Consider the following 45,324-nt stretch of genomic DNA (forward strand, 5'->3'; position numbering starts at 1 on the left):
TCGGCGGGCAGCACGCAGCCCATCACCACTTCGTCGATCTGCCCGGGTTTCAGGCCTGCGCGCTGCACAGCGGCCTCGATCGCGACCGCGCCGAGTTGCGGCGCGGCGAGTGCCGCGAAGTCGCCCTGAAAGCCCGCCATCGGCGTGCGCGCCGCGCTGACGATCACGATCGGATCGGCGTGGATGCTACTGCTGTTTGTCTCACTCATGGTTCTGCTCCTTGGTCATAGCCTGGATGGCTAGCGTCGCGCGTGGCCTGATGCGAATCCTCGTGAGATTTATCAGGCCACGCGCACGTCGGGTTCGTCAGCCTGCGTATCGGATACCTTACTGAAGCGCTCCGGATAGCGTACGCAAAAGCGCACGCTCTGGTCATACGGGAAAAAGTCGGGCAGTTCGCCCTTCAGCAGATGATCCTTGTGCCTTTGCCACAACGCCGGATCGAAGAAGTCCGCGTGATGCTGCATGAACGAGCGGCGCACGCGCGGATCGCCGAGCAGAAACGTGCCGTACGTCTCCGGGAAAATATCGTGCGGACCGATCGCGTACCACGGCTCGCCCGACATTTCGTCTTCCTCGTTGCGCGGCGGCGGCACCACGCGCACGTTGCAGTCGGTCAGGTATTCGATCTCGTCGTAGTCGTAGAACACGACGCGGCCGTGACGCGTGACGCCGAAGTTCTTGTACAGCATGTCGCCGGGGAAGATGTTCGCCTGAATCAGTTCCTTCACCGCGTCGCCGTATTCCTTGATGCCGTGTTCGACGTCGTCGTCGTTGCCGTTCTGCAGGAACAGGTTCAACGGCACCATGCGCCGCTCGATGTACATATGGCGGATCACGAGGTTCGCGCCCTCGTATTCGATCAGCGAGGGCACTTCCTTTTCGAGTTCACGCAGGAGCGTTTCGTCGAGCCGCGAAAGCGGCAGCGCGACGCTCGAATATTCGAGCGTGTCGGCCATGCGGCCGAGGCGATCGTGGCGCTTGACGAGCTGATACTTCTCCTGGATCTGCGCGCGCGTGGTGTCCTTCGGCGGCGGGAAGTTGTCCTTGATGAGCTTGAAGACGTACGGAAACGACGGCAGCGTGAACACGAGCATCACGAGTCCCTTGATGCCGGGCGCGATGATGAAGTGATCGCTCGAATGCGAGAGGTGATGCAGCAGATCGCGATAGAACAGGTTCTTGCCCTGCTTCTGCAGGCCGAGCGACGTGTAGATTTCCGCTTTCGGCTTGCCCGGCATGATCGTGCCGAGAAACTCGACGTAGGCCGACGGCACTTCCATGTCGACGAGAAAATACGAATGCGAGAAGCTGAAGATGATGAGCAACTGCTCGCGCCTGAGCAGCACCGTGTCGAGCGCGAGCACGCCCGGCTTCACATGACGCAGCGGCAGCGCGAACGGCAGCAGCGCGTCGCCGTTGATGATGCGCCCGACGATATGCGCCGACTTGTTGCGATAGAACAGCGACGAGAGCACGTGAATCTGGAAGTTCGGCGCTTCGTCGAACACGCCGAACGCGTCGTGGATCGACTGCATCACGCAGCCAACGTCGCGCTGCAGGTCCTCGAACGGCGGATCGAGCTGGAAGTTCGTGACGATCCGTTCGAGCGTGGCCGCGAGGCCATCCTTGCCGGGGTAGTACGCGCGATAGGTCGGCTTTGCAGCGGGCTCGTCGTTCTCGATGTACTCGGTCGAGATCGCCGGGCGCACGAAAATGAAATCGTTGTTGAAATACGAGCGGTGCAGAATCTTGCAGCACACCGAATTGAAGAACGTTTCCGCGCATTCGGGCTGCCGGTGCGTGGTGAGCAGGCCGATGTAATGCAGCTTGATCTGCTGCCACACTTCGCTGTCGATGTTCTCCGCGTCGTATTCGTCTTCGAGCAGTTCCACGCATTCCTGCACGCGATCGTCATAGGACGTGATGCGATCGCGCGCGAGCTTTTGCAGACCGTGCCAGTCGCCCGCTTCGAAAAGCGTTTTCGCGTGAATCGCGGCGTCGCGAAAGACCCGGTAGTGGCGGTCGAACCCTTCGAGCATCGTCTGTGCGACGTCGAAACCGATTTGCGACGACAACAGCTTGGGGAAGTGATTCATGAGACGCGGGCTCCGCGAACGCGAGTCAAGGTCGGAAAAACTCAGGTCATCTCAGGCAGGTTTCGCGCTGCGCTGGCCGTGCTCCAGCAACTCGCGCGCTTGTGTTTCATATTGCACGAGGTCTTCGAGCGTCGCGTCGAGATCTTCGCGCTGACGTTCGAGTACTTCGCGATGACGCGCCACCGTGGCGAGAAACGCTTGCAGTTGCGGCACGGTGTCGGTCGGCGATTCGTAGACGTCGAGCAGATCGCGAATTTCCGACAGCGTAAAGCCAAGCCGTTTGCCGCGCAGCGTCAGTTTGAGCCGCGTTCTGTCGCGGCCCGAATAGACGCGCCGCAAGCCGCTCGATCCTTCGCGGCTCGGCGAGAGTAAACCCTGATCTTCGTAGAAACGGATCGCGCGTGGCGTGACGTCGAATTCCCGTGCGAGTTCGGTGATCGTGTATTGCGTGTTCATCGGGACATCTCGTGGCCGGATGGCCGGGCACAAAACCGGATTGGACGATAGAATCGACGTTTACGTTATCGTCAAGCTGAACGGAACGCAACCACAACCACGCCGGGCGGCATCGCACACCTCGCCATGCCGGACGGCCGCCGGAGGAAGACAGTCCCCATGAATGCACTCGAACACCAACTCCAATACCCATTCAACGACACGCTGCCCGACGCGGGCCGCACGATGGAAGTCGCGCCGGGCGTGCTGTGGCTGCGCATGCCGCTGCCGTTCGCGCTCGACCATATCAATCTGTGGCTGCTGCGCGATGAAATCGACGGGCAACAGGGCTGGACCGTGGTCGATTGCGGCATCACGTCGGACACGATCAAGGCGAATTGGGAGCGTGTGTTCGAGTCGGTGCTCGACGGCCTGCCGGTGTTGCGCGTGATCGTCACGCATTGTCACCCGGACCATATCGGCCTCGCGCACTGGGTGTGCGGCGGCGGCGAGAAACAGCGCTGGGACGCGCGACTGTGGATGACGCTCGGCGAATACATGCAGGCGCGCGTGATGGCAACCGGCGACGGTTCGAACGCGGGCGGCGAGGCGGCGGCGCGGCACTTCGCGCAGCATGGCCTGAACGATGACGAATCGCTCGACAAACTGCGCAATCGCAAGAGTTATTACTCGAGCCTCGTGCCGGCGATTCCGGGGCAATACCGGCGTCTGCGCGAAGCCGAGGACGTGAGGATCGGCGGTAGAACGTGGCGTGTCGTGACGGGCTTTGGTCATTCGCCCGAGCATTGCGCGCTGCATTGCGAAGAGACCGGCACGCTGATTTCCGGCGACATGGTGCTGCCGCGCATTTCGACGAACGTGTCGGTGTTCGATATCGAGCCAGAGGGTTCGCCGCTGGAGCTGTATCTGGAATCGCTCGGCCGCTACGAGACGATGCCGGAAGCGACGCTCGTGCTGCCTTCGCATGGCAAGCCGTTTCGCGGCGTGCGCACGCGCATTCGCCAGTTGCGCGAGCATCACGACGCGCGGCTCGCCGAGGTGCGCGAAGCGTGCGCGGAGAAACCGCGCAGCGCCGCCGACATCGTGCCGCTGATGTTCAAGCGCCAACTCGATATTCATCAGATGACGTTCGCGATGGGTGAGGCGCTCGCGCATTTGCATCTGCTGTGGCGTGCGGGGGAGTTGAAGCGCACGCAGGATGCGGATGGGGTGATTCGTTTTACGGCGGCGTGATCTGGGCTTGGATCGCGTTTTGGATTGATGGGGCGAGGGGAGTGCCCGCGTGTGTGGCGGGCTTTTTGGATAATTCAGCGCGGTTTTGCAGTGTTCGTTTGATTTGCCTGCATGGAGCGCGGGCCGGCGCCGTATAGGCGTAGAAAGCATTCCACATCAGCTTCGAGAGCGCCGATAGGCTTTCCTTCATCGCCGGGGCGTAATTGGCCTGAGCCTCGATAATCGTGCCGTCGATGCGCGATTTGCATCCGACTGGTATTCCGTCTCGTCGATCGTCACGATTGTGCCTTTGAGCGGCAGCGCGTCGCTTATTCCTTGAAGCAAAAACCAAAAAAACCAAAGTAAACGCTGCTTCGTTGAGATTGCAACGCTTCCATCACTCTTGGCAACGTCTCATGCCATTTCCTTGGAAATTTTTCCACGGGTGATCGTTTTTTCGGAGTTCTCCGATATCAATACTGTTCGCAATGCTCTGGAATGACTGGGGAGACATGGCTAGCCGAGTGTGCACGCAGTCTCTGCACAGCATGAACCGTCCTCATCGCTTTGGAGTTTCCGAATGGCGCACGATATTTTTATCAAGATCAACGGCATTGACGGCGAATCACAGGATCTAACACATCGCGACGAAATCGAAGTGCTTGGCTGGAACTGGAGCGCGAGTCAGCAGTCCAGAACGCGCTCCTGTTCTGGCAGCGTGGCAAAGGTCAGTGCTTCCGCGTTGAGCTTCACTCACATGATCGACACGGCAAGCCCGAATCTTGCGAGCTACTGTTTTCAGGGGAGGCATGTTCCCAACGTCGTGCTTACCATGCGTAAAGCAGGTGACATTCCTCTTGAATATTTGAAAATCACGATGTTTGACGTGATCGTGACGCACGTCGAGCTAGCAGCAGGAGCCGGATTGGCATTGGAACATGTGGCACTGTCTTTTGTGCAAATGAAGAAGGAATACGCAGTGCAGAGCCCGATCGGTGTGAGTCAAGGCGCTGTGACCGCGCTGATTGATGTGAAACGGAACAGCGTTAGTTGATGCCGGGTTAAGGACTAGAAGCGACAATGAACGATTACGAACGCCTTATAAATGATGCTCTAACGGAAAAACCTCTCGCTTATAGCTATGGTGGAAAATCCGTAGAGGCTCAAACGCTTTTCCTCTGCATAACGGTCGAGGAAACCTGCAAATATTTTGAATTAAAGGACTATAGCGGTGTGACGGCCGTAACGATGATTCTGCTTGGCCGTCCGTGGATTCCAACCCGCTCGAAACCCGGGGGAGCAACGGCCGGAACATCAATTGCATCGCTTGTTCTCCGGGTCCTTGTTGATGTCAATTTTGAAAAGGCTATCCTGCCTACGCTTACATCGAGATCGGTTCGGCGATTCCAATTCTCGATGACAAGAAATTTGGGAGCGTTCATTGGGCGCTGGATTCCATGGCTCGGTGCAACACTCGCAGTCTACGATGTGGTGAAAATAGTCATTCTTTCCGTGATGCGCTACAACCAGATTGTCAACGAAGAGGATCGGATAAATGACGCGACAGCGGGAAGCTTCGGTTGAGCTGGAGCAATTCTTTCACAAAGAAGTTGGCATCCCCGATGGTAAAAAAATCTTCTCTTCAAGCGTCATAGAAGATGATTTCGGCATAACGGGTGACGATGCCAATCAATTAATGGAAGATTTTTTTGAGCAATTCCACGTCGCGCGCGGCGACTATGATTTTCACCGGTACTTTGAAATTGAGGCATCGGGGTTCCCGATTCCTTTTCTTGACAGGTGGATCCGCAAGAAAATCCTGGGCGATCGCCTGTATGAGAAGCAAACTCTGACCATTGCGATGCTTCAGCATGCAATAGAGCTTGGTGTGTGGGATAGCCAACGCTTACGCGAGCGGGAAAGTCAGCGTAAAAGCAGTGATTGAAATCCCCGCCGCTTTTGCCGCCAACCCCGATTCTTGACCAACGTTCGGCGGCGCGCCAAACCGCCATCCTTTCCACCCGAACCCGCCATTCCCCTCACATCCCGCCAGTCGACAGATAGGTGTTTACGCCAGGCAGGCGCGGGCGCCGTGACCTCTTCTCCCTCCGCTTCAACCTCGCATCAGCCCTTGCTGGCGGTCCCGCAGCCCTGAATCCCCGCATTTTTCAGGTATCTGTTGCCGAGGAACCGCACGGCACTTCGCATGCCCCACACCGCAAAAAATCAATTTCGAGCACTTGCTTTTATCGCCATAGTTGTTAGCATGCTACCTTAATAAAGGTAGTGCACTAACTCACGTGGAGCAACTTATGGCTGGCAATACCATGAAGGAAGATCGACTGCTTACCGCTTTCGCTAAATTTGCGACCCAGGTGTCGGGCGACCTCGATGCGGAGTCGACCCAGGCGGCGAAGTCGGCGCTCGTCGACGCGCTGGCAGTCTCGCTCGGCGCCTTGCCTCATCCCCCGGCGCAGCGCGCCCGCAAGTACGCCGCGCTGTTCGATGTTCCGCAAGGCGTCACCATCTGGGGCAGCGGTCAGCGCACCAACGTCGAAGCCGCGACGCTGGTCAACGGCGTTCCGCTGCGCGGATACGACTACAACGACTTCTATTTCGGCAAGGCTGCCGGGCATCCGAGCGACATCATTCCCGGTCTGCTGGCGCTCGCCGAATCGCGCGGCCATACCGGCAAGCAGGTTCTGACGGCGCTGGCGGTCGGGTACGACGTCTGTATCAGCCTGTTCGATACGTTCGACATCGATTCGAACGGCTGGGACTATCCGATGCTGGTGACGATTGCCGCGGTCTGCGCGTTCTCCCGCCTCGTCGGTCTTTCGGAAGCGGCTGCGCGCGAGGCCATCGCGATTGCGGTCGTATCGAACTACGTGAGCGACGAATCGGAATCGCACGAACTGAATGCTCGCGGCGATCTGACCATGTGGAAGCGTTTCAACGGCAGCGACGCGATCCGCCATGCGGTCTATTCGGTTCTGCTCGCGGAAGTCGGTGTCGAGGGCGTGGTGCGCCCGTTCGAGGGCCGCAGCGGTTTGCTGGCGAAGATCAGGACGCCGGACGATGTGATTCAACGCCTGTTCGATCGGCTCGATCCGTCGAAGCCGCTCAAGCGTGTCACCGAAGTGCGCTACAAGCGCTGGCCGGTGGGTTCGCGCGGCCAGAGCGCCATTCAGTCGGCCATCAGCCTCGCGGGCAAGATCGAGGACATGGCTTCGGCGCAAAGCGTGACCGTGTACACCGACGAAATGGTCTATGACCATCTGGTCCGCCGCCGTTCGGACCCGTGGCATCCGTTCTCGCGCGAGACGGCCGACCATTCGCTGCCGTATATCGTGACTGCCGCGCTGCTCGAAGGCCAGATCAAGCTGGAAAGCTTCGACGTCGAACGCGTTATCGATCCGGCGCGGCAGACGTTCCTCAACGAGAAGGTCAAAGTCGAGGTCGATCCCGCGCTTTGCTTGGGCTCGGCAGGCGGCTTCATCACGCGCGTCGAAGTGACGGATGCGAGCGGCAAGGTGCATAAGGGCGACGCCCGGCCGCATCCGGGCCACCCGCTGCAGCCGCTGACCCGCGAAGACATGGAAGCGAAGTTCTACGAGAACGTGGACCCGATCTTCGGTCACGCACATTCGCAGAACGTGCTGCATGCAATCTGGAGCTTCGATACCCATCCGAACGTCAAGGACCTGGTCGGCCTGCTGGTTCATCCGAATCCGGAAAGCCTGAAGACGGCGGAAGTGGCATAAGAGGACTAAACCATGCGGCGGGACGTGCGTGTAACTGTAATTGGAGCTGGACAGGCTGCTGCCCGATGTATCTCGACGATGCGCCATGCGGGGTTCGACGGTGGCATTACGTTAATCGGCGAGGAGACCCATTTACCTTACGAACGCCCGCTGCTGTCGAAAGAAGCGCTCTTTGGCGAGACCGGCTTCAAAGCGCCTTACGTACTGGACGACAGTTTCTACGGCGACCATGAAGTGGATCTCGAGCTTGGCAAGCGTGTCGAGGCGATCGATCCCGGGTCCGGTGCTGTCGACCTCGGGAACGGGTTGCGGATCAAGTCCGATCGCATTCTGATCGCGACAGGCTCGCGTGCCCGGACTGTTTCCATTCCGGGTGTGGCGCCCGAGCGGATTCTGTCGCTTAGGAATATTGAAGACGCGAAGCGCTTGAAGCCGTTGCTCGATGGCCGCAACAGGGTTGTGCTGATCGGTGGTGGATTCATCGGGCTGGAGATTGCCGCGGGTGCGATTCGCCGGGGTTGCGCGGTGACGGTCATCGAAGCGCGGCCACGGCTCATCGAGCGAGCCGTCAGTCCGCACGTATCGACGCACTTGCAACGCCTGCACGCGGATAACGGCGTGAAGTTCAGGTTCGGCGTAACGATCGTTTCGGGACGACAGGGCGCGACCGAAACCGAGTTGATGCTGAGCGACGGCACTTCGGTCGTGGCGGATGTCATCGTCGCCGGTGTCGGGGCGTTGCCTAATTCAGAGCTGGCGGACGCGGCCGGGATCAGGTGTACGAACGGAATCAGCGTGGATAAAAACTGCCGGACCTCATCCGGGATCGTATGGGCAGCGGGGGATGTCGCCACGCGCGTTCATCCCTGGTTCGGAAAGGACATGCGCCTGGAATCCTGGGAGAGTGCGGAGAACCAGGCCCGGATTGCAGGACTCTCGATTGTGGCCAGCTTTGTCGGCACGGATGCCGCCGAAGGCGAAGAAGAACCGCCACCGTGGTTCTGGAGTGACCAGTACGGACTCAATCTGCAGATCCTCGGTTGCGTTTGCGATTCGGAAAGCTCGGTCAGGCGGATGAGCGACGACGGTGAGAAAGGCACGATTTTTCATTTTCGCGGACGTGACCTGATTGGCGCGGAGCTTATTTCGACAGGCAGGGAGCGTCCATTGGTCAAGAAGCTTCTGCAAACCGGATGGCCGTTACCCGCGGAGAAGCTCGGCGATACCGGCCTGTCCCTGAAAGAACTACTGGCCGCTTCGACGGCGGTCGTTGCGGCCTGATGAGAGGAAAACCCGATGAGCTGGCAAGAAGTCGCAAAGAAATCGGATGTAGAGGAGGGCGAGGCACTCCAGGTGTGTGTCTCCGGGGAGCCCATTGCCATCTACAACGTGGGCGGCACGTTCTTCGCAACGCATGACGTCTGTACGCATGCTCATGCGCATCTGTCAGACGGGTATATCGATGGCGATTGCGTCGAATGTCCTCTGCATGGCGGCGTTTTCCGGATCTCCACGGGTGAGGCGGTTTCGGGCCCGGTACAGAAGCCATTGCGAGTTTTCCCGATCAAGGTCGAAGGCGAATCCATTCTGATTGACGGGTAATCGCGAATGGTTTCGGCTACGGCTCACCGTATGGATCAAGAAAGGAATGTTATGGAATTCGAACGAACCTCCGTTGCAATCATCGGCGCCCATGCGGGCACCGGGCCGGCCGTCGTCCGCGCGTTTGTCGAACAGGGTGCGCGGGTCGCGGTAGGAACGCCGAGTCGGGGCGGAGAGAAAACGCCCTTGTCCGGCACCGTGCAATTCGATGTTGACACGAGCGATGTGGCATCGATCCGTCAGTTCTTCGATCGATGCGAGAAAGAGCACGGTCCGGTCGAGATTCTGGTCAACGTCGCTCCGCCGATTGCCTCGGGCAATGCGCTGGATTTCACTCCGGATGAATATCGGGCGGTCGTCGAGCAGGAGCTGATCGGGCCGATTCTGTGCATGCAGGAAGGCGCGAGGCGCATGGTGCCACGCGGATTCGGCCGGATCATGTCCTTCATCTCGATGTCCGGAAAGACCGGTGTGCATAAGCACGTTGCGCCGTTCGCGGCGGCCAAAGGCGGCCTCGTCACCTTCTCGCGCACGCTGGCTGCCGAGCTTGCCCCGACCGGGGTAACGGTCAACACGCTGGCGACCGCGCTGTTCGACGTGCAGGTCGCCTCCATGCCGGATGGCGCCGAAGTGGTCAAGGGCATTCCGGTCGGCCGCCCGGGGCGCTCCGAAGAGGCCGCGCACGCTGTTCTGTTTCTCGCTTCCAAAGACGCGGGTTATGTCACCGGAGAGACGCTCAATCTCTCGGGCGGCCGCTTCATGGACTAAACACTTGCGTCCAACGCAAACGAAGGAGTGATCGATCGTGTCTGAAACTCAGTGCGTCAGTGAAAAGATCTGGTTTGCCCAAAGCGAATCTGCTGCCGATACCCACGGCCTCGTCAAGCGGGCACCCAGGACGTTCCGCATTCATACGCGTGCTTATACCGATCCGTCGGTCTTTGCCGCCGAGATGGAGAAAATCTTCAAGAAGACCTGGGTCTTCGTGGCACACGAGTGCCAGATTCCGAATGCCGGCGACTATCAAACCAGTTATATCGGCATGCAGCCGGTGATCGTCAGCCGCGACGCCGAGAACAAGGTGCATGTTCTCGTCAATCGATGCGTACATCGCGGCGCGGTGATCTGCCGTGATAGCCACGGTCACGGAACGGAATTCAACTGTCCGTACCACGGTTGGGTCTACGGTTTGGACGGCAAGCTGCTTGCCATGTCCGAACGGCGCGAGGCGGGCGGGTACTCGGATGACTTCGCTGCTCCCGAGGGGCTGATGCGTCTGCGTGTCGAGACCTATCGCGGTTTCATTTTCGCGAGCTTCAATCCGGACGTTCAACCGCTCGAAGAATACCTCGGCCGCGCCAAGGGCGTCATCGACCGCAAGCTCGACATGTCGCCGGTTGGCGAGATCGACTTCGTTTCGCGTCCGTATGTGAGCCGCTATCAGGGCAACTGGAAGTTCCAGGCCGAGAACATTGTCGACGAATACCACTTCATGCATACGCATAAGGCGTTCGTTCAGCTTCAGGCGAAGTACGGTCAGACGACCGGGGACTTCGATGTGCATAAAGGCGGCTCGGCCAAGAAAATGCGCGAGGTGCGGTTCTCCGGCGTGACGTGGGATTGCGAGAACGGTCATGGACTGGTCGAGACGCCGTCCGGAGAGATCGACTCGTATCTGAACGGCGAGTATGGCGACTATTTCCAGGGCATCGTCGACCGGCATGGCGCGCAAACGCTCGCTTCGATGACCGGCAAGTTGTCGGCATCGATTTTCCCGAATCTCGGACTGATCCACAATCAGGTGCGAGTCTGGAGACCGATTGCGCCGGACCTCACCGAAGTGACCATCTATCCCTACGAACTCAAGGGCGCGCCGGCCGGCTACAACGAAGGCATGCTGCGTAGCCAGGAGCGCTTCTACGGCCCGGCGGGTCACGGGCAGGCCGACGACGTGGAAATTTTCGCGCGCAACCAGCAAGGTCTCGCGGGCAGCGCTGTCGAATGGCTCATTCTCGAGCGCGGCGTCGAGACCGACAAGCCGACTGGCGACGGCGACTTCAAGGGCCTGACAACGAGCGAGGCTCCGCAACGCGCTTTGTGGCGCGAGTGGGACAAGTTGATGACCGGCAAGTAGCCGCCCGGCTCAACATCGAATTGAAATGCCAACCTGGAGACTTGTGTCGTGTTCTTTTCCGAAACCATTAGCCTGCAAGAAGAGGCGAGCGTGCGCGGCAGGGTCGAGCAGTTCCTGTATCGGGAAGCTCGCCTGCTGGACGATCTGAAGCTGGATGAATGGCTGACGCTGTTCACCGAAGACGGGCTGTACTGGATTCCCATTGTCGAGAATGCCCCGATCCAGTCGCAGAGTGCGATCATTTACGACCCGACGTTGCGTCGCGAGGAGCGGGTCTATCACATCCTGCATACGGACTTTCCCGCGCAATCGCCGCGTTCCCGCACGGTCCACTTCATCAGCAACGTCATGGTGGAGAACCGCGAAGAACTGTACAAGGTGTCGTCGAGCCAGATCGTCTACGAGATGCGCAGAGGCGACTTCGGGCAGAAAGGCATTGGCGATATCGTGCCTGTCGTCTCGCAGGTGGATTATGTTCTGCGCGAAGTGAACGGCGAACTTCGGATTGCTGAAAAGAAGGTCCTTCTCATCAATCGCGATACGTGGCAGGGCAATCTGACGTTTATTCTCTGAGCGTGCGTGCCGTCGAGGCTGAAGCGACGGTATCCCGTCTTGCGTTTCCGAACAGGGGCAGCTGCGGGGCTGTCCTTCTTCGTTGGTTTATGTCGCCAGTGAAGTCTCGTTCGCGGCAGCGCGAACGGCATGGAAGGAGTGTGAGCCCGCGATCGGTACGCCTGGAATCATGTGCGAAAATACGCGACATTGTCTGATCGATAGGCCCGGCGGGTGATGTCCCCCAGCGCCGGTTCAGCGAATTCCGACGTTTCACGACCTGAGCCACATGTACAAAGACCCTAAATCACGTCTTATCAAAATGTATGACCGTCCTGGTTTTCTCCTGCGACGTGCCTACCAGATATCGTCGGGCGTTTTTGAGCAGGAGTGTCGGGAGTTGTCGTTAACTCCCGCTCAGTTTGCGGTTTTGTCGGTACTCGCGGCCACGCCGGGCATCGATCAAGCCCGCTTGTCCAGGTGTCTTGGATTCGACAAGGTCACGGTGATGTACGTGCTGCGCGGTCTCGTCGAAAGAGGATTGATGACCCGGGATACCGGCACCGGCCGGGGGCGTCGAATCGCGCTGGCGCTGACCAAAAAGGGCGTTGCCTTACTCGAAGAAGCCCAGGCTCCCACCGAGCATGCTTCGGCGTCGCTCATGGATTGTTTTACGGAAACTCAGCAGAAGCAGTTCATCAAGCTGCTCAAGATATTGACGACCTCGTTAGAGGATCGGGCGCGTGCACCGTTGATCATGCCGGAGTTTCCAGCGGACGAGAGCGTCGTACAGGAATAAAGCTCTCGCCGGCCGCACGTTATCGTTTGATTTAGCGCTCGATTTCCGGACTGACCAGAGCCGGCGCAATGCCGGCAAAACCCGCATACTGCCGCAGAAGCGATTCATCCAGATCGAGTCCCAACCCCGGGGCATCCGGCAGTGTGATGAAGCCGTCTTCGGGAATCAACTGAGCCGGGCAAATCTTCGTTGCAAAATCGGCGAACGGCAGATAGTACTCGGTCAACGTAAAGTTCGGCATGACTGCCGCGGCATGCACGGTCGCATTGAGCGCGATCGTGGTCGAATTGAAGTTGTGAGGCGAGATGGCGACATAGTGGGGTTCCGCCATCGCTGCGATTTCCTTCAGTTCGAGAATGCCGCCGACGTTGCAGATGTCCGGATTCAGAATATCCGCGGCCCGACGCTCGAGCACCGGCTGGAATGCGGCTTTGCCGTAGAGCGTTTCGCCCGTCACGACCGGAATGCCGACCTTGCTGCGAACTTCCGCGAGTGCGTCGACGTTCTCGGCCCAACACGGTTCTTCGTACCAGTACAGATCGAACGGTTCCAACTGACGCCCGAGACGGCTTGCCGATCCCGCGTTGAGGCGTCTGAGCATGTCGAGCAGGATATCGACCTTGGGGCCGACCGCGTCTCGAACCGCGCGAATCACGGAAACGACGTGATGTTCATGCTCCCGCGGTACGTACGTTCTCCAGGTGCCCGGTAGCGGCGACAGCTTGATGGCAGTGAAGCCCTTCTCGACGACTGCCGCGGCCGCCTCGCCATACTCGTCGGGTGTCTTGCAGTGATCGCTCCAGCCGTTCGCGTAGACGCGAATCTTCTCGCGGCATTTGCCGCCGAGCAGGTTATAAACCGGCTGCCCGCAGGCTTTGCCGACGATATCCCACATCGCCTGCTCGATGGCGCTCTGCGCGCAATAGAGTTCGAACGAGCTACGCCGTTGAGCGAAATCGTCCTGGACGATTTGAGTGAAGTGCTTGATGTTGAATGGACTGCGGCCGAGGCATGCCGTGCCGAGTTCATCGATCTGGGCGACGATTGCCCGATCGCGTCCGCGTAACGTATACGCCTCGCCCCAGCCGTGGATGCCGGCATCGGTCGATACCTTGACGAAAATCCAGGTCCGGCTGCGGAAGCCGGGATCAACGGTATAGCATTGAATCGAAGAGATCTTCATGTTCCGGAGTAGGAGGAGTCAGTCGGAAAGGGATGCCTCGAATCGACTCAAATGGGCAGGCCTTTTGCTCTCAGAACCGCGTCGAAGCGTTCCGGGTCGGACGTTCCCGTGCGATTCGATTCCCGTATGGCGTCCTCGCGTTTCAGATGCTCGAGCGTCTTGCGCAGAATGCGCTCGGCGTCGTTGGCCGGTACTGCAACCACGCCATCCGCATCGCCCACGACGATATCGCCGGGAAGAACGGCCAGGCCGCCGCAGACGACGGGAATATTGATTTCTCCGGGACCGTCTTTGCTCGGTCCGCGACTCGTGTGGCCGCGCGCATAGCAAGGCATGCCTTCTTCGGCCCACTCGACGAGATCGCGAACGGCACCGTCGATGACGAGACCCGCGAGACCCTTCGCGATGCAGGTGGTGCGCATCAGGCCGCCGACGAGCGCCTGAGTGATGTCGGCGCCGCCGTCGATGACCAGCACGTCGCCGCGTTCCACGAGCATCAACGCCTTATGGATCATGAGATTGTCGCCGGGCCTCACACGGACGGTGACCGCCGGACCGCACATGCTCACGTCGAGGCCGCTATGGTATTGCCGCAGTCCGTACGTCCCCACGTTTCTGCTCATGGCGTCGCCAATGGCCGCGGTGGGAAGTGCCTTGAATGCTTCGATGATGTCCTTGCCGACCGACGGCACACGGGGATTGATACGGTAGCCGGCGGGCCAGTCAAGATTCGCGCTTTGAGTCATTTCGATATCTCCAGTTTTTTGCAGTCGTCATTCACGCTTCAGATGGCTTTCGCTGTTCTGAGCCGTTCGATGCGATCATCATCCAAACCGAGTTCGTGCAGGATGTCAACGGTGTCGGCGCCCAGGGTTCGCGGCGGAAAATCGACCGAGGGATCGTTCCCGTCGATCTTCACGCCGGTCCGCACCAGATGCAGGTCACGATCGACGCCGGGCACGTTCCTGAATTCGCCGACCATGCCGCGTTCCGCAATCTGCGGTTGGGCAAGCGCCTGCGACACCAGGTAGACGGGCCCGGACGGAACGTCGACGTCGTTGAGCAGATCGCACCACTCATCCGCTCCGCGGGCGGCGAGGGCCTGTTCCAGTTCATCACGAAGTTCGTAGCGGTTCTTCAGGCGAGCATGACGTTCATGGAAACGCTCGTCCGTATAGAGGTCCGGACGTCCTACGGTCCTGCAAAGCGCTTCGAACTGTTCCTGCTTGTTGGCGGAGATATTCAGCAGGCCGCTACCGGTCTTGAAGGCACCCGACGGGCTGGCCGTAATGTTCTCGTTGCCCATCGGCGCGGGTTCTTTTTTTGCAATGAGCATGTTCGACATGGCCCAACCCATCGAGACCATGGTCGACGCCAGCATGGAGACATCCAGGTACGTACCGCCCGTTCGATCGGGTTGTGCCAGCGCGGCCGCCACCGCAAATGCCGCGGTCAGACCGCCGACCGTGTCGGCAACGGGATAGCCGACCCGGTAAGGTGCCGTGTCGGGCGCCCCGGTGATGCTCATCACGCCCGACATACCCTGGATGATCTGGTCGTAAGCCGGACGCGCCGCGAGAGGACCGTCCTGCCCAAACCCGGTGATCGCGCAGTAAACCAGACGCGGATTGACTTCGAGAAGATCCTTATAGCCGATGCCCAACCGGTCCATTACGCCCGGACGAAAGTTCTCGACCACGACATGGGCGCTTTTGACGAGCGTGCGGAAGATCTCCTTTCCCTCAGGGTGCTTGAAGTCGATCGTGACCGAGCGCTTGCCGGCATTCTGGGCGAGATAGGAGATGCCCATGCCTCGCTTGACGAGTTCGGGATCGGCGCCGAGTTGACGTGCAAGATCGCCGCCTTTCGGATTTTCTACCTTGATGACTTCCGCGCCGAAGTGCGCCAACTGATGGCAGCAGAAGGGGCCTGACAGCACGTTGGTCAGATCGAGTACGCGAAAGCCTTTAAGAGGAAATGACATGATGAATATTCTCTGCAGATTATCAGGAGTCCAATGCTGCGCGAATTCAGCGGCGACTTCTCGACCGGGCGCGTCCGGGCTCGATTGGCGTTTTACGGCGTGGCGATGCGGCGCTTGATGCGTGCCGCGACGTCTTGTCCGTAATTCAGCGCGGCGCGCCAATCCGTCGTGAACTCAGGGAGTTGGGCAAGTGCGCGCTTGGTCTCGGTCAGGACCTGGTGATCGAATTGACCGATCTTCCCGGCCAACTCCCGCACGCGCGAATCGAGGTTCCCGGCGGGAATCACCTCATTGAGCAGCCCCCATGAAAGGGCCATCTCGGCGTCGACGGGTTCCGTGTTGAAGAGCATCCATCCGAGACGTTTCCGGTTGAGTCCGGACAAATGACTGGTGGCTGCCGACATGCTCGCAAACGCCGCGGATTTCAGTTCGGGCAGCCCGAATCGGGCATGTTCGCTGCCGACGGCCAGATCGCAAGCGTTCACGAGATTGACGCCGTAACCGAGCGCAAGCCCGTTGACTGCCGCGATCACCACGCCGGGAAATTCGCGGATCGCCATGGCCAGATCGATGCCTTCCTGACCGGCGGTGTCCTGTCGGCCTTCGGCGAGAAATTGTGCGCGCTCCTTGATGTCCGCGCCGCAGCAGAACCACTGATCCGAGCCGGTGATGACGACCGCGTTGACGTGTCCCGCAAGCGTTTCCAGCGCGGCTAACAGGTCAAGACGCGCGGACTGGTTCATCGCATTGCGCTTCTCCGCGCGGTCGATACGCAGATGAGCCCAGGTTTCGTGTTTCGACACGACGATATAGGACATGCTTACCGCTCCTGTGAACCGCTTGAAAAGCCATACAGCGCGATCGGGTTGTCGACCAGAACTTTTCGGATCAATGCACTGTTCGGCGCCCATTCGCCGAGAAGATCGAGCAGGCGGGCATCGTTCGGCATTGGTTTTTCGCCGACCATGGCAGCGGGATGGGGCCAATCCGTTCCCCAAACGACGCGCTCGGGAGCGGACGTCAGCCATTCGGTCACCATGCGGCCGGTATCCGCATAAGAGGGCGCACCATCGAGGCTATCGTGATAGGCGCCGGAGAGCTTCATCCACGTCTTGCCTTTGTCGACGAGCCGGCGCAATACCGCGAATACTTCGTGGGATAGGCCGGCCGGTTGAGGGACACGGCCGAGATGGTCGATCACGACAGGCACCGGGAGAGCAGCGAGATATTTTTCGAGCTGAATGTACGCGGCGCCGAGCGTGTGTACCTGAACGTGCCAACCTAGGGGTTCGATACGGCGAGCAAGCGCTTCGAGCTGATCGATGTTGGCGCCAGCGGGCCGCGAAAGATTGAATCGAATGCCGCGAACGCCGGCGTCGTGCATGGCACGAATGTCCGCGTCGGGCGTTCGGGAATCGATAACCGCCACACCGCGAGCGTTGTCGCCGAACTGTTTCAGTGCGTCGACCAGACAGCGGTTGTCCGTGCCATAGCTGGACGGCTGCACGATGACGCTGCGGAAAATTCCGAGTCGCTTCTGCAGGATTCGATATTGAGCGACTGTTGCATCCGCGGGGCGCAAGCTCGTTTCCGGGTCGTAAGGGAAGCGATTGTCGTAGATATGATGATGACAATCGACGCTCAAGGGCGGCACTGACAGCGTGGCCGGCTCATCTCCCGCGGTCCATGTCGGAAGATGGGTCATCACGATTCCTTCTTCTGAATGGCGGCGCCCGGGTTGATGCCGATCCGTTCGAGACGGTAGGCACTTTCCAGATTGACCGAGCCGGGCGGAATCTCTCTTGCGGCCAGCGCGGAGATCTGTCGAACCGTATCCATCGTTTGGTGTTCGCGCGCTTCGGCGGTCATGCCGCCAACGTGCGGCATTGCGATCACGTCCGGACGCCCGATAAAACGCGACGATGGCTTCTGGTCGGCAGCGCGACCGACGTCGAGACCTGCGCCACGCAAATGACCCCGATCCAACGCCGCTTCGAGCGCATCTTCGTCGACGAGCTGGCCGCGAGAGAGATTGAGGAAGCTCGCCCCTTGCTTCATGCGATCAAAGGCCGATGCGTTAAACAGATTCTCGGTTTGTGGCGTTGCGGCGGCTAGACATACGACGAAGTCGGAAGTGGACAGCACTTCGTCGAAACTTGCGGCCATATTGCCGAGCTTCGTCGGGTCCGCGAATGGATCGGATACTTTTACGGTCATGCCGAGTTGGCTTGCGAGCGCGGCGAGGCGAGCACCGATGACGCCGAACCCCACGATTCCGATGGTCGATGTACTGACTTGCAGACCTTTGGCAAGCGCGGGTTCTTCTCCGAGCGCATAGGCATGTCGCGCACGGGATACGCCACGCGCAAGATCGAAGATCATCGCGAGTGCCAACTCGGATACCGCCGTACCAAACCCGGCGCTGGCTCGGGTCACGAGAATGCCGCGCTCGCTTGCGGCGGGAATATCGACCGTGCTGATATCGACCGCGGCCCGGCAGAAAGCGATCAGGTCCGGCGATGCTTTGAACGTCTCCGACAAACCATGTGACGAGCGGTGAGCGAGGATGATCTGGCAGCCTTGCGCCGCTTCGGCGAGTTCTATCCCTTGAAGCACGCGGCCCGTGTCGTTCATGACGACGTCGACAACGCTTCTGAGTTTTTCAAGTCCGGCCGCGCTGTAGTAGCTCGCAAGCTCATAGTCCGTGTATGTAAGGAAAGCCTTAAGTCTGCCCGTCATGACTGATCATCCTCCAAAGTAAATGCGCTGTTCCGGTATGGCGTAGCCGCGGATCGCAACTGCTCCGGAATCCGGACTACATCGTCATTACGCAATCGATAGGTGCATACGTTCTGATTAGGTAGTATGCTAACACTGAGAGAGAAATGTGGGTACATTTAGATCGTCTTTCTTTAACCAACCAGAGGTCTTCGCTATGGCACATCGATTGCTGATTCCCCAAGGTGCATTGCTTCCGGCGCTTCAGGCGCGTCTGGAGAAAAAGTACGACGCTCGCATTCTCCCCGCGGCGGCGCAGGATCAGGAGAGTTTCCTCAAGGCTGAAGGCGAAGGTATCGAGGCTCTCGCAACCAATCCGAAATTCGGGGCGCGCGCCCCGCTTCTGGATGCACTCCCGAATCTCAAGGTCGTGTCGAGTCTCGGAGTGGGTCTGGATGGACTGGACCTGGAATTGCTGCGCAAGCGCGATATCGCCGTCGGTTATACGCCGGAAGTACTCAACGATTGCGTGGCAGATATTGCATTCGCACTGCTGTTGGACGTCGCTCGCGGCATCACGAAAGCCGATGCGTTTGTGCGTCGTGGTGACTGGTATAAGGGCGGTTTCCCCATGACCACGCGTGTTTCGGGAAAACGCCTCGGTATCATTGGCATGGGGCGCATTGGTTCGGTGATCGCGCGCCGGGCGCTCGGCTTCGACATGGAGGTTCGCTATCACAATCGCCGCCCGGTCGAAGGAAGCCAATTTCAATACGCTTCGACACCCGTCGAACTGGCTGAGTGGGCGGACTTTCTCGTGCTGGCAAGTGCTGGCGGCGCCGCGACGAATAAGCTCGTATCGACTGACGTGCTGAATGCGCTCGGGCCGAAGGGTTATTTGATCAACGTTTCGCGTGGCTCGGTGGTCGACGAAAAGGTACTCATCGAATACCTTCGCGACGCGCGCATTGCAGGCGCGGGTCTCGACGTGTTCGAGCAGGAGCCGGGCGTGTCCGCCGAACTGGCAAGCCTCGAGAATGTCGTGCTGACTCCCCATGTGGCGAGCAATACGGTCGAGACTCGCGCCGCGATGATGCAACGCGCAGAAGACAATCTCGATGCGTTCTTCGCGGGTAAAGGCGTGGTCAGTTCCGCGCTGTAAGTTGCGGTTTAGGTCTGGAAAATATGACGCAGGAACAATGGCCCAGGATTGGGCCATTTTTCTTTCTCCAGAAAAAAGCGGGTTCGAATTTTCGGATTCGAACCCGCCAACGGCACGACTGCCGAACGCTGCTTCAGAAGCGCGTGATCATACCTAGTACAAAGGACGTGACGCTACCGCCGGGTTTGGTGGGCAGTCCCGCTCCTTGTGCGCCCGCCATCGAGAATGTCGCGCTGCTGCCATTGCGGACATGTCCTGCGCCGACATAGACGCCGGTTCTTTTCGACAGGGAGTAGTCGTAGCGAATCGCGTAGGTGGTGGAGTCCCCGGAACTATCGCCGAGTCGCTTGTATTGACCGAAGTCGAGCAGGAACACGCCAGGACCAATATGGCGGATCAGCACGGACAAATCATAGAAGTTGTTATTCGGGTTCTGGAATGTCGCCGTACTGGCACCGGCCACGTTCTGACCACCGCGATGAGTCTGGAAGATGATGGAGGGTTGAATCCAGTCAAAGTCGTACATCATCGCTGCCATCACATAATTGCCCTGGATGGTCGTCGTACCCGCGGTCACGGGAGTCGTCGTGGCTGCACTTTGTTGAAGGTAGTTCAAGTCGGCGGAGAACTGGCCAAGACGATAAGCCAGACCTACGGAAACCGTTCTACCCAGCGACGCGGGAAGCGTCGGATCGCCGTTCGAACCGTTGGAATAGCTGGCGCGCAACGTCAGTCCGGCAAATGTCGGCGAGTTGTACCGTATGGCATTGCTGTTTCGCGTCGTCCCGACAAAGAAGTAGTTGTTCGATGCATTGCCCCAGCCGAAGGTGGAGAGGGGACCCTGAGCAAACGTGATCAAGGTCGTAAAGAAAGGCGTGTAATTCAATCCGAACTGGATTTGACCAAAGGGTCCGTTCAAGCCGACCCACGCTTCGCGACCGAAAAGATTCCCCGAACCCGCAATGGATCCCGTGGTGGGATTGAAGCCATTTTCGAGCTTGAACAGGGCCTTGTAGCCGCCCCCGAGGTCTTCAGAACCCAACATTCCCCAAACCGATGGAGCCACATTGCTGCTATCGAGTCGGGTTGCACTGCTACCGGCGGCATTCCCCGTCTGGAGCGATACATCGGCTCGGCCATAGAGCGTGACAGAACTTTGCGACCATGCAGGAAGGCTGGCGCAGCAGGGTACCAGGCTGCAGGCCAGAATCCATTTCTTCATGACAATCTCCAAATATATTATGAGTAGTTCTACTAATGGAAAAGTGTGTTCTTGTTTAATTTATACAGGCGTTACTCTTTCCAATCGGGGAGCGAGAAGCGCGAAATCAGCTCAGTGCGTGAAGGCGTGCGCCGCCGCTTTTCGTCAGGCGGTGGCAGGCTTGTGGCGCAAGAAACAAAGAATGATCGCTCCACAAAGCGGGCCGGCTGCGAGCGTGTCGATGGCAAGGGAGAACGAGTGGGTACTTCCGTACACGGCACCGACTGCCATTGGCGCGATTACGCTGCCGAGTTGCCACACGGCATTGGTGAGGCCAGATGCGGCGCCCGCGGCCTTCGTACCGGATGCCTCGGTGAGAAGCACATAGAGCAGCGGCGTATAACCGAAGGCGGCTGCTCCGAGAATCGGCGCAACGAGGTAGAACATGGTTTCCGTCGTGCAGCGGCCAAACACGACCAGAAGCGCGGAGAAGCAGAGGAGACAGACGATGGGCAGATACTTGCCGGAACCGTGCCCGAGGAAGTCTCTGAACCAGCCGAGCAGCGGCTTCGAGATCATCGCGCCAATACCGAACGCTGCCAGGATCGCTCCCGACGTAATGGGCGAAAGGCCGTACTGCTTGGTCATCAATGCGTTCCCCCAGGCGCCGAATCCGACGGTCGCCCAGAATCCCGCGAAGCCGGCAAGGGCGACCAGGATGAGATTTCGATTCATCAGCAGTTCGCGCACTTCGCTTCGTGTGATCGACGGCGTCTTCGTTTTCGTCGGACTATCGCGAAGCATTGCGAAGCAAACGAGACCCCAGACGAAGGTCACGATACCCAGCAGATGAAACGCGCTGGACCATCCGAAGTTCTTCGTAATCGTAGGAACGGTCGCGTTGCTCACTACAACGGCAAGAGACGTTGCCGTGCCGTAGATACCCATTGCGAGGCCGCGCTCGCGGTCGAACCAACTGGCGATGATCTTCATTCCCGCGGCATAGTCCGCGCCGGCGGTCACGCCCATCACGATCTGCAGTGCAATGCCTGTCATGAGCGAATTGGCGTAACCGAAAGCAAAGGTCGATAGTCCAAGCGGCAGAAGTGCAAAAGTGAGGGTGCGTCTTGCCCCGATGGTATCCGTCAGCAAACCTCCTGCTACGTTCGCAACGACGTACCCCACATAAAACGCGGTCACGAATGCTCCCAGCATCCCGACCGAGAGCCCGAGGCTCTGGCCCACCGAGGCCGCAACGCTGCTCCACGCGACGCGGTCTACATAACTGAGCATGAACGCCATCCAGGCGGCAAACAGTATCGCCCAGCGGTATTTCGGCGGTGAATCTGTCCTTGGTTGAGCTTCAGCATCGAATCGCGCAGTGAGGTTGCCTGTTTCCATGTGTACTCCGAGACATTGGGGAATTGAACGCTTTCAAATAGCTTCTGCGGCGTGTCCTGCCAACTTCGACGAGTGGCAGTGGACATCGTGTGCGGCGGGTGAAAAATGGATGCACTTTTCATGTTGCAAGTACACTTTTTCAAAAACAACATGTCAACAGAAACTTTGAAGTGGATACATTTTTTGGGGGGCATCGGAGATCGACAGGCTAGAAAACTGATTTCTCCAGAAAAGCGATATGCATCTATTTGATATTGTTTTTAAAGGGAAAATTAATTTTTTGACGTGAGGATTTTCACCGTCAGACCACCATGAATGGCCCGATTAGGTATTTTCCCGGGGATGACTTCTATGGACCGTCGCGGCTCAATTGTTCGAGTGATACACGATAAATGTATGCAGAATTCGAGGCAGGTCGGTTTTTAATGTGGGTGCAGTGTCGATGCGAAAAGTGACCGGCATGGCGTTCGCGTGTACTGATTCGAGCGGCTCATTGAGCCTCGTCAGGACGTAAGCCGGTCGTAATTTCGCAGGCGATGCTTCAGGGCGCTTGATGCGTAGCCGGCGAGGCAGGCGAATTGGCTACTCACCAAATCATATGGTGCGCACCGAAGTGGACGACGTATCCAGTGGGAGTCAGCGAAACGTGAAATTGCGTGAGGGTTATCGGCATTGCGGCGGGAGACGGGCGGCGAATGCGTGACGACCAGGGTTGGGGCCCTGGTGTTGCAGCCCTGGATGGAGACCGTATCGATGACGGTCGAACGGGAGAAATCCGCCGATGCCGCGAAAGATCATTACGGCACGGCCACCGAGAGGCGTGCCCGCTACAAGCCAAAGCCAGGCTACGCCCCTTGTCGCGTTCCACAGCGCAATGCATCCGCCGTCGGCGCCGGCGGTATGCTTGCGCCTCGGCTCAGGTCCGTGTCCGCTTCCGGGCCGTAGAGCGCGCGGGCAAACCGGCACCTGCGACGAACGACGCGCTTGTCGAATCCGCGGCTGCCGTACCGGCCTGAAGCGTCAACTTCAAGGCTTGGCGAATCGCCCGTGGTTCATAGCTGGGATCGATACTGGCGATGACCCCCAAAGCATTCCGCGCGAGCTGGCGGCTTGCCGCGTGAACGGCCTGGTCGGCGGAGCCCTCTTCGAAGGCGATCACCACGTCGCGGTGCTCCTCTTCCGACGCCAGCCAGGACTGCGGCGCCGAGCGCATATGCAAACGCCGCGCTCGCTCCGAACGCGACCAGCAATTGTCGATCGAATCCTTGATGATCGGTCCCGCATGCATGACGAGCATCCGGTGAAAGTCGATATGCAGATGCTCCCACTCGTCCTGCGTGCCATCGTGCAGAGGCGAGCGATCGTTCATCTGATCGAGATGCGCTGTCAATGCCGAAATCTCGTCGGCGGACATCAGCGGCACGGTGAGCGCTATACCCAGCGACTGCATGAGAATCCAGGTCGCGTAGACCGAATCGACTTCCTGCGACGTGACCTTGGTAACCCGAGTCCGATGCTGGAACTGCGCATCGACGAGATTCTCGGCCTGAAGCATCCGCAATGCTTCGCGAACCGGCGTGCGGCTTACGCCATACCGCCTGGCAATATGGACCTGATTCAGAATGTCGCCGGGAGCGAGTTCGCCGCTCAGGATGTCGCGTCTGACACGCCGGTAGACATCGTGCAGATCACCTTCCGTCGGGAGCTTTTGCTTGGCCGTTTCGCCATGGATCGGCTCGGGCTCCAATACCAGGGGAGGTGTTTTTTCGGCCCTCAACGCTGAATTTGCGCGCGCTTTGCTCACGTGTACACAGTCCGATTGGTTTGGCATGCCTGGCTGGATGCCCGGTACGCGGCGACACTGTACGTCCCGACAAGATGAGGATGGGTTGCCTGCGTCTCCTGTGCGCCTCTTCGCCGACGGTATCGACGACAGCCGCCTGATCGATTATAACGCCCGCCGATACCGCCGAAACGGCGGCAGGGACAGATCCGGCGCGGCACATGCCGGCGGGGTCGGAGCGTCCCGCATCAAGCCGAAACGCGGCAATAAAAAAGCCGGCCCATGAAGGCCGGCTTCCCCGTTGCCGCTTTCCGCCGCGCGACGAAATCACTGCACCGCCACGGCCCCGAAATTCTGCCGCCCGAATGGACTCACGCGATAACCGCTCACGTTCGTCCGCGTGATCGCCGCGGCAGTCGGATAGCCAAGCGGAATCCACAGCGCTTCGTCGTGGATGATCTGCTGCGCGGCTTCATACGCTTTCGTGCGCTTCGCGATATCGGACGTGGCCTTGCCGTCGGCGATCAGCTTGTCGAGATCCTGATCGCAGAAGCGCGCGAAGTTGATGCCCGACTTCACCGCGTTGCAGCTAAAGAGCGGCGACAGATAGTTGTCCGGGTCGCCGTTGTCGCCCGCCCAGCCCATGAACAGCGAATCGTGCTGCCCTTGCTTGGCCTGCTTGATGAGCTCGCCCCATTCGATCACCTTCACGTCCGCTTTCACGCCGATCTTCGCGAAGTCGGCCTGCAACAGTTCGGCGCCGGCCTTCGGATTCGGGTTCAGCACACTGCCGTTCGGCCGCACCCAGATCGTCGTTTCGAAGCCGTTCGGATAGCCCGCATCGGCGAGCAGCTTCTTCGCTCTCGCCGGATCGTACGGCCAGCCCTTGATCGAGTGGTTGTAGCTCCACGTGTTCGGCGGATACGGATTCACGGCTGGCGTCGCGGTGTTGTCGAACACCGTTTTCAGATACGTCGTGCGGTCGAACGCCATGTTCAGCGCGGCGCGCACCTTCTGGTTGTCGAGCGGCTTCTTCTGCGTGTTCAGCGCGACGAAGGCCGTCATGAACGCGGGCGTTTCGACGATCGCGAGCGATTTGTCCTGCTTCGCCTCGGCGAGATCCTGCGGCTTCGGCGACAGCGCGATCTGGCATTCGCCCGCCTTCACCTTCTGCGCGCGCACAGTCGCATCGGGCGTGATCGCGTAGATCAGGCGGTCGATCTTCGGCTTCGGCCCCCAGTAGGTCGGGTTCACGTCGTAGCGGATCACCGCGTCTTTTGTGTAGCTCTTCAGCACGAACGGGCCCGTGCCGATCGGCTTCGCGTTCAGGTCGACTTCCTTGCCGGCCTTGTGCAGCTGGTCCGCGTATTCGGCCGAATAGATCGACGCGAAGCCCATCGTCAGGATCGAGATGAAGGTCGCATCGGGCGCGTTGAGTTCGAACTTGACGGTGTTGTCGTCCACCTTGCTGATCGACTTGATGAGCTTCGGCAGGCCCATCGACTGCGCATGCGGAAAGCCGCTCGCGCCTGCGACCTTGTGCCACGGGTTGTTGTCGTCGAGCATGCGGTCGAACGTGAAGACCACGTCGTCGGCGTTCAGCGCGCGCGTGGGCTTGAAGTAGTCGGTGGTCTGGAACTGCACGTTCGGGCGCAGATGGAACGTGTAGGTGAGGCCGTCGGGACTCACTTCCCATTTATCCGCGAGCGCGGGGACGACCTTCTTCGCGGTTTCGTCGAACGAGACCAGCGAGTTGAAGATCACGTCGGCCGAGGCATTGGTCGTGACAAGCGAGTTGAACTGCACGACGTCGAAGCCGTCGGGGCTCGATTCGGTGCAGACGGTCAGCGGTTTGGCGAGCACGAGCGCGGGCGCCGTGAGCAGTAGGGCGGCTGCGAGCAGTTTGAAGCGCATAGGATCTCCGATGACGAGCGCAGTCAGGCAGTGCGTCTGGTTGTGTTTATGCGGTGACGCGGGATGGGCGCGGGCGTCGCCACGATTGTGATACGTTCCCGGCGCTGCCCTCAAGTGCCTCGGACCGAGCGATTCCGGGCTCTGGGGCTCCGAAGCCTTGCCTTGCTGGCGGCGCGCCTTCGCGAAAGCTTATCGAAGGGGCCGGATGGCGACAACAACTTAATCCACATATTCATATGGCGCCGGGGGCTGGCGCGGTGTGCCTGAACGTGCCGCACGTACCGCGACGCGTGGGGCCAGGCTCAGGCAGGCAATCCGCCAACGCTCAAGCCGCCGCCGCATGGCGCAGCAGATAGCCGATGCCGTCGATCGCGCGCACGCCGTACCACGATGTCATCTCGCCGTCGATCAGCTCGATGCGCTTGCCGGCGAGGCGCGGATCGCGCGCGAGCGCATCGCGATGCGCGGACGTGAAGCGATACGGCTCGCTCGATAGCAGCACGCGGTCGACCTCGCCGAGCCACGGCGCGTCGTCGAAATCGAGCGCCGGATAACGCGCCGCGCCCGCGCTGCCGCCTTGCACGTCGGGCAGCGTGTGCCAGTTCACGAGCCGCAGCGTCGCGGCGATGTAGGTGTCGCGCGCGACGCTCATCCACGGTTCGCGCCAGATCAGGTACAGCACGTTTTGCGCGGCGAAACGAAGCGCGGCGGCTTCCTGTAGACGCGCTTCGAGCGCGCCGGCAAGGTGCCGCGCTTCTTCTTCGTGCCTGAAGATCGCGCCGAGCAGGGCGTAGAGCGCGAGGTTGTCGCGCGGTGTTTGCGGATGGGTGACGACGATGTGCGGCACGAACGCGCGCAATTGCTCGACGGTGTCGCGCTCGTTTTCGTCGATATTGACGATCAGGTGGGTCGGGCGCAGCGCGCGGATCGCGTCGAGCTTGACGGTCTTGGTGCCGCCGACTTTCGGCACCGCGCGCACCTTGTCGCGCGGATGCACGCAAAAGCCGGTGCGCCCGACGATCTGCCGCTCGAGGCCGAGCGCGAACAGCGTTTCGGTGAGGCTCGGCACGAGCGAGACGATGCGCGCAGCGGCGCCCGCTGGAGTGTGCGCGACGCCGGTTGCATCGACCGCACGGGTTGGCATGGTCTACTCGGCGGCGGCGCGCGGCTTGCGCGGCGCGCGTTCGAACACGCGGTCGTAGAGCCAGCGCGGCAGCACGTGCAGCAGCATCGCCACCACGCGCATCTGCCACGGAAACACCGCGAACGAGGTTTGCCGCTCGACCGCCCGCGCGACCTTTGCCGCGAAACGGTCCGCGTTCATCAGAAACGGCATCGAGTACGGGTTGTGCTCGGTCATCGGCGTGCGGATGTAGCCGGGCGCGATCGTGACGACGCCGACGCCCTGCGGTCGCATTTCGACGCGCAACGCTTCGAGATACTTCAGCGCCGCCGACTTCGACGCGCTATACGCGCCCGAACCCGGCAAGCCGCGCACGCCCGCGACGCTGGCAATGCCGACCAGCGTGCCGCGCCGCGCGGCTGCCATCGCGGCGGCGAACGGCTCGAACGTGGCGACCATGCCGAAGTAGTTGATGTCCATCACTTCGCGGAACGTGCGCAGATCGCCGTGACCGGTCAGCGCGCCGCGGCTGATGCCGGCGTTGGCGATCACGACATCGGGCTGGCCGTGTTGCGCGATGAACTGCGCGGCCGCTTCGGCGAGCGCTTCCGCGTCGCGCACGTCGACGGGATAGATCGAGACGGTGTTGTGGGGATGGGACTGCCGGAAGGCGGCGAGCGCGTCGCCGCGGCGGGCGACGAGGCCGAGAATCGCGCCGCGCCGGGCATATTCGCCGGCGAGCGCGAGGCCGATGCCGCTCGAAGCGCCGGTAATGAAAACCTTCAGCGGTGAAGTCATTCCGGCGCCCGTGATTACATCTTCTTCGCGCGGACTTGCGAGACGAGATAGTCGAGCACCTGGGTCGTGCCCGGCAGGCTGTTGGTCGCGGCCGGACCGGTTTCATACTTGCCCTGCACCGCGAGCGTCGGCACGCCGTCGATCTTGTAGTCGTCGAGCAGCTTCTTGTCCTTCTGCAGCGCGCTTTGCGTCGAGAACGAGTTGTACGCGTCCATGTACTTCTTCGGATCGACGCCGAGCTTCGAGAGGAATTTGACCTGGTCTTCCGGCGTCAGCAGATAGTCCTTGTTGACGTGGATTTCGTTGAAGACCTTCGGCGTCAGTTCGTTGGCGAGACCGAGCGCGTCGAGCGCGTGGAACATCTTCGAATGCGGGATGAAGTCGTCGCGGAAGGCGACCGGCACGCGGCGGAACACGACGTCCGGACCCTGCTTCTTGACCCATGCTTCGAGGAACGGGTTGAATTCATTGCAGTGCGGGCAGCCGTACCAGAAGAACTCGGTGACTTCGATCTTGCCGGCCGGCACGTCGGTCGGCTGCGGCGAGGCCAGCACTGTGTAGTCCTTGCCGGCGACCGGCGCGGCCGGCGACGCGTGCGCCGTGGCGGCGACGAGTCCCAGCGAGAGAAACAGAATGCTCAGCAGTTTTTTCATTTGAGTTGACCCAGGTAGGCGGTAGAGCGGTGACGCTGCGCAAATGCCCGTCACCGTTATGCGGATTCGGCGTGGCCGCTATCTTATGCGACGCGGCCATCGTGCTTGTGACACGCGCCGCGCGCCGATAGTTCGGCGGCGGCGCGTGGGCCGGCGTTACGGTGTGTTCATTGCTTGGTGAAGCGGATCACCGCGGTATCGACACCGGCGTCCGACAGACGCTGGCGGCTCGAATTCATGTCCTCGAACTTCGCGAACGGCCCGATGCGCACACGGTAGTAGGTCACCCCGCCCGCGTCGCGCTGCGTCACCTTCGACTCGAAGCCCTGGAACGCGAGGCGTGCGCGCTGCTGTTCGGCGTCGGCGGCGGTCTTGTACGCGCCCACCTGCAGGAAGTAGCCGGTGTTCGCGTCACCCGGGGCCGGCGCGGCGGTCGAACCCGCCTTGGTGTTCGCGGTGCTCGTGGTGTTCGCGCTCTTCGGCGCGGAGCCTGCCGCCGTCGCGGCCGGCGTGCCCGCTGCCTGCGGTTTTTTCACGGGCGCCGGTGCGGCGATCTCGCCGCCGCCGTTGTCCTGCGCGGGCTTCGGCGCGACCGCGGTGCCGTTCGCATTGCCGGCCGACGGCGGCACTTCGACGATCTGCGGCTCTTCGAGCATGCCCGACTGGGTCTGCGCATTGGTCTGACCCGGCGCGGTGTTGGGCGGCGCCGGTTGCGCGGCCTGCGGCACCGGCTGGCCCGGCGTCTTGCCTTGCAGCGGACGGTTCGGGTCGTATTGCGCCTGGCTCGCGCCGTTGTCGGTCGCGGCCGGCGGCGCGACCTTCGAGACGAACGGGGTCGGCGCACGGGTGATATACAGCGCCACCACGACCGCGATCGCCAGGCCGACGATCAGGCCCAGCACGATACCGAGAAACGTGCCCCCGGTTTGCTTCGACTGCTTTGTTGTGCGGCGTGGTTTTGCCATCGTACGAATCACCTGCAAAAAGAATCCAGGAACGGCCGTCGATTATAACGACGGCCGCATACATGTTGCGCCGGGGAGTTACATCTTGACGGGGACGGAGACACCGATCGTCGCGAGACCGTTGGCGAGCACCTGGCGCGTGGCCGCGAGCAGCGCGACGCGTGCGTTGCGTTCGGCCGCATCGTCGACCAGCACGCGCTCGGCCCGGTCATTGTAGAACGAGTGGAATTCTCCGGCGAGGTCGCGCAGGTAGAACGCGACCGCGTGCGGCGCGAGTTCGTCGGCGGCGTGTTGCAGCATGTCCGGGAACTCGGCGAGCTTGTTGAGCAGCGCCATCGCGCGTTCGCTCGCGAGCGGCGCGAGGTCGACGCTCGCGAGCGCGCTCTCGTCGAGGCCGTAGCGCGCGTTGCACTCGGCGATCACCGAGCAGATGCGCGCATGCGCGTACTGCACGTAGTGGACCGGGTTCTCGTCGTTCTGCTTCAGCGCGAGGTCGATGTCGAACACGAATTCGGTGTCGGCCTTGCGCGAGATCAGGAAGAAGCGCACCGCGTCGCGGCCGCGGCGAATCGTTTCCTCGTCGATCAGATCGACAGCCGCTTCCGAGCCCGGCGTCGCGCCGCCCGACCATTCGATCAGGTCGCGCACCGTCACGTAGCTGCCCGCGCGCTTGGAGATTTTCACCTCTTCGCCGTTGCGCATGACCGTGACCATCTTGTGCAGGATGTAGTCGGGGTAACCCTTCGGAATGCCGATGCCGAGACCCTGCAGGCCCGCGCGCACCCGTGCGATCGTGCCGTGGTGGTCCGAGCCCTGCACGTTGATGACCTTCGTGAAGCCGCGTTCCCACTTCGCGACGTGATAGGCGACGTCCGGCACGAAGTACGTGTAGGTGCCGTCGGTCTTGCGCATCACGCGGTCCTTGTCGTCGCCGTCGTCGGTGGTGCGCAGCCACAGCGCACCTTCCTGCTCGTAGGTCTTGCCCGCGGCGATCAGCGCGTCGACCGTTTTCTCGACGCGGCCTTCGGTGTACAGCGACGATTCCAGGTAGTACTGGTCGAACTTCACGCCGAATGCCTGCAGGTCCATGTCCTGCTCGCGGCGCAGATACGTCACTGCGAAGCGGCGGATCGCCTCGAGGTCTTCGACGTCGCCCGCGCCGGTGACGGGTGCGCCGTCGCTCGCCTCGACCGTGACGCCGTTCAGGTAATCCTTCGCGATGTCGGCGATGTACTCGCCGTTGTAGGCCGACGCGGGCCAGCCGGCGTCGCCGGGGGCGAGGCCGCGCGCGCGCGCCTGGGTCGACAGCGCGAGCGTGTGGATCTGCACGCCGGCGTCGTTGTAGTAGAACTCGCGATGCACGTCCCAGCCCTGCGAGGTCAGCACGTTAGCGAGCGCGTCGCCGAGCGCGGCCTGGCGGCCGTGGCCGACGTGCAGCGGGCCGGTCGGGTTGGCCGACACGAACTCGATCAGCACGTGCTTGCCGGCGTCGCGCCGCGAGCGGCCGTAGGCGTCCTGCTCGGCGAACACAGCGGCGATCACGCCCTGTTTGGCCTGGGCCGTGAGACGCAGGTTGATGAAGCCGGGGCCCGCCACTTCGGCGGTCTCGACGAGGCCCCTGGCTTGCGGGTGCGCAAGCAGCGCGTCGACGATCTGTTGCGCGAGCTGGCGCGGATTGGCGCGCAGCGGCTTGGCGAGCTGCATCGCCACGTTGCACGCGACGTCGCCGTGCGCGGCGACTTTCGGGCGCTCCAGCGCGATGGCGGGCGGGACGAACGTGGCTTCGGTCGCGCCTTGCGTGGCAGTCGCGACCTGGTTCACCGTCTCGGCGAGCAGGGTTTCGAGTGTGTGTTTATGTGCGGGCAGCATGCGTGTTGCGAGTCCAGTGAGGCAATCCGGTAAGGCGGAAGAAGCGCCGGCCGCGGCCGGTGTCGGCCGCATGGAAGGCGCTGCGGCAAGTGACGCGGCGCTCATGTCGACCGCCGGCGGCGGCTTGACCCGTGGCGTAACCGCGGGGGGTATCCGCGATGCGGCGGGTCACGCGCGGCGGCTCGCCGTCGAGTTGTCGAGCGTGGCACGGGCGTTGCGGCTCGTCGCCTGGTCACCCCGGCCACGCGCTTGCGCAGGCTCGTCGCGCTTCGTTGCACGCGGCGCCGGGCGGCGCGCTTTTCCGTTCAGACGGATTTTAGCAGGTGCTAATATGTTCAATGAGATGCCTGTCACGGGCCGAGGCCGCCGCGCCCGCACGGCGAGCCCACGTGAGGCGCGTGTTGGTGCCGCTCGCGCGTCAACTCCATATAACGACAAAGGGAACAGTTATGTTGATTACTTTCAAATGCCACGCCAGCCCTGACGTGATGATGCTCGAAAATCTCGCCCAGTATCTCGTCGGCATTGTCGGCAAACGCCTTGGGGAGCGGGGCGTTATCACTCACGAGGAACTGGGCAGCGCGATCGAGAAGCTCGAAGCGGCGATCACGTTCGACAAGCAGGAGCGCGCCGAGCACGACGGCCATTTCCACGAGCACGAGGACGGCCACGAGCATCACGAGATTCCGCCGGGGCTCGCGCAGCGCGCGTATCCGTTCCTCGACATGCTGCGCGCGGCGCAGAAAGAAGACGCGGACATCGTTTGGGGGCTTTGATTCGAGCTGCCAGGTGAACAGGGCGGCGATGGCTGCTGCGAATGGCGCGGCGGCGTAGTTTCCGGCCGCGGCTGAACGCCGGCACAGATTGCCGCCCGCAACAAAAAGAGCCCGCTCGATGCGGGCTCTTTGCCATTCCCCGGTTCCGAAGCGGGGCTGCCTGCTGTTTGCCGCTGCGGCCGCTTACTGGCTCGCGGACTCAGCCGGTGCGGCTGCCGATGCCGCCGAGCCTTTCTTCTTCTTGCTCTTCTTCGGCTTCTTCACGTGTTTCTCTGTAGGCGGCGAGTACGAACTGACCGCGCTCGAGCCACCCGGCGCGGCCGGCTGCGCGAGCGCCACGGAAGCGCCCGCGGCCAGCGAAACGGCAGTCAATAACAGCGTCAGCTTCTTCATACGATTTTCTCCGTTGACGGTTGCAATCTGGATGAGCCGGCGCGTTTTGGCCGCGCCTGACAGGGTGAAAGCCGACTCAGTCTACAAAGCCGAAAATTCGGCGGGCGGAAATATTCAGCCTTTCGGGGCCGATATAGTGGGGGCGCCGCACCGGGTCATGCGGCGGCCTGCCCGGTGCCCGGTCATGCCATGTGCCGCCGCTTACAGCAGCGGCGCCAACGCGCGTTCGGCGTCCGTCTTCGACAGCGCCATGCGCTGCGCGTAGTCCTCGAGCTGATCCGCGCCGATCTTGCCGACCGAGAAATAGGTGCTGTCCGGATGCGCGAGATAGAAGCCCGAGACGCTCGCGGCCGGCAGCATCGCCAGCGATTCGGTCACGCTCATGCCGATCTCGTCCGCTTGCAGCACCTCGAACATGTCGCGCTTCACCAGATGGTCGGGGCAGGCCGGATAGCCCGGCGCCGGGCGGATGCCGCGATACTTTTCGGCGATCAGTTCGTCGTTCGAGAGGTTCTCGCTGTTCGCATAGCCCCACAGGTCGCGCCGCACGCGCGCATGCATCGCTTCGGCGAACGCTTCGGCGAGGCGGTCCGCGAGCGCCTTCAGCATGATCGCGCTGTAGTCGTCGAGGTCCTTCTCGAACTGCTTTTCCTTCACGTCGACGCCAAGCCCCGCCGTGACCGCGAATATGCCGATGTAATCGGCCACGCCCGAGTCCTTCGGCGCGATGAAGTCGGCGAGCGAGCGGTTCGGCCGCATGACGCCATCGACCACGGGCCGCACGCTCTGCTGGCGCAGATTGCGCCATGTCAGCGCGACTTCGCTGCGCGATTCGTCCGTGTAGATTTCGATGTCGTCGTCGTTGACCGTGTTGGCCGGCAGCAGCATGATGACGCCGCTCGCCTGCAGCCAGCGGCCCTGAATCAGGCGCGCGAGCATCGACTTGCCGTCCGAGAACACGCGCCGCGCCGATTCGCCGACGATCTCGTCGTTGAGAATCGCCGGATACGGACCGGCGAGGTCCCAGGTCTGGAAGAACGGACCCCAGTCGATATAGTTCGCGAGCTCGTTCAGATCGAAGTTCTTGAACACGCGCCGGCCGATGAACTTCGGCTTGACCGGCTGATAGCCGGCCCAGTCGATCTTCGTTTTGTTGGCGCGCGCTTCGGCGAGCGTGACCATCGGCTGCGCTTTCTTGTTGGCGTGCTGGTCGCGGATGCGGGTGTAATCGGCGTTCAGTTCGTCGATGTACTTCGTGGCGCCCTCGTCGGACAGCAGGCTGGAGGCGACCGACACCGAACGCGACGCGTCCGGCACGTAGACCACCGGCCCTTCGTAGTGCGGCGCGATCTTCACCGCGGTATGCACGCGCGAGGTCGTCGCGCCGCCGATCAGCAGCGGAATCTTCTTCACGCGGAAGTAGTCGTCGCGCTGCATTTCCGAGGCGACGTAGGCCATCTCTTCGAGGCTCGGCGTGATGAGGCCGGACAGCCCGACGATATCCGCGCCCTCAACCTTCGCCTTCGCGAGGATCTCGTTGCACGGGACCATCACGCCCATGTTGACGACTTCGAAGTTGTTGCACTGGAGCACGACCGACACAATGTTCTTGCCGATGTCGTGCACGTCTCCCTTCACCGTTGCGATGACGATCTTGCCCTTCGCGCGCACGTCGCCGCCGGCCGCCGCGAGCTGGCGCTTTTCTTCCTCGATGAACGGGATCAGATGCGCGACCGCCTGCTTCATCACGCGCGCCGACTTCACGACCTGCGGCAGGAACATCTTGCCCTGGCCGAACAGGTCGCCGACGATGTTCATGCCGTCCATCAGCGGGCCTTCGATCACGTTGATCGGACGGCCGCCCGCCGCGGCGATCTTCGCGCGCACTTCCTCGGTGTCTTCCACGATGAACGTGGTGATGCCGCTCACGAGCGCATGCGCGAGGCGCTTTTCGACCGGCTGGTTGCGCCACTCGAGGTTCTCTTCCTTCTTCGCGGCGCCGGTCTTGAACTTGTCGGCGATTTCGAGCAGGCGGTCGGTGCCGTCTTCACGGCGATTCAGCACCACGTCTTCGACGCGCTCGCGCAACTCGGGATCGAGTTCGGCATACACGCCGAGCTGGCCCGCGTTGACGATGCCCATGTCCATCCCCGCCTGGATCGCGTGATAGAGGAACACGGTGTGAATCGCCTCGCGCACCGGGTCGTTGCCGCGGAACGAGAACGACACGTTCGACACGCCGCCGCTCACCTTCGCGTACGGCAGGTTCTGCTTGATCCAGCGGGTTCCCTCGATGAAGTCGACCGCGTAGTTGTTGTGCTCCTCGATGCCGGTCGCGACCGCGAAGATGTTCGGATCGAAGATGATGTCTTCGGGCGGAAAGCCGACCTCGTTGACCAGAATCTCGTACGAGCGCTGGCAGATTTCCTTCTTGCGCGCGAACGTGTCGGCCTGGCCTTGTTCGTCGAAGGCCATCACGACGCTGGCCGCGCCGTAGCGGCGAATCAGCTTCGCGTGATGAACGAACTGCTCCTTGCCTTCCTTCAGCGAGATCGAGTTGACGATCGCCTTGCCTTGCACGCACTTGAGGCCCGCCTCGATCACATCCCACTTCGACGAGTCGATCATGATCGGCACGCGCGCGATGTCCGGCTCCGAGGCGATCAGATTCATGAAGCGCACCATCGCCGCTTTCGAATCGAGCATCGCCTCGTCCATGTTGACGTCGATCACCTGCGCGCCGTTTTCGACCTGCTGGCGCGCGACCGCGAGTGCTTCGTCGAACTGGTTGTTCAGGATCATTCGCGCGAACGCCTTCGAGCCGGTCACGTTGGTGCGTTCGCCGACGTTGATGAAGAGCGTCCCGGACGTGACGTTGAACGGCTCGAGGCCGGCAAGGCGCATGGTGTGATCGGTCATGGCGTGGGTGCGGGTCGGGTGCGTGCGGTACCTGGATTAAAGGGCGAGCGGAGCGTCGTGCCTGTGCGCGGTGCGTGGCGGCCGGGGTTCAGGCCGCGTCGCGGTACTGGTTCGGCCACTTGCGCGGCTTCAGTTCGGAGAGCGCCTTCGCGATGGCCGCGATGTGCTCGGGCGTCGTGCCGCAGCAGCCGCCCGCGATGTTCACGAGGCCCGCTTCGGCGAATTCCTTGAGCAGGCCCGAGGTATCGGCGGGCAGTTCGTCGAAGCCGGTGTCGCTCATCGGGTTCGGCAGGCCCGCGTTCGGATAGCACGACACGTAGGTGTCGCAGAGCTTCGCGAGTTCGGCGACGTACGGGCGCATCAGCGCCGCGCCGAGCGCGCAGTTCAGGCCGAACGTGAGCGGCTTCGCGTGACGCAGCGAGTTCCAGAACGCCTCGACGGTTTGCCCCGAGAGAATGCGGCCCGAGGCGTCGGTGACGGTGCCCGAGATCATGATCGGCAGACGCTCGCCGGTGTCCTCGAACAGTTCGTCGAGCGCGAACAGCGCGGCCTTGGCGTTGAGCGTGTCGAAGATCGTTTCGACGAGGAACAGGTCCGCGCCGCCGTCGAGCAGCGCTTTCGCCTGCTCGTAGTAGGCCGTGCGCAGTTCGTCGAAGGTCACGTTGCGCGCGCCCGGATCGTTGACGTCGGGCGAAATGCTCGCGGTCTTCGGCGTCGGTCCGATCGCGCCGGCGACGAAGCGCGGCTTGTCGGGCGTCGAGTATTTGTCGCACGCGGCGCGCGCGAGCTTCGCCGATTCGAGATTCATCTCGACGGCAAGCGACTCCATGCCGTAGTCGGCCTGCGCAACCGTGGTCGCGCCGAACGTGTTGGTCTCGATGATGTCGGCGCCTGCCGCCAGGTACTGCTCGTGAATCTCGCTAATGATCTGCGGCTGCGTGATCGACAGCAGTTCGTTGTTGCCCTTGATGTCGCGCTCGTAGTCCTTGAAGCGCTCGCCGCGATAGCGGGCTTCGTCGAGCTTGTAGCGCTGGATCATCGTGCCCATCGCGCCGTCGAGGATCAGGATGCGCGAATTCAGCAGCGCGGGCAGCGCCGTGCCGCGCGTGTAGGCGGACTCGGAACGGACTGGCGTGACGGTTTGGGCAGGCTGGTTCATGGCGGACGGGGGCTTGCGCCGGCGTTGGCGGGAAACCCGTCATTGTAGCCGTTGACGGGCGGATGCGTCTGGCGCGGGCGCTGGGCGCGCGTTATGGGGCGGGGGAGACGTCGCGCAGGTGTGAGGTGCGGGTGGAGGTCGTTAATTGAACGGCAAGGATGGTGAGTGCCGCTGACGCATCGGCCATGCGTTTGATGTGCGGCCATTATTGAGATTCGCTAATTCTCGTCGATGCTATAAAGGCCGCCTTACAACATTTCGTCTGAGGGGGTCCACGTTGCATGTCTACGGAACGGTGGGGGCGATGAAGGGACGTCTTCGGCGCATGACATGCGCGCTAGCGTATATCGCCTCGTCGCTTGTCGGAGGCTGGTTTCTTGGAGCGTTTATCTCCCATACCTCGCTATGGATTCCAGCGTGGCTATGGCATGCGATGCGCGCTGCCGTTCGGGCAAGCGGCATTGTCGCAATGTACGACGAAGACGACGTTGAAACGCTTTGTCTCTTGGCGCTAACGATTGCGTGTTGGGTCGTCGTCGCGCTCGTATTGGGCGCCGCATGGTTTGCGGTTACCCGTTGCATTCGAAAGCGGCGAGCGTAATTCTTTTCTTCCCAATCAAATGAGCACTATTTTGCGTATCGTCTTTGGCGCCGCTTCAGGTGCAGGTGCGATGACGGTCATCGTGTGGGGCGGCCTGTATTTAGCCTGTATTTATATGGCGTCCTGGCACTTCACGGTGTTGGAAGTCTGTTCGACACGAACCCCGAGGCAGCCAATATCTTCTTCTGCGCGTGGTTCGTTCTTACGGCTGTCGCAGCGATCGCTGGCGGCTATATAAGCCGGGCTCCAAAAAAATGACGCGACGTGCGAGCCGCGACATCGCGCAACAGGGTGTTGGCGGTTGAATGGCTGCTGGCCGATCCGGGCTGCCTTGGACGTAGCGAGTCTGAGACAGTGTCGGTGGAGTGCGGGCCGACACCGTCCAGTCCAATGCAGGTTCGCTCTACGCGAACGCGGAAATTCATACCAAAAGACGATGGCGATACCCAAGGCCGGATCACCTTGGATTCGTGAAGAACCTCGGTGAAGAAGCTTAGTGAAGCACCACGGGCTGATGCATGAGACTGTCGAATTGCCCGAGGAATTCATCGACCTCGTCGAGCGACGGCTCGCCTGCGATCAGTTGCTGGACATGTTCGCGAAAACGCGCCGCCAGTGCACCGTCGATATAGATTTCGCGCTGCATGTTCTTGTCGACGATCTCGTAGCCGCCCGACTTCATGGCCAGCAGGCCTTCTTGCGGCGGAAACTCGACGACACAATAGTTGGGGCTGTTGTAGATCATTTGCATGGCGACACTCCTTATTTCCGTTGGGCTTCCGCCCTTTCTGCACCATAGGTGGAGCATGTGTGATGGAATTCAAGGGGTGGGTCCGGATTGACGCTCGTGCGACGCGGGTAAAAATTCCGAACCTAACGGTTAGACCGGCCTCTCCAGAAACGATTCAAGTCATGCGGAAAATCGATGGGATCGCCCGATGGACGCGGGATGCGCGGCATCGGGCAGCTTGTGAAGCGGGCGCCTTCGAGCGCGTCCGCTGTCGCCTGTGTGACAGCAGGCGGCGTGCCCGTATCTGCCTGGATCGTGGCGACACGCCATCGTCAGTGTAGGGCATCGGATCGCTCCGTGTCTGCCGCGCGGAGCGAAATTTTTCGTTGCCTCGCAAACCATCGCGAAGCGCCCGGCCCCCCGGCCTGTGCCGGGTTGGATCGGCGCATGGCCCCGGCCCGACCGCGCTCAGGGCTTGATGATTTCGGGTGTGCCCGAATCGACCGGTGCGGCGGGCGGCGTTCCTTGCATCACTGCCGATGCGCTCGCGGGCGCGTTGTCATCAGACGAGACGGGTGTGCTCCCAGGCGGAACGGAAGCGGTGCCACTATTGCGGTCCCCATTCGGCGACGCGCCCTCTAACCCGAGCTTGCCGCGCCACACGAGTTCGAATTGCGTGCCGTTCGGCTCCGTTTGCAGGATGCGCGCGGGCAGCCAGCCGAGCGACGGCGCGAGCCATACGTCGATGCGGCGCTGATCGCCGTCGTGGCGCGGCAGACGTTTGAAATGGCGCGTCTCGAGATAGCCTTGCGCCGCGCGAATCGTTTCGTCGCCGATGGTCTCGATCGGCCAGTTCTCGCCGCTGTCGTTATCGACGACAAAAAATTGTCGCGTAACGCCGGGCTTATAGGCATCGGGATCGCCGCGCACGAGACTCGCGAGTTGCATCACGACGCTGAAGCGATCCTGTGCGCCGTCGGGCAGCGGCAGCGTCAAGGGTGTGCGCGTGAAGGCGATTTTTTTGTCGGCGCGATTGAAGATCGCAATGTCTTCCGCGCGGCGGCCGCGTTTTTCGCTGTACTGCGCGGGCGCGAGGCCGAACGCGTCGATGCCGCCGTGGCTCGCAAACACGAACGGCCCGACGAACGGCAGCGGCACCGACACGATCATTTCGTAGCCCTGTGCGTTGCTGGCCCAGTGGATCGTGCCGGGCTGATTGCGCACGCCGTTGTAGAACGTGTCGTATTCGAGTTCGGCGGACGGCGGCACCGAAAACTTCACGCCCTTCGACGCTTGCGGCGCGCTGGCCGCGGCAGGGGCGCTCGCCGCGGCGTTCGTATTGGCATTGGTGCTTGCATGGGAGCCGGCCGCGGCGGCCGGCGCGCTCGCCGCCGCTTCCGAGGCCGGCGCTTCGGCCGGCTCATGTGGGCTGGCCGGCTGCAACGCGGTCAACACGTGCTCGCGCGGCGGATGCGCCGTGGGCCTATGCGCGGAAGACGGCGCGGGCGGCGTCGCGGCAGGCGGATGTTCGGGCTGAGGTTCGGGTTGACGTTCGACCCGCTCGGGCGTCAGCAATGCGACCTGCACCGGCACATGCTCGCGATCGGCCGGCGTCAGATTCAGGCGTGTGCGCTCGAACCACTGTGCGGCGATCCAGTGCAGAATCGCCACCGCCGCGAGCACCACGATCCAGCGCCCGATGCGCAATGCGCCTGGCCGCCCATTGCCGTCGGGCGGCATGCGATCGGCGGCGCGGGTGACGGGAGCGTGAACCATCGGCGATCGAATCCGTGCGCGTGCCGTCAGCCGTTTTCGCTGCGCGGCGTGGCGCTATACCCGAGCTCGTACGAGAGCTTGCGCGCGCATTCGCGCAGCGCGAGATCGACCTCGCCGCCCCAGCGGATATCGAACGCGCCTTCATGGCCGAGCGCGACGAGGCCGAGCGCGAGCGCGCCGGTCGAATCGAACACCGGCATGCAGAACGCGTGGATGGTCGGCAGCAGCATGCCTTCGACGCGCGCCGCCGCGTGCGCGCGCACTTCGTCGAGCACCTTGCCGACCTCTTCGCGGGTGCGTGGTGCACCGCTATACGACGAGCGGCGCGAGTCGGCCAGTTCGCGTTCGAGCATCGCGGCGGTCTTGCCTTGCGGCAGGTAGGCGGCGAACAGCAGACCGGTGGCCGAACTGAGCAGCGGCATCACGTCGCCGAGTTTCAGCGAGGCCTTGGCCGGATGGCTCGATTCCATCCAGTGCACCATCGTCGGTCCCTGGTTGCCCCATACCGCGATGCCCACGGTCAGGTCGAGCCGGTCCCGCAGTTCGGCGAGCGCGATGCGCGCGAGCGCCACGCCATCGACGCGCGCGAGCCGCGCGAGCCCCAGTTGCAGCGCGAAGCCGCCCAGTTCGTAGCGGCCCGAGAGCGGGTCCTGCGCGACGACGCCGAGACGCAGAAAGCTCACGAGATAGCGATGCGCCTTCGCCGGACTCATGCCCGCGCGCTGCGCGAGATCGCGCAGCATCATCGCGCGCGGTTCGCAGGTCAGCACGTCGAGCAGCCTGAAGCCGACCTCGATCGACTGGATGCCCGAGCGCAGTTTCTCTTCGCCGGGCTCGCCGGTGTCGTCGTCGAGACTGGCGGCGTCGGCCGGATCGGTTTCGAGCGGATCGGCCGAGGTGGGGGCGGCGTGAGGGCGAAGCGTACCGGAGCGGGCGTTGGCGGACATGTGCAAAAGGCGCGGGATGGGGCGTTCGGTAATGGCGTGGCGGCGCGAATCAAGGTGCGCGCGATGACGTAACGGCGGCGCAACGGCGGCGCAACGGCGACGAAAAATAGCGACGACATAACAACGACGACATAGCAACGAAATCACGCCGAAGCAGCGCCACGGCAGTGCGATAACGGCGCAGCGGAAACGTGCAGACAACCCCCCGCAGAAAGCGTGCACGGTCGTTGCCCGGCGCGGATCAACTCGCGTACGGCAACCGCTGCTTCGCACGAACCGCGGTCACGCCGATTCACCATCGTAGAATAGATTCCTTCCATCGTCACTAACCCACGGTTCACAGCTCTATGAAACTTGCCTCGCTGAAGGACGGCACGCGCGACGGTCAACTGATCGTCGTGTCCCGTGACCTGCACACCGCGGCGATTGCCGACGCGATCGCGCCCACGCTGCAGCGCGTGCTCGACGACTGGGCTTTCTACGCGCCGCAACTGCACGATCTCTACGAAGCGCTCAACCAGGGCCGCGCGCGCAACAGCTTCGCGTTCGACGCGAAAGACTGCATGGCGCCGCTGCCGCGCGCGTTCCAGTGGGCCGACGGCTCCGCGTACGTGAACCACGTCGAGCTCGTGCGGCGCGCGCGCGGCGCCGAGATGCCGCCGGAATTCTGGACCGATCCGCTCATGTATCAGGGCGGCAGCGACGACTTCATCGGCCCGAAAGACGACGTGCCGTGCGCATCGGAAGCGTTCGGCATCGACTTCGAGGCGGAAGTCGCGGTTATCACCGGCGACGTGCCGATGGGCGCGACGCCCGAGCAGGCGCTGCGCGGCGTGCGGCTGATTACGCTCGCGAACGACGTCTCGCTGCGCAATCTGATTCCCGCCGAACTCGCGAAGGGCTTCGGCTTCTTCCAGAGCAAGCCGGCCACCTCGTTCGCACCGGTCGCGGTCACGCCCGACGAACTCGGCGAGCACTGGCGCGAAGGCCGCGTGCATCGGCCGATGATCGTCCACTGGAACGGCCGGAAGGTCGGCCAGCCCGACGCGGGCACCGACATGGTGTTTCACTTCGGTCAACTGATCGCGCATGCGGCGAAGACGCGCAATCTGCGTGCCGGTTCGATCGTCGGTTCGGGCACGGTGTCGAACAAGGATGCGAAGCGCGGCTACTGCTGTATCGCCGAGAAACGCTGCCTCGAAACGATCGAGCACGGCGCGCCGCAAACCGAATTCATGAAGTATGGCGATATCGTGAAGATCGAAATGTTCGACGAAGCAGGCAAGTCGATTTTCGGGTCGATCGAGCAGAGCATCGCGCCGCTCGACGACGCGGCGGACTAACGCGCTCGCGTGCGCGGTTTGCGCGGCACCGCTTACGAAAGGGTTTCGCCCGATGCCGCGGCTTTCACGCGCGGCTACACTGACTGGCGCGCCGGCATGGCCGGCGCGGCCGGCGGATCGAATGCAGCAACGCATCGGCAACATCAGAACGACAACCCGACGTGAGGAGACGGCATGCCGCGATTTGACTTCCCCGAAGCTGGAAACCGAGGTGCTGGCGCGTTACGGGCGAACGCAGGCACGAGCGCGAACATGGGCGTGGACGCTCATGCTGGCACGGCTGTGGGCACCCGCGCGGACAGCAGCGCGGACACTCGCGCAAGCCACCAGTCCACGCGCCTCGCGCGCCGTGCCGCGACGCTGTGTGCCGCGCTGGCCTGCTTACTGCCCCTGACGGCGCTCGCCCAGGTCAAGATCGGTCTCGTGCTGTCGCTGACCGGGCCGGCCGCATCGCTCGGCATTCCCGCGCGCGACACGGTCGCGCTGCTGCCGAAACAGATCGGCGGACAGAGCGTCGAATACATCGTGCTCGACGATGCGTCCGACACGACCCAGGCCGTGCAGGACACGAGAAAGCTCATCTCGGAGAATCACGTCGACGCGATCATCGGCTCGTCCATCACGCCGAATTCGCTCGCGATGATCGACGTGGTGTCCGACGGCGAAACGCCGATGATCTCGCTCGCGTCGTCGGCGAAAATCATCGAGCCGGTCGACGCGAAACGCCGCTGGGTCTTCAAGACGCCGCAGACCGACGCGATGATGGCCTCGGCCATCGCCGAGCATGCGAGCGCGCACGGCGTCAAGACGATCGCGTTCATCGGCCAGGCCGATGCGCTCGGCGAGACGTTCTACGCCGAGGTCGCGAAGTTTGCGAAACTGCATCACATCGACATGGTGGCGAGCGAGCGCTTCAATCGCACGGACCCGAGCGTGACGGGCCAGGTGCTGAAGATTCTCGCGGCGCATCCCGACGCGGTCGTGGTCGGCGCGGCCGGCACGCCCGCCGCGCTGCCGCCGAAGACGCTGCGCGAGCGCGGCTACAAAGGGTTGATCTATCACAATCACGGCGTCGGCAATAACGACTTCCTGCGCGTGTGCGGCGCCGATTGCAACGGCACGTTCCTGCCCGCGAGCCCGGTGCTGGTGGCCGCGCAATTGCCGGCCGATCATCCGGCGAAGCGCCTCGCGCTCGACTACATCGCGCGCTTCGAGGCGCAGCACGGAGCGGGCAGCGTGTCGGCGTTCGGCTCCTACACGTGGGATGCGGGCGTGCTGCTCGATCACGCGATACCGGTTGCGCTGAAGGCGGGCGCGCCGGGCACGCCGCCGTTCCGGCGCGCGCTGCGCGACGCGCTCGAAACCACGCAGGGTGTCGCGGATACCAACGGCGTCGTCAACATGAGCGCGACCGATCACATCGGCCTCGATCAGCGCGCGCGGGTGATGGTCGAGATCAGCAACGGGAAGTGGGTTTATCAGCCGCGATGAAGCGTGTCATCGTGTCGGCCGGGGGGGCGTGGTTTGCGGCCGCGTTGCTGCCTCGCTTCGCGGGTCCGGCTTTGTAGCTCCGGCTTCGCAGCTTCGACTTCGCAGTTCCGGCTTCGCGGCTCCGTAGCTCCGGTCTGCGGGCACGGTTCGAACACGCGCACGACGAGTCCACGCTTCACCAACCGACGGATCGCCCATCATGTCCGACGCACCTCACCGTAACGACGCCTACTACGCCCACTACCGCTCGCTGCAATTGCATCGCCATCCGCACGGCGTGCTCGAAATCGTGATGAGCGGCGAGGGCGCGAACCGCAGCGGACTCGCCACGGCGAATGCGCGCATGCATTACGAACTGGCCGAAATCTGGCGCGACATCGAGCGCGATCCCGACACGCGCGTCGCGATCATTCGCGGCGAAGGCAAGGGCTTTTCGGCGGGCGGCGATCTGCAACTCGTCGAAGACATGGCGAACGACTTCGATGTGCGCGCGCGGGTGTGGCGCGAGGCGCGCGATCTCGTCTACAACGTGATCAATTGCGGCAAGCCGATCGTCTCGGCGATGCACGGTCCCGCGGTCGGCGCGGGACTCGTCGCGGGCCTGCTCGCCGACATCTCGATCGCGGCGAAGACGGCGCGCATCATCGACGGTCATACGCGCCTCGGCGTCGCGGCCGGCGATCATGCGGCGATCGCCTGGCCGCTGCTGTGCGGGATGGCGAAGGCCAAGTACTACCTGCTGCTGTGCGAGCCCGTGAGCGGCGAGGAAGCAGAGCGCATCGGCCTCGTATCGCTGGCCGTCGACGAGAGCGATCTGCTGCCGAAGGCATTCGACGTCGCGCGCAAACTCGCAGACGGTTCGCAGACGGCGATCCGCTGGACCAAGTACGCGCTGAACAATTGGCTGCGCACGGCAGGGCCGGCGTTCGATACGTCGCTCGCGCTCGAATTCATGGGCTTCGCCGGGCCCGACGTGCGCGAAGGGCTGAACTCGCTGCGCGAGCGGCGCGCGCCGGATTTTGGCGGCGGCGATCCGTGGCGGGAGGCGTCGCGGGAGAGGGCCGGTGACGGAGGTGGAAGCGAGAGCGGTGGCGCTGCGGGTGGCGAAACGGATCGCAGCGAGTAGTGGCGCGGGGCGTGGCACGACCGACTGGCCGCAACGGGTCGCGTGGGGCGTGGCACGAGAACATGGCGGCACGGCCAGCGGTAGGTAGAAGCCGGTAGCCGCAGGTAGAGGCAGATAACGGCGCAGCCAGGACGCGGGCAGCCGTGCGGGCGGGTTGGCGTGGCGGGTCGGCGGCTGCCGGCACGCAACGCGGCGAGCCCCCTGAGCCACCATTTCACACGGTATGATCGACTCAACCCGCGCGGCTCCGCGCGCCCGACATCTTCTTATGCACCGAGGCGACAAGCATGACCGACACGACTGGCACCACGCCGCCCTTTCCCGGCTTTCCCGGTTTCCCGCCCGCTGAAATGCTCGATCGCATGTGGGGCATGATGCGGCTGTCGCCGTTCGGCTCGGCGTTGCCCGGCGCGCAGCCGGGCGGCGGCCTCGCGCCGTCGCTGTCGATGATGTCCGACATGATGGCGCCGCTCACCAATGTCGAGGAGCTCGACAAGCGCATCACCGACATGCGCGCGGTCGAGCAGTGGCTGAAGCTGAATCTGAGCATGCTGCAATCGGCGATCCAGGCGCTCGAAGTGCAGCGCGCGACGCTGTCGACCTTGCGTGCTTTCGGCGCGTTCGCGCAGTCGTCGATGGCGCAGCCGGCCGCTGCCGCGCCGGGTCCGGTGCCGAGTCCCGCACCCGCTCA

Annotated in this window: 39 protein-coding genes and 2 pseudogenes; 17 read left to right on the plus strand and 24 right to left on the minus strand. The window is 62.2% G+C overall.

All coding sequences use genetic code 11. The annotated features are described in order from the left end of the window. From GXB81_RS17065 to GXB81_RS17075, 3 genes and pseudogenes are all read right to left on the minus strand, one after another. Positions 1-209: pseudogene (locus GXB81_RS17065) on the minus strand (acetyl-CoA C-acetyltransferase); the annotation flags it as partial. A gap of 72 nt (positions 210-281) precedes the next feature. Next, a complete protein-coding gene (aceK, locus tag GXB81_RS17070) occupies positions 282-2,099 on the minus strand; it encodes a bifunctional isocitrate dehydrogenase kinase/phosphatase (RefSeq protein WP_167042353.1) in 1,818 nt (605 codons plus the stop codon). Between the two features lie 51 nt (positions 2,100-2,150). After that, positions 2,151-2,555, minus strand: coding sequence for a MerR family DNA-binding transcriptional regulator (locus tag GXB81_RS17075; RefSeq protein ID WP_167042355.1), 405 nt, complete (start codon positions 2,553-2,555; stop codon positions 2,151-2,153). Between the two features lie 159 nt (positions 2,556-2,714). Here GXB81_RS17075 and GXB81_RS17080 point away from each other — a divergent pair, with 159 nt between their 5' ends. The 11 genes from GXB81_RS17080 (at position 2,715) to GXB81_RS17130 (ending at position 12,618) form a co-directional block, all read left to right on the plus strand. Further along, the gene (locus tag GXB81_RS17080) at positions 2,715-3,788 is read left to right on the plus strand and encodes an MBL fold metallo-hydrolase (protein WP_205989839.1); all 1,074 of its coding nucleotides are present in this window, start codon (positions 2,715-2,717) and stop codon (positions 3,786-3,788) included. A 559-nt stretch (positions 3,789-4,347) separates the two neighbouring features. Further along, the gene (locus GXB81_RS17085) at positions 4,348-4,821 is read left to right on the plus strand and encodes a type VI secretion system tube protein Hcp (RefSeq protein ID WP_205989840.1); all 474 of its coding nucleotides are present in this window, start codon (positions 4,348-4,350) and stop codon (positions 4,819-4,821) included. Positions 4,822-4,847: 26 nt separating this feature from the next. Further along, positions 4,848-5,351 carry an STM2901 family protein gene (locus GXB81_RS17090; protein WP_205989841.1) on the plus strand — a complete coding sequence of 168 codons (504 nt, stop codon included), beginning with the start codon at positions 4,848-4,850 and terminating at the stop codon, positions 5,349-5,351. Beyond that, positions 5,323-5,712, plus strand: a complete 390-nt coding sequence (locus GXB81_RS17095; RefSeq protein WP_167042364.1) for a DUF1493 family protein — start codon at positions 5,323-5,325, stop codon at positions 5,710-5,712. Before GXB81_RS17090 ends, GXB81_RS17095 begins: the two co-directional genes overlap by 29 nt. Before the next feature lie 367 nt (positions 5,713-6,079). After that, complete coding sequence (locus GXB81_RS17100) at positions 6,080-7,531, plus strand: MmgE/PrpD family protein (protein ID WP_167042366.1); 1,452 nt, start codon at positions 6,080-6,082, stop codon at positions 7,529-7,531. A gap of 12 nt (positions 7,532-7,543) precedes the next feature. Beyond that, positions 7,544-8,812 carry an FAD-dependent oxidoreductase gene (locus GXB81_RS17105; protein ID WP_205989842.1) on the plus strand — a complete coding sequence of 423 codons (1,269 nt, stop codon included), beginning with the start codon at positions 7,544-7,546 and terminating at the stop codon, positions 8,810-8,812. A gap of 15 nt (positions 8,813-8,827) precedes the next feature. Then, positions 8,828-9,133: a non-heme iron oxygenase ferredoxin subunit gene (locus GXB81_RS17110; RefSeq protein ID WP_167042370.1), complete on the plus strand. Its 306-nt coding sequence runs from the start codon at positions 8,828-8,830 to the stop codon at positions 9,131-9,133. 51 nt (positions 9,134-9,184) lie between these two features. Next, positions 9,185-9,901 carry an SDR family oxidoreductase gene (locus GXB81_RS17115; protein WP_205989843.1) on the plus strand — a complete coding sequence of 239 codons (717 nt, stop codon included), beginning with the start codon at positions 9,185-9,187 and terminating at the stop codon, positions 9,899-9,901. Between the two features lie 37 nt (positions 9,902-9,938). After that, positions 9,939-11,267, plus strand: a complete 1,329-nt coding sequence (locus tag GXB81_RS17120) for a Rieske 2Fe-2S domain-containing protein (protein ID WP_167042372.1) — start codon at positions 9,939-9,941, stop codon at positions 11,265-11,267. 48 nt (positions 11,268-11,315) lie between these two features. Beyond that, complete coding sequence (locus tag GXB81_RS17125) at positions 11,316-11,840, plus strand: aromatic-ring-hydroxylating dioxygenase subunit beta (protein ID WP_167282318.1); 525 nt, start codon at positions 11,316-11,318, stop codon at positions 11,838-11,840. A 268-nt stretch (positions 11,841-12,108) separates the two neighbouring features. Beyond that, the gene (locus GXB81_RS17130; protein WP_167042376.1) at positions 12,109-12,618 is read left to right on the plus strand and encodes a MarR family transcriptional regulator; all 510 of its coding nucleotides are present in this window, start codon (positions 12,109-12,111) and stop codon (positions 12,616-12,618) included. Positions 12,619-12,649: 31 nt separating this feature from the next. Here GXB81_RS17130 and GXB81_RS17135 read toward each other — a convergent pair whose 3' ends face one another. The 6 genes from GXB81_RS17135 to GXB81_RS17160 form a co-directional block, all read right to left on the minus strand. Further along, positions 12,650-13,801 carry a mandelate racemase/muconate lactonizing enzyme family protein gene (locus tag GXB81_RS17135; RefSeq protein ID WP_205989844.1) on the minus strand — a complete coding sequence of 384 codons (1,152 nt, stop codon included), beginning with the start codon at positions 13,799-13,801 and terminating at the stop codon, positions 12,650-12,652. Between the two features lie 47 nt (positions 13,802-13,848). Continuing rightward, complete coding sequence (locus tag GXB81_RS17140; protein WP_167042380.1) at positions 13,849-14,547, minus strand: RraA family protein; 699 nt, start codon at positions 14,545-14,547, stop codon at positions 13,849-13,851. 38 nt (positions 14,548-14,585) lie between these two features. Beyond that, positions 14,586-15,785: a CaiB/BaiF CoA-transferase family protein gene (locus GXB81_RS17145; protein ID WP_167042382.1), complete on the minus strand. Its 1,200-nt coding sequence runs from the start codon at positions 15,783-15,785 to the stop codon at positions 14,586-14,588. A gap of 92 nt (positions 15,786-15,877) precedes the next feature. Then, positions 15,878-16,603: an enoyl-CoA hydratase/isomerase family protein gene (locus tag GXB81_RS17150; protein ID WP_205989845.1), complete on the minus strand. Its 726-nt coding sequence runs from the start codon at positions 16,601-16,603 to the stop codon at positions 15,878-15,880. A gap of 2 nt (positions 16,604-16,605) precedes the next feature. After that, on the minus strand, positions 16,606-17,490 hold the full coding sequence (locus GXB81_RS17155) for an amidohydrolase family protein (protein WP_205989846.1): 885 nt from the start codon (positions 17,488-17,490) through the stop codon (positions 16,606-16,608). Then, positions 17,490-18,524, minus strand: coding sequence for an NAD(P)-dependent oxidoreductase (locus GXB81_RS17160; RefSeq protein WP_205989847.1), 1,035 nt, complete (start codon positions 18,522-18,524; stop codon positions 17,490-17,492). The genes GXB81_RS17155 and GXB81_RS17160 overlap by 1 nt, the downstream gene beginning before the upstream one ends. Before the next feature lie 208 nt (positions 18,525-18,732). On the opposite strand from GXB81_RS17160, the gene GXB81_RS17165 reads away from it, so the two are divergent. Beyond that, entirely contained in the window at positions 18,733-19,665 is a 933-nt protein-coding gene (locus GXB81_RS17165) for a 2-hydroxyacid dehydrogenase (protein ID WP_241016408.1), read from the plus strand. 133 nt (positions 19,666-19,798) lie between these two features. On the opposite strand, the gene GXB81_RS17170 is transcribed toward GXB81_RS17165, so the two are convergent. The 9 genes from GXB81_RS17170 to argS all read right to left on the minus strand — a co-directional run bounded on the left by GXB81_RS17170 (position 19,799) and on the right by argS (position 31,372). Then, positions 19,799-20,887: a porin gene (locus GXB81_RS17170; RefSeq protein ID WP_167042392.1), complete on the minus strand. Its 1,089-nt coding sequence runs from the start codon at positions 20,885-20,887 to the stop codon at positions 19,799-19,801. 144 nt (positions 20,888-21,031) lie between these two features. Further along, a complete protein-coding gene (locus GXB81_RS17175) occupies positions 21,032-22,267 on the minus strand; it encodes an MFS transporter (RefSeq protein WP_167042394.1) in 1,236 nt (411 codons plus the stop codon). Positions 22,268-23,183: 916 nt separating this feature from the next. Next, complete coding sequence (locus GXB81_RS17180; RefSeq protein ID WP_205989848.1) at positions 23,184-24,071, minus strand: GntR family transcriptional regulator; 888 nt, start codon at positions 24,069-24,071, stop codon at positions 23,184-23,186. 306 nt (positions 24,072-24,377) lie between these two features. After that, entirely contained in the window at positions 24,378-25,964 is a 1,587-nt protein-coding gene (locus GXB81_RS17185; protein ID WP_205989849.1) for an ABC transporter substrate-binding protein, read from the minus strand. Between the two features lie 325 nt (positions 25,965-26,289). Then, positions 26,290-27,108, minus strand: coding sequence for a helical backbone metal receptor (locus GXB81_RS17190; protein ID WP_205989850.1), 819 nt, complete (start codon positions 27,106-27,108; stop codon positions 26,290-26,292). 3 nt (positions 27,109-27,111) lie between these two features. After that, complete coding sequence (locus GXB81_RS17195; protein ID WP_205989851.1) at positions 27,112-27,885, minus strand: SDR family oxidoreductase; 774 nt, start codon at positions 27,883-27,885, stop codon at positions 27,112-27,114. A 14-nt stretch (positions 27,886-27,899) separates the two neighbouring features. Beyond that, positions 27,900-28,538, minus strand: a complete 639-nt coding sequence (locus tag GXB81_RS17200; RefSeq protein WP_167042404.1) for a thiol:disulfide interchange protein DsbA/DsbL — start codon at positions 28,536-28,538, stop codon at positions 27,900-27,902. 167 nt (positions 28,539-28,705) lie between these two features. After that, positions 28,706-29,521, minus strand: coding sequence for an SPOR domain-containing protein (locus GXB81_RS17205; RefSeq protein WP_167042406.1), 816 nt, complete (start codon positions 29,519-29,521; stop codon positions 28,706-28,708). Positions 29,522-29,581: 60 nt separating this feature from the next. Then, positions 29,582-31,372, minus strand: a complete 1,791-nt coding sequence (gene argS, locus GXB81_RS17210) for an arginine--tRNA ligase (RefSeq protein ID WP_167042408.1) — start codon at positions 31,370-31,372, stop codon at positions 29,582-29,584. A gap of 449 nt (positions 31,373-31,821) precedes the next feature. Between argS and GXB81_RS17215 the strand changes: the two genes are divergently transcribed. Then, positions 31,822-32,148: a DUF1840 domain-containing protein gene (locus GXB81_RS17215; protein WP_167042410.1), complete on the plus strand. Its 327-nt coding sequence runs from the start codon at positions 31,822-31,824 to the stop codon at positions 32,146-32,148. Between the two features lie 183 nt (positions 32,149-32,331). Here GXB81_RS17215 and GXB81_RS17220 read toward each other — a convergent pair whose 3' ends face one another. The 6 genes and pseudogenes from GXB81_RS17220 to GXB81_RS17245 all read right to left on the minus strand — a co-directional run bounded on the left by GXB81_RS17220 (position 32,332) and on the right by GXB81_RS17245 (position 40,673). Further along, entirely contained in the window at positions 32,332-32,541 is a 210-nt protein-coding gene (locus GXB81_RS17220) for an acid-shock protein (protein WP_205989852.1), read from the minus strand. 201 nt (positions 32,542-32,742) lie between these two features. After that, positions 32,743-35,469: pseudogene (gene metH, locus GXB81_RS17225) on the minus strand (methionine synthase); the annotation flags it as partial. 79 nt (positions 35,470-35,548) lie between these two features. Further along, positions 35,549-36,619, minus strand: coding sequence for a homocysteine S-methyltransferase family protein (locus GXB81_RS17230; protein WP_167042417.1), 1,071 nt, complete (start codon positions 36,617-36,619; stop codon positions 35,549-35,551). Positions 36,620-37,713: 1,094 nt separating this feature from the next. After that, a complete protein-coding gene (locus GXB81_RS17235; RefSeq protein WP_167042421.1) occupies positions 37,714-37,971 on the minus strand; it encodes a DUF3567 domain-containing protein in 258 nt (85 codons plus the stop codon). A gap of 447 nt (positions 37,972-38,418) precedes the next feature. Beyond that, entirely contained in the window at positions 38,419-39,726 is a 1,308-nt protein-coding gene (locus GXB81_RS17240; RefSeq protein ID WP_205989854.1) for a DUF3108 domain-containing protein, read from the minus strand. Positions 39,727-39,752: 26 nt separating this feature from the next. Beyond that, positions 39,753-40,673 carry an IclR family transcriptional regulator gene (locus GXB81_RS17245; protein WP_205989855.1) on the minus strand — a complete coding sequence of 307 codons (921 nt, stop codon included), beginning with the start codon at positions 40,671-40,673 and terminating at the stop codon, positions 39,753-39,755. Positions 40,674-41,020: 347 nt separating this feature from the next. Here GXB81_RS17245 and GXB81_RS17250 point away from each other — a divergent pair, with 347 nt between their 5' ends. From GXB81_RS17250 to GXB81_RS17265, 4 genes are all read left to right on the plus strand, one after another. Further along, on the plus strand, positions 41,021-42,016 hold the full coding sequence (locus GXB81_RS17250) for a fumarylacetoacetate hydrolase family protein (protein ID WP_167042427.1): 996 nt from the start codon (positions 41,021-41,023) through the stop codon (positions 42,014-42,016). A 174-nt stretch (positions 42,017-42,190) separates the two neighbouring features. Next, positions 42,191-43,507 (plus strand): ABC transporter substrate-binding protein, encoded by a 1,317-nt coding sequence (locus GXB81_RS17255; RefSeq protein WP_205989856.1) that lies wholly within the window; start codon positions 42,191-42,193, stop codon positions 43,505-43,507. A gap of 199 nt (positions 43,508-43,706) precedes the next feature. Further along, the gene (locus GXB81_RS17260; RefSeq protein WP_241016410.1) at positions 43,707-44,633 is read left to right on the plus strand and encodes an enoyl-CoA hydratase/isomerase family protein; all 927 of its coding nucleotides are present in this window, start codon (positions 43,707-43,709) and stop codon (positions 44,631-44,633) included. Between the two features lie 287 nt (positions 44,634-44,920). Further along, positions 44,921-45,324: PhaM family polyhydroxyalkanoate granule multifunctional regulatory protein (locus GXB81_RS17265; RefSeq protein WP_346777802.1), on the plus strand; the 404-nt coding region annotated here is incomplete at its 3' end.

The sequence above is a fragment of the Paraburkholderia sp. Ac-20336 genome (assembly GCF_017105025.1).
Classification (GTDB): Bacteria; Pseudomonadota; Gammaproteobacteria; order Burkholderiales; family Burkholderiaceae; genus Paraburkholderia.

Bases quoted from the DNA above. Each gene is read 5' to 3' on its own strand.
- aceK (WP_167042353.1), bottom strand. From the start codon at position 2,099: ATGAATCACTTCCCCAAGCTGTTGTCGTCGCAAATCGGTTTCGACGTC.
- GXB81_RS17075 (WP_167042355.1), bottom strand. From the start codon at position 2,555: ATGAACACGCAATACACGATCACCGAACTCGCACGGGAATTCGACGTC.
- GXB81_RS17080 (WP_205989839.1), top strand. From the start codon at position 2,715: ATGAATGCACTCGAACACCAACTCCAATACCCATTCAACGACACGCTG.
- GXB81_RS17085 (WP_205989840.1), top strand. From the start codon at position 4,348: ATGGCGCACGATATTTTTATCAAGATCAACGGCATTGACGGCGAATCA.
- GXB81_RS17090 (WP_205989841.1), top strand. From the start codon at position 4,848: ATGAACGATTACGAACGCCTTATAAATGATGCTCTAACGGAAAAACCT.
- GXB81_RS17095 (WP_167042364.1), top strand. From the start codon at position 5,323: ATGACGCGACAGCGGGAAGCTTCGGTTGAGCTGGAGCAATTCTTTCAC.
- GXB81_RS17100 (WP_167042366.1), top strand. From the start codon at position 6,080: ATGGCTGGCAATACCATGAAGGAAGATCGACTGCTTACCGCTTTCGCT.
- GXB81_RS17105 (WP_205989842.1), top strand. From the start codon at position 7,544: ATGCGGCGGGACGTGCGTGTAACTGTAATTGGAGCTGGACAGGCTGCT.
- GXB81_RS17110 (WP_167042370.1), top strand. From the start codon at position 8,828: ATGAGCTGGCAAGAAGTCGCAAAGAAATCGGATGTAGAGGAGGGCGAG.
- GXB81_RS17115 (WP_205989843.1), top strand. From the start codon at position 9,185: ATGGAATTCGAACGAACCTCCGTTGCAATCATCGGCGCCCATGCGGGC.
- GXB81_RS17130 (WP_167042376.1), top strand. From the start codon at position 12,109: ATGTACAAAGACCCTAAATCACGTCTTATCAAAATGTATGACCGTCCT.
- GXB81_RS17135 (WP_205989844.1), bottom strand. From the start codon at position 13,801: ATGAAGATCTCTTCGATTCAATGCTATACCGTTGATCCCGGCTTCCGC.
- GXB81_RS17140 (WP_167042380.1), bottom strand. From the start codon at position 14,547: ATGACTCAAAGCGCGAATCTTGACTGGCCCGCCGGCTACCGTATCAAT.
- GXB81_RS17145 (WP_167042382.1), bottom strand. From the start codon at position 15,785: ATGTCATTTCCTCTTAAAGGCTTTCGCGTACTCGATCTGACCAACGTG.
- GXB81_RS17150 (WP_205989845.1), bottom strand. From the start codon at position 16,603: ATGTCCTATATCGTCGTGTCGAAACACGAAACCTGGGCTCATCTGCGT.
- GXB81_RS17155 (WP_205989846.1), bottom strand. From the start codon at position 17,490: ATGACCCATCTTCCGACATGGACCGCGGGAGATGAGCCGGCCACGCTG.
- GXB81_RS17160 (WP_205989847.1), bottom strand. From the start codon at position 18,524: ATGACGGGCAGACTTAAGGCTTTCCTTACATACACGGACTATGAGCTT.
- GXB81_RS17170 (WP_167042392.1), bottom strand. From the start codon at position 20,887: ATGAAGAAATGGATTCTGGCCTGCAGCCTGGTACCCTGCTGCGCCAGC.
- GXB81_RS17175 (WP_167042394.1), bottom strand. From the start codon at position 22,267: ATGGAAACAGGCAACCTCACTGCGCGATTCGATGCTGAAGCTCAACCA.
- GXB81_RS17185 (WP_205989849.1), bottom strand. From the start codon at position 25,964: ATGCGCTTCAAACTGCTCGCAGCCGCCCTACTGCTCACGGCGCCCGCG.
- GXB81_RS17190 (WP_205989850.1), bottom strand. From the start codon at position 27,108: ATGCCAACCCGTGCGGTCGATGCAACCGGCGTCGCGCACACTCCAGCG.
- GXB81_RS17195 (WP_205989851.1), bottom strand. From the start codon at position 27,885: ATGACTTCACCGCTGAAGGTTTTCATTACCGGCGCTTCGAGCGGCATC.
- GXB81_RS17200 (WP_167042404.1), bottom strand. From the start codon at position 28,538: ATGAAAAAACTGCTGAGCATTCTGTTTCTCTCGCTGGGACTCGTCGCC.
- argS (WP_167042408.1), bottom strand. From the start codon at position 31,372: ATGCTGCCCGCACATAAACACACACTCGAAACCCTGCTCGCCGAGACG.
- GXB81_RS17215 (WP_167042410.1), top strand. From the start codon at position 31,822: ATGTTGATTACTTTCAAATGCCACGCCAGCCCTGACGTGATGATGCTC.
- GXB81_RS17220 (WP_205989852.1), bottom strand. From the start codon at position 32,541: ATGAAGAAGCTGACGCTGTTATTGACTGCCGTTTCGCTGGCCGCGGGC.
- GXB81_RS17230 (WP_167042417.1), bottom strand. From the start codon at position 36,619: ATGAACCAGCCTGCCCAAACCGTCACGCCAGTCCGTTCCGAGTCCGCC.
- GXB81_RS17235 (WP_167042421.1), bottom strand. From the start codon at position 37,971: ATGCAAATGATCTACAACAGCCCCAACTATTGTGTCGTCGAGTTTCCG.
- GXB81_RS17240 (WP_205989854.1), bottom strand. From the start codon at position 39,726: ATGGTTCACGCTCCCGTCACCCGCGCCGCCGATCGCATGCCGCCCGAC.
- GXB81_RS17245 (WP_205989855.1), bottom strand. From the start codon at position 40,673: ATGTCCGCCAACGCCCGCTCCGGTACGCTTCGCCCTCACGCCGCCCCC.
- GXB81_RS17250 (WP_167042427.1), top strand. From the start codon at position 41,021: ATGAAACTTGCCTCGCTGAAGGACGGCACGCGCGACGGTCAACTGATC.
- GXB81_RS17255 (WP_205989856.1), top strand. From the start codon at position 42,191: ATGCCGCGATTTGACTTCCCCGAAGCTGGAAACCGAGGTGCTGGCGCG.
- GXB81_RS17260 (WP_241016410.1), top strand. From the start codon at position 43,707: ATGTCCGACGCACCTCACCGTAACGACGCCTACTACGCCCACTACCGC.